The sequence below is a fragment of the Mycobacterium sp. NTMscope_MAC_12 genome, from assembly GCF_976985675.1.
This window is the reverse complement of sequence record NZ_CDRJYY010000001.1, coordinates 4,341,610-4,398,128: the sequence shown is the minus strand read 5'-3', so window position 1 is coordinate 4,398,128 and position 56,519 is coordinate 4,341,610. Positions and strand designations below refer to the sequence as shown.

49 protein-coding genes and 3 pseudogenes (2 of these 52 only partly in view) are annotated in these 56,519 nt (G+C 69.2%); 28 read left to right on the top strand and 24 right to left on the bottom strand.

The genetic code is table 11. From position 1 onward, the window contains the following. Positions 1-2, top strand: a 2-nt sliver of a protein-coding gene (locus AC0KS4_RS20260) for a carboxymuconolactone decarboxylase family protein (protein WP_238956791.1). Its footprint begins 571 nt before the window's first position; just 2 of its 573 coding nucleotides fall inside the window; its start codon lies off the left edge, out of view; only part of the stop codon is in view: it crosses the left edge, with 2 bases visible at positions 1-2. 132 nt (positions 3-134) lie between these two features. Here the strand turns inward: AC0KS4_RS20260 and AC0KS4_RS20255 are convergent, their stop codons facing one another. Genes AC0KS4_RS20255 through AC0KS4_RS20245 form a run of 3 tightly spaced genes read right to left on the bottom strand, consistent with a single transcriptional unit; the run spans position 135 to position 2,035 of the window. After that, positions 135-785 carry a DUF1345 domain-containing protein gene (locus AC0KS4_RS20255; RefSeq protein ID WP_225330441.1) on the bottom strand — a complete coding sequence of 217 codons (651 nt, stop codon included), beginning with the start codon at positions 783-785 and terminating at the stop codon, positions 135-137. Positions 786-839: 54 nt separating this feature from the next. Then, the gene (locus AC0KS4_RS20250) at positions 840-1,253 is read right to left on the bottom strand and encodes a hydrogenase (RefSeq protein WP_225330442.1); all 414 of its coding nucleotides are present in this window, start codon (positions 1,251-1,253) and stop codon (positions 840-842) included. Between the two features lie 53 nt (positions 1,254-1,306). Further along, positions 1,307-2,035 (bottom strand): superoxide dismutase family protein, encoded by a 729-nt coding sequence (locus AC0KS4_RS20245; protein WP_225330443.1) that lies wholly within the window; start codon positions 2,033-2,035, stop codon positions 1,307-1,309. Between the two features lie 479 nt (positions 2,036-2,514). On the opposite strand from AC0KS4_RS20245, the pseudogene AC0KS4_RS20240 reads away from it, so the two are divergent. After that, positions 2,515-3,009 (top strand): annotated as a pseudogene (locus tag AC0KS4_RS20240) (GreA/GreB family elongation factor); the annotation flags it as partial. A gap of 101 nt (positions 3,010-3,110) precedes the next feature. On the opposite strand, the gene AC0KS4_RS20235 reads toward AC0KS4_RS20240, so the two are convergent. After that, positions 3,111-3,413: a WhiB family transcriptional regulator gene (locus tag AC0KS4_RS20235; RefSeq protein ID WP_020823504.1), complete on the bottom strand. Its 303-nt coding sequence runs from the start codon at positions 3,411-3,413 to the stop codon at positions 3,111-3,113. A gap of 363 nt (positions 3,414-3,776) precedes the next feature. Between AC0KS4_RS20235 and AC0KS4_RS20230 the strand changes: the two genes are divergently transcribed. The 3 genes and pseudogenes from AC0KS4_RS20230 to AC0KS4_RS20220 form a co-directional block, all read left to right on the top strand. Next, positions 3,777-4,607 carry a hypothetical protein gene (locus tag AC0KS4_RS20230; RefSeq protein WP_238956790.1) on the top strand — a complete coding sequence of 277 codons (831 nt, stop codon included), beginning with the start codon at positions 3,777-3,779 and terminating at the stop codon, positions 4,605-4,607. Between the two features lie 90 nt (positions 4,608-4,697). Continuing rightward, positions 4,698-5,276, top strand: coding sequence for a sigma-70 family RNA polymerase sigma factor (locus AC0KS4_RS20225; protein WP_225330464.1), 579 nt, complete (start codon positions 4,698-4,700; stop codon positions 5,274-5,276). After that, positions 5,263-5,883, top strand: a pseudogene (locus AC0KS4_RS20220) (anti-sigma-D factor RsdA); the annotation flags it as partial. The gene AC0KS4_RS20225 and the pseudogene AC0KS4_RS20220, both read left to right, overlap by 14 nt. Before the next feature lie 14 nt (positions 5,884-5,897). On the opposite strand, the gene AC0KS4_RS20215 reads toward AC0KS4_RS20220, so the two are convergent. Beyond that, the gene (locus AC0KS4_RS20215) at positions 5,898-6,311 is read right to left on the bottom strand and encodes a DUF5319 domain-containing protein (RefSeq protein ID WP_007773416.1); all 414 of its coding nucleotides are present in this window, start codon (positions 6,309-6,311) and stop codon (positions 5,898-5,900) included. A 218-nt stretch (positions 6,312-6,529) separates the two neighbouring features. Between AC0KS4_RS20215 and guaB the strand changes: the two genes are divergently transcribed. Genes guaB through AC0KS4_RS20200 form a run of 3 tightly spaced genes read left to right on the top strand, consistent with a single transcriptional unit; the run spans position 6,530 to position 11,051 of the window. Then, positions 6,530-8,125, top strand: a complete 1,596-nt coding sequence (guaB, locus tag AC0KS4_RS20210; protein ID WP_238956789.1) for an IMP dehydrogenase — start codon at positions 6,530-6,532, stop codon at positions 8,123-8,125. Positions 8,126-8,132: 7 nt separating this feature from the next. Beyond that, positions 8,133-9,260: a GuaB3 family IMP dehydrogenase-related protein gene (locus AC0KS4_RS20205; protein WP_225330466.1), complete on the top strand. Its 1,128-nt coding sequence runs from the start codon at positions 8,133-8,135 to the stop codon at positions 9,258-9,260. A gap of 54 nt (positions 9,261-9,314) precedes the next feature. Beyond that, the gene (locus AC0KS4_RS20200; protein ID WP_238956788.1) at positions 9,315-11,051 is read left to right on the top strand and encodes a GMC family oxidoreductase N-terminal domain-containing protein; all 1,737 of its coding nucleotides are present in this window, start codon (positions 9,315-9,317) and stop codon (positions 11,049-11,051) included. Here AC0KS4_RS20200 and AC0KS4_RS20195 read toward each other — a convergent pair. Then, positions 11,048-11,950, bottom strand: coding sequence for a TauD/TfdA dioxygenase family protein (locus tag AC0KS4_RS20195; protein ID WP_238956787.1), 903 nt, complete (start codon positions 11,948-11,950; stop codon positions 11,048-11,050). The two genes, AC0KS4_RS20200 and AC0KS4_RS20195, sit on opposite strands and share 4 nt — an antisense overlap. Positions 11,951-12,011: 61 nt before the next feature. On the opposite strand from AC0KS4_RS20195, the gene AC0KS4_RS20190 reads away from it, so the two are divergent. Beyond that, positions 12,012-12,587 (top strand): TetR/AcrR family transcriptional regulator, encoded by a 576-nt coding sequence (locus AC0KS4_RS20190; protein WP_238956786.1) that lies wholly within the window; start codon positions 12,012-12,014, stop codon positions 12,585-12,587. Here AC0KS4_RS20190 and AC0KS4_RS20185 read toward each other — a convergent pair. The 3 genes and pseudogenes from AC0KS4_RS20185 to AC0KS4_RS20175 all read right to left on the bottom strand — a co-directional run bounded on the left by AC0KS4_RS20185 (position 12,581) and on the right by AC0KS4_RS20175 (position 17,368). After that, complete coding sequence (locus AC0KS4_RS20185; protein WP_238956785.1) at positions 12,581-14,947, bottom strand: glycoside hydrolase family 65 protein; 2,367 nt, start codon at positions 14,945-14,947, stop codon at positions 12,581-12,583. The genes AC0KS4_RS20190 and AC0KS4_RS20185 overlap by 7 nt on opposite strands. Continuing rightward, positions 14,944-15,766 (bottom strand): annotated as a pseudogene (locus tag AC0KS4_RS20180) (beta-phosphoglucomutase family hydrolase). The gene AC0KS4_RS20185 and the pseudogene AC0KS4_RS20180 overlap by 4 nt, the downstream one beginning before the upstream one ends. A 12-nt stretch (positions 15,767-15,778) precedes the next feature. Beyond that, the gene (locus tag AC0KS4_RS20175; RefSeq protein ID WP_238956784.1) at positions 15,779-17,368 is read right to left on the bottom strand and encodes a PPE family protein; all 1,590 of its coding nucleotides are present in this window, start codon (positions 17,366-17,368) and stop codon (positions 15,779-15,781) included. 252 nt (positions 17,369-17,620) lie between these two features. Between AC0KS4_RS20175 and guaA the strand changes: the two genes are divergently transcribed. From guaA to AC0KS4_RS20155, 4 genes are all read left to right on the top strand, one after another. After that, the gene (gene guaA, locus AC0KS4_RS20170) at positions 17,621-19,225 is read left to right on the top strand and encodes a glutamine-hydrolyzing GMP synthase (protein ID WP_238956783.1); all 1,605 of its coding nucleotides are present in this window, start codon (positions 17,621-17,623) and stop codon (positions 19,223-19,225) included. 178 nt (positions 19,226-19,403) lie between these two features. Further along, the gene (locus tag AC0KS4_RS20165; protein WP_238957378.1) at positions 19,404-20,609 is read left to right on the top strand and encodes a DUF1214 domain-containing protein; all 1,206 of its coding nucleotides are present in this window, start codon (positions 19,404-19,406) and stop codon (positions 20,607-20,609) included. Further along, entirely contained in the window at positions 20,606-21,751 is a 1,146-nt protein-coding gene (locus tag AC0KS4_RS20160; protein WP_238956782.1) for a sulfotransferase family protein, read from the top strand. Before AC0KS4_RS20165 ends, AC0KS4_RS20160 begins: the two co-directional genes overlap by 4 nt. Beyond that, positions 21,738-22,418 (top strand): TetR/AcrR family transcriptional regulator, encoded by a 681-nt coding sequence (locus AC0KS4_RS20155; protein WP_238956781.1) that lies wholly within the window; start codon positions 21,738-21,740, stop codon positions 22,416-22,418. Before AC0KS4_RS20160 ends, AC0KS4_RS20155 begins: the two co-directional genes overlap by 14 nt. Here the strand turns inward: AC0KS4_RS20155 and AC0KS4_RS20150 are convergent. Continuing rightward, a complete protein-coding gene (locus AC0KS4_RS20150) occupies positions 22,363-22,938 on the bottom strand; it encodes a carboxymuconolactone decarboxylase family protein (RefSeq protein WP_238956780.1) in 576 nt (191 codons plus the stop codon). The genes AC0KS4_RS20155 and AC0KS4_RS20150 overlap by 56 nt on opposite strands. 8 nt (positions 22,939-22,946) lie before the next feature. Then, complete coding sequence (locus AC0KS4_RS20145; protein WP_238956779.1) at positions 22,947-23,759, bottom strand: SDR family NAD(P)-dependent oxidoreductase; 813 nt, start codon at positions 23,757-23,759, stop codon at positions 22,947-22,949. Between the two features lie 85 nt (positions 23,760-23,844). Between AC0KS4_RS20145 and AC0KS4_RS20140 the strand changes: the two genes are divergently transcribed. From AC0KS4_RS20140 to AC0KS4_RS20130, 3 genes are read left to right on the top strand one after another with little or no spacing between them, the layout of a single operon-like run. Next, complete coding sequence (locus AC0KS4_RS20140) at positions 23,845-24,849, top strand: NAD-dependent epimerase/dehydratase family protein (RefSeq protein WP_238956778.1); 1,005 nt, start codon at positions 23,845-23,847, stop codon at positions 24,847-24,849. Beyond that, positions 24,846-25,442 carry a TetR/AcrR family transcriptional regulator gene (locus tag AC0KS4_RS20135; RefSeq protein WP_238956777.1) on the top strand — a complete coding sequence of 199 codons (597 nt, stop codon included), beginning with the start codon at positions 24,846-24,848 and terminating at the stop codon, positions 25,440-25,442. The genes AC0KS4_RS20140 and AC0KS4_RS20135 overlap by 4 nt, the downstream gene beginning before the upstream one ends. Further along, positions 25,439-26,638 carry a cytochrome P450 gene (locus tag AC0KS4_RS20130; protein ID WP_238956776.1) on the top strand — a complete coding sequence of 400 codons (1,200 nt, stop codon included), beginning with the start codon at positions 25,439-25,441 and terminating at the stop codon, positions 26,636-26,638. The genes AC0KS4_RS20135 and AC0KS4_RS20130 overlap by 4 nt, the downstream gene beginning before the upstream one ends. Here the strand turns inward: AC0KS4_RS20130 and AC0KS4_RS20125 are convergent. Further along, complete coding sequence (locus AC0KS4_RS20125; RefSeq protein ID WP_238956775.1) at positions 26,598-27,878, bottom strand: cytochrome P450; 1,281 nt, start codon at positions 27,876-27,878, stop codon at positions 26,598-26,600. The genes AC0KS4_RS20130 and AC0KS4_RS20125 overlap by 41 nt on opposite strands. After that, positions 27,875-28,471, bottom strand: a complete 597-nt coding sequence (locus tag AC0KS4_RS20120) for a TetR/AcrR family transcriptional regulator (protein ID WP_238956774.1) — start codon at positions 28,469-28,471, stop codon at positions 27,875-27,877. Before AC0KS4_RS20120 ends, AC0KS4_RS20125 begins: the two co-directional genes overlap by 4 nt. A 250-nt stretch (positions 28,472-28,721) precedes the next feature. Here AC0KS4_RS20120 and AC0KS4_RS20115 point away from each other — a divergent pair, with 250 nt between their 5' ends. Next, positions 28,722-29,411, top strand: coding sequence for a hypothetical protein (locus AC0KS4_RS20115; protein ID WP_238956773.1), 690 nt, complete (start codon positions 28,722-28,724; stop codon positions 29,409-29,411). Between the two features lie 48 nt (positions 29,412-29,459). Beyond that, entirely contained in the window at positions 29,460-31,028 is a 1,569-nt protein-coding gene (locus tag AC0KS4_RS20110; protein ID WP_225330130.1) for a DNA polymerase Y family protein, read from the top strand. Here the strand turns inward: AC0KS4_RS20110 and AC0KS4_RS20105 are convergent. From AC0KS4_RS20105 to AC0KS4_RS20090, 4 genes are all read right to left on the bottom strand, one after another. Then, positions 31,019-32,176 (bottom strand): alpha-hydroxy-acid oxidizing protein, encoded by a 1,158-nt coding sequence (locus AC0KS4_RS20105; protein WP_225330129.1) that lies wholly within the window; start codon positions 32,174-32,176, stop codon positions 31,019-31,021. The genes AC0KS4_RS20110 and AC0KS4_RS20105 overlap by 10 nt on opposite strands. 125 nt (positions 32,177-32,301) lie before the next feature. Continuing rightward, entirely contained in the window at positions 32,302-33,561 is a 1,260-nt protein-coding gene (kasB, locus tag AC0KS4_RS20100; protein ID WP_238956772.1) for a 3-oxoacyl-ACP synthase KasB, read from the bottom strand. Between the two features lie 103 nt (positions 33,562-33,664). Continuing rightward, positions 33,665-34,132, bottom strand: coding sequence for a hypothetical protein (locus tag AC0KS4_RS20095; protein ID WP_225330127.1), 468 nt, complete (start codon positions 34,130-34,132; stop codon positions 33,665-33,667). Positions 34,133-34,137: 5 nt separating this feature from the next. After that, the gene (locus AC0KS4_RS20090; protein ID WP_238956771.1) at positions 34,138-35,163 is read right to left on the bottom strand and encodes a nucleoside hydrolase; all 1,026 of its coding nucleotides are present in this window, start codon (positions 35,161-35,163) and stop codon (positions 34,138-34,140) included. A gap of 39 nt (positions 35,164-35,202) precedes the next feature. On the opposite strand from AC0KS4_RS20090, the gene cmaA1 reads away from it, so the two are divergent. After that, on the top strand, positions 35,203-36,090 hold the full coding sequence (gene cmaA1, locus AC0KS4_RS20085; protein WP_225330125.1) for a cyclopropane mycolic acid synthase CmaA1: 888 nt from the start codon (positions 35,203-35,205) through the stop codon (positions 36,088-36,090). On the opposite strand, the gene AC0KS4_RS20080 is transcribed toward cmaA1, so the two are convergent. Together AC0KS4_RS20080 and AC0KS4_RS20075 are read right to left on the bottom strand one after the other, a co-directional pair. Beyond that, a complete protein-coding gene (locus AC0KS4_RS20080; RefSeq protein ID WP_225330124.1) occupies positions 36,091-38,109 on the bottom strand; it encodes an SDR family oxidoreductase in 2,019 nt (672 codons plus the stop codon). It lies immediately after the preceding gene. Positions 38,110-38,174: 65 nt separating this feature from the next. Beyond that, complete coding sequence (locus AC0KS4_RS20075) at positions 38,175-38,891, bottom strand: histidine phosphatase family protein (protein ID WP_225330123.1); 717 nt, start codon at positions 38,889-38,891, stop codon at positions 38,175-38,177. 83 nt (positions 38,892-38,974) lie between these two features. Between AC0KS4_RS20075 and AC0KS4_RS20070 the strand changes: the two genes are divergently transcribed. After that, positions 38,975-39,841 (top strand): MaoC family dehydratase, encoded by an 867-nt coding sequence (locus AC0KS4_RS20070; RefSeq protein WP_225330122.1) that lies wholly within the window; start codon positions 38,975-38,977, stop codon positions 39,839-39,841. Here AC0KS4_RS20070 and otsB read toward each other — a convergent pair whose 3' ends face one another. Beyond that, positions 39,842-40,990: a trehalose-phosphatase gene (gene otsB / locus AC0KS4_RS20065; RefSeq protein ID WP_238956770.1), complete on the bottom strand. Its 1,149-nt coding sequence runs from the start codon at positions 40,988-40,990 to the stop codon at positions 39,842-39,844. It lies immediately after the preceding gene. A 55-nt stretch (positions 40,991-41,045) separates the two neighbouring features. On the opposite strand from otsB, the gene AC0KS4_RS20060 reads away from it, so the two are divergent. Beyond that, entirely contained in the window at positions 41,046-44,333 is a 3,288-nt protein-coding gene (locus tag AC0KS4_RS20060; protein ID WP_472408527.1) for an error-prone DNA polymerase, read from the top strand. A gap of 89 nt (positions 44,334-44,422) precedes the next feature. After that, positions 44,423-45,067 (top strand): nitroreductase family protein, encoded by a 645-nt coding sequence (locus tag AC0KS4_RS20055; RefSeq protein ID WP_238956769.1) that lies wholly within the window; start codon positions 44,423-44,425, stop codon positions 45,065-45,067. Between the two features lie 3 nt (positions 45,068-45,070). Here the strand turns inward: AC0KS4_RS20055 and AC0KS4_RS20050 are convergent, their stop codons facing one another. Further along, positions 45,071-45,532, bottom strand: a complete 462-nt coding sequence (locus tag AC0KS4_RS20050; protein ID WP_238956768.1) for a tRNA (cytidine(34)-2'-O)-methyltransferase — start codon at positions 45,530-45,532, stop codon at positions 45,071-45,073. A gap of 17 nt (positions 45,533-45,549) precedes the next feature. Here AC0KS4_RS20050 and AC0KS4_RS20045 point away from each other — a divergent pair, with 17 nt between their 5' ends. From AC0KS4_RS20045 to AC0KS4_RS20020, 6 genes are all read left to right on the top strand, one after another. After that, positions 45,550-46,155 carry a class I SAM-dependent methyltransferase gene (locus AC0KS4_RS20045; protein ID WP_225330118.1) on the top strand — a complete coding sequence of 202 codons (606 nt, stop codon included), beginning with the start codon at positions 45,550-45,552 and terminating at the stop codon, positions 46,153-46,155. Between the two features lie 249 nt (positions 46,156-46,404). Then, positions 46,405-49,194, top strand: coding sequence for a sensor histidine kinase (locus AC0KS4_RS20040; protein ID WP_238957377.1), 2,790 nt, complete (start codon positions 46,405-46,407; stop codon positions 49,192-49,194). Further along, positions 49,191-49,592 carry a serine protease inhibitor gene (locus tag AC0KS4_RS20035; protein ID WP_225330588.1) on the top strand — a complete coding sequence of 134 codons (402 nt, stop codon included), beginning with the start codon at positions 49,191-49,193 and terminating at the stop codon, positions 49,590-49,592. Before AC0KS4_RS20040 ends, AC0KS4_RS20035 begins: the two co-directional genes overlap by 4 nt. A 6-nt stretch (positions 49,593-49,598) precedes the next feature. Further along, positions 49,599-49,982, top strand: a complete 384-nt coding sequence (locus tag AC0KS4_RS20030; protein ID WP_238956767.1) for a DUF742 domain-containing protein — start codon at positions 49,599-49,601, stop codon at positions 49,980-49,982. Next, positions 49,963-50,550 (top strand): GTP-binding protein, encoded by a 588-nt coding sequence (locus AC0KS4_RS20025; RefSeq protein ID WP_374109702.1) that lies wholly within the window; start codon positions 49,963-49,965, stop codon positions 50,548-50,550. Before AC0KS4_RS20030 ends, AC0KS4_RS20025 begins: the two co-directional genes overlap by 20 nt. Continuing rightward, positions 50,547-51,098: a pentapeptide repeat-containing protein gene (locus AC0KS4_RS20020; protein WP_225330586.1), complete on the top strand. Its 552-nt coding sequence runs from the start codon at positions 50,547-50,549 to the stop codon at positions 51,096-51,098. The genes AC0KS4_RS20025 and AC0KS4_RS20020 overlap by 4 nt, the downstream gene beginning before the upstream one ends. Positions 51,099-51,117: 19 nt before the next feature. Here AC0KS4_RS20020 and AC0KS4_RS20015 read toward each other — a convergent pair whose 3' ends face one another. The 3 genes in view from AC0KS4_RS20015 to AC0KS4_RS20005 are tightly spaced (at most 36 nt apart) and all read right to left on the bottom strand, a layout consistent with a single transcriptional unit that may run on beyond the window. Beyond that, on the bottom strand, positions 51,118-53,472 hold the full coding sequence (locus tag AC0KS4_RS20015; protein WP_238956766.1) for an ATP-binding cassette domain-containing protein: 2,355 nt from the start codon (positions 53,470-53,472) through the stop codon (positions 51,118-51,120). Positions 53,473-53,508: 36 nt separating this feature from the next. Next, the gene (locus tag AC0KS4_RS20010; RefSeq protein WP_238956765.1) at positions 53,509-56,175 is read right to left on the bottom strand and encodes an FHA domain-containing protein; all 2,667 of its coding nucleotides are present in this window, start codon (positions 56,173-56,175) and stop codon (positions 53,509-53,511) included. A 30-nt stretch (positions 56,176-56,205) separates the two neighbouring features. Continuing rightward, positions 56,206-56,519 carry the 3' portion of an NADH:flavin oxidoreductase gene (locus AC0KS4_RS20005; protein WP_225329300.1) on the bottom strand. 901 nt of this gene lie beyond the right edge of the window, so 314 of the gene's 1,215 nt are visible here — the last part of the coding sequence; its start codon lies off the right edge, out of view — the gene reads right to left on this strand; the stop codon is at positions 56,206-56,208.

Here is a 56,519-nt window from a genome sequence, read left to right as displayed (position 1 = left end):
GAGGACGCGGCTGCGGTCCGGCACCACCGAGACGGTGGTGGTCGACGAGCCGAGCGTGGGGCTAATGTACGAAATCCCAACGGGTTTCGTGCACAGGCCCCACCGTCGGCGCAATTTCGCCGCCGCGGCGCGCTTTAGAACTTGGAACCCAATCCCGCGATCAGGTTGATGGTGACCGCCAGGACGACCGCGCCGAGCAGGTAGGACAGCAGCGCCTGGCGCAGCACCGTCGCCCTGATCGATGCCAACCCGATCTCGGTGTCTGACACCTGATAGGTCATGCCGACGGTGAAGGCCACATACGCGAAGTCGCGAAAGCAGGGTCGCTCCGGGTCGTGGAAGTTGATTCCGCCCGGCTCGTCCGAGTAATACAGCCGCGCGTAGTGCACGGTGAACAGCGTGTGCACGGCAAACCAGGATGCCGCGACGGTCAGGACGCCGAGGACGGCGGCTTCCACGGCGCCGGGGCCCGAGCGCGACGCCGCGGCCACCACGTAACCGACCCCGCCCAGGCTCGCGACGCTGGCCGACACGATGACCGCGTCGGCGACCCAGCGGGTGGGGTCCTCCTTCGTCACGTATCTGCAGGTTTGGTCGGCATCCATTCCGCCGAGAAGCAGCCGCGTCCACACCACATAGACTCCGGCGGTCACGATCCAGCCGGCCAGCGCGAATCGCCAGCCGACCGTGTTGCCCACCACGAGGGCGACGGCGACTCCGAGCACGGCCGCCACCGCTATCCGAGCCGCGACCGTGTCGCGAAAGAACTCAGCGAGGGATTTCACAATCCCGACCTAAGCACGAGCGCTGGCCATCCGGTACCGCGATGACGTCGGTCGTCATGGCCCGACGATGACCCCGACGATGACGATGACCACGCCGACCAAGACCGCCAGCGACAGCGTTATCAACAGAAAGCTGACAACGCCTTCCTTGGCCGCCGAGGCCTGGTGATCGCCCGCCGCGATGGGCGCGAATCTGCGACCGGCGCCCCACACCGCCGCGAGCAGAGTGGCCAACCAGTTCGCGTAGCCGGCATACACGATCAGCGCGACCGCCGCGATTCCCCACGCGTGGGGCACGTGGACGTGTGGCCAGAGCAGACCGAGCAACACGAGGAACATGCCGTTGAGCAAAGCCTCGAGGTGGCTCGACAGCGCCATGCGCGCGTTCTTCATCGCGGGCGCGGCGAGCCCGGTGAGCAGCCCGAGCAGGAACAGCACCAGGCCCAAGGTGAACAGCGCGGTCTGCATCTCAGAACGGTAATCCGGCCGCCGCGGGGGCGCGGGTGTTTCGGCTCAGCGCGTCAGCGGGTGCCCGGCGGCAGGCTGGGCGGGGTCGTCACGGTCGTGGTCGTCGTGGAGGTGGTGGCCGGGGTGCTGGTGACCGTGACGGTGCTCGTGCTGGTGCTCGTCGACGGCGGTGGCACGACGACGGTGGCGGTGCTGGTGGTGACGCTGGTCGTCGACGAGGTCGTCGTCGCCGACGCCGCGGCGATCACACCGCAGGCGATGCGCTTGCTCGACTCGGCGGTGGGGCCGCTGCCCAAGTTGTCGGCGCTCTGGTGCAGGATCAGCGCGCTGCCCGAGCTGTTTCGCAGGTCCGCGGCGGTGAACGAGTTGCTGGTGGTGACCAGCTTCGCCGAGCCGTCGGAACGCACCTGCAGCGCGGTCAGGTCGCCGCTGGCGGGGTAACCCGTGTGGTTCGCCGCCTGGTAGACGCTTCCCGCGGAGTCGAAGTCGCCCTCGCACTTGCCGACCGAGTGGATTTGCAGCCCATGGAAACCGGGGCTCAGCACCTGATTGGGGCCGGCTTCCACGGTCACCGTCGCGTAGCCGTTCGCGAACTCGAAGGTGGCGTTGGCGACCGGGCTCCCGTCGGCGGTCTTGAGCTGGGTGGTCAGCCTCTCGGTGCCGGGGGCCGGGCTGGTCAGCGGCGACGTATTGGGTTGGCTGCTCTGCTGGTTCGCGCAGGCGGCCAGCGGTGCGATGGTCGCGGCAAGCGCCGCGGCCGCGAGGACTACACCGTTATTCATGGGCGGTGCTTACCCGATTCGCCGATTTCAAAACGAGTATCACGCGGCTCACAGCGAACTCAGCAGGGCGGCGCGACCGCGCACGCGGAGCCTGTTGAGCGTCGACTGACGCAACCGGGCGATGCGCTCGACCATCCGGTTTCCGAGGCGCTCGAGCATCTCCTCACTCAAATCTATTGGGGCCGGGCACAAGTCGCGCTCCTCTTCGCTGGCGTGGGCGTCGAGGACCGTGACGAACGAGTGCCACGGACGGCGGCCGGAAATCGTTCATTCGACGGATCGCGCCGATGACGTTGTCGGGGCCCGACAACGAGGCGGTGCGCCGTTGTCCGGTTCGCGCAAGCCCGCCCGCGGCCGCGCACGCGAGCATGGAATCAGCAGCCGACGAAGACTTCGCCCCAGGGCGACCCGAGTCGTCAGGGGCGGTGCACCGCCCGCCCCTGGCGACAACCCCTCGACACGAAAGGGCGTCACGCGCCATGACCGCCATTCAACCCCTCCGGATGACGCCGCATGATTACACCCGATTGCACGACGAACTCGCCGGCCTGCGTTCGCGGCGCGGCGTCGAAGTTCCCGACGACCTCATGGACGACAACCCGAAACTCCGTGCGCGCCAATCGGTGCGACAAGCGCGCATCTGCCAGATCGAGGGCCTGCTGTCGAACGCGGTGGTCGTCGGCGAGGCGGCCGCCTTCGACCCCGTCGCCAAAGCGGGCATGGTGTTGACCATCGGCTACGACGACACCGGCGAAACCGAAACGTTTCTGCTCGGCAGGCCTTGTCCCGAGGACACCGACCTCAAGGCCTACTCGATGGCGTACCCGCTGGGCCGCGTCATCGCCGGCGCCCGTCCCGGCGAACGACGCTTCTACGCAATCCCCGACGGGGCAGGGCGGTTCGTGACGCTGCTGAAGGCCCTGCCCTACGGGATGCACGTGGCGAAAAGCCGTCGGCCACAGGTGGTCTTGCGGCACGATGTGTCACGCGTCCCGGACAAACAGATCCACCGATGGGAAGGCGAGGGCGGCGCTTCGGTCCGCCAATCCGATTGTGGCCGAACAGGTTCGACCAATCAGGCGCTGCGCCGGATGCCCCTGCCGATGTCGCCCTTGAGGAGGAGGTCGCGCTCGGATTCCGACAGGCCACCCCAAACCCCGTAGGGCTCACCGACTTCGAGGGCGTGCGAACGGCATTCCTGGATCACCGGGCACTGCCGGCACATTTCCTTGGCGCGCTGCTCGCGTTGCATGCGGGCGCGGCCGCGCTCGCCGTCGGGGTGGAAAAACACCGCTGAGTCAACGCCGCGGCACAAGCCCTGCAGTTGCCAATTCCAGATGTCGGCGTTGGGTCCAGGTAGCTGCTCCGGCTGTGGCATTGGTTCGTTCCCTCTCTGCACGGCCCGCCAAGGGAGGTCAGGTTCGCGAAAGCGATTTGTGTGCAACTTAAATTAAGTGGAGCGGAGTCCCCGATGACTACCCGTCATGCGTAGACGTTAGGGGCGACGGTGAATTTCCGTCAATAGCCACTTAGCCCGGCAAAGTATGTATCCCTTGGGGCAAAATTAACTTTGCGTTCATCTCGAATGAAATTGCGACGCCGACGCCTCGCTACCAGGCAGTTGACCGAAAGGAGATTCCCCAGCTCAGCGGCGGCAGGAGCGGCGGGCCGAATTTATCCATGCGCTATAGTGATTAACCGTTCGGTAACAGGAAGACCACAAACTGTTTACTACATCATTGTGATTGAAACTCGTCACACTTCCTCGATTGAGCGGCACTTGGCGAACGCCGCGTTCGGAGACCGGCCCGGTGCCTGGCCGCTGCCGTTGGCGACGACGCCCGCGCAATTGTGGCTGCGCGCCGTCGCGGCCGGGGGCCAGGGCCGCTACGGCGCCGCGCAGCGCGACCTCGCGGTGCTGCGCCGCGGTGTCTCGTCCGGACGGCTGGCCTCGCTGGGCATGAGCACGCAGGGATCGTTCCTGCGCCAGCTCGGCTGGCACACCGTGGCGCGCGGCTGGGACGGGCGCGCCCTGGCGCTGGCCGGCGACGACCCCGAGGCGGGCGCCGACGCCCTGATCGGGCTGGCGGCCGACGCGCTGGGCGTCGGGCGCTTCGCGGCCGCGGCGACGCTGCTGGCGCGCGCCGACCCGCTGCTGTCATCCCCGGGCCCCAAAACGGCCGTGCCCGAGCGGCTCCCGGTGCGCCGCCGGTGGGTGGCCGCCGAGCTCGCGATGGCCCGCGGCGAGGGCGTCGCCGCCGTCCGCCATGCCGGCGAGGCGGTGGAGCTGGCGGCGGCCATGGCCGTCCCCTCGGCGCGGCACCACGTCAAAAGCGAGGTGGTGCTGGCCGCCGCCCTGTGCAGCGCGGGAAAGATCGAGCGCGCCCGCGCGGTCGCGGACGCCGCGCTGCAGACCACCGGCCGGTTGGGTCTGCTCCCGCTTCGTTGGGCGTTGGCGTGCTTGCTGATCGATATCGAAAGTGTCACTTTTTCGGCACGGCAACTGCACGAAATCCGCGATGTCTGCGCAGGCCAGGTGCGGCACGCCGGTGGAACGTGGCGTTCCGCTTGAATCGGCCTCCCGCCCGTTATTGTCAGTTCGTTAGTTAGCCCAGTTGGCCCGCGATGTGTCCGGTTCGTAACGTTAGGGATATCACCGTCGATGACAATTCCAGCAGGGGAACGTCTCGATGCTGTGGTTGCCAAGGCCGTCACCGGAGACCACGGTGCATTGAGGGAGGTGCTGGAGACCATCCGCCCGATCGTCGTGCGATATTGCCGGGCGCGCGTCGGCACCGCGGAGCGGGGTGGCCTGTCAGCGGATGACGTGGCGCAGGAGGTGTGCTTGGCGACCATCACGGCGCTGCCCCGCTATCGCGATCGCGGACGCCCCTTTCTGGCTTTCCTGTATGGCATCGCGGCCCACAAGGTCGCCGACGCCCATCGGGCCGCCGGTCGCGATCTCGCCTATCCCACCGAATCGGTTCCCGAACGCTGGTCGCCCGACGCGGGGCCCGAACAGCTTGCCATCGAAGCCGATTCGGTGAGCCGGATGAGCGAGCTGCTCGAAATCCTGCCCGCCAAGCAGCGCGAGATCTTGATCCTGCGCGTCGTCGTCGGCCTGTCCGCCGAGGAGACCGCGGCCGCGGTCGGCAGTACCACGGGGGCGGTCCGAGTTGCCCAGCACCGCGCCTTGTCGCGGTTGAAGTCCGAGATGATTGCGGCAGGTGACTGTGCCTGACTCACTGGATGAATTCGCCCGCACGGATCTGCTCCTCGATGCGCTGGCCCAGCGCCGGCCGGTGATCGTCGAGGACCGAGACGTCGACGTGCTGACCACCATGCTCGAGGACTGGCGTGACAACCTGAGATGGCCCCCGGCCAGCGCGCTGGTGACGCCCGAGGAGGCCGTCAACGCGTTGCGCACCGGCCTGGCCGAGCGCCGTCGGGGGCGCCGCGGACTGACCGCCGTCGGCTCGGTGGCCGCGGCGCTGATCGCGCTCAGTGGCTTCGGGGCCATGGTGGTCGAGGCCCGTCCCGGCACCCCGCTGCACGGGCTGCACGCGATGTTCTTCGACCAACCGCGGGTCAACGAAAAGCAGGAAATGCTGGCGGCCAAGGCCGACCTGGCGAAGGTGCAGGAATCGATCGACCGCGGCGAGTGGGAGCAGGCCAAAAATCAGCTGACCGACGTGAGCAGTCTGGTGCAGTCGATCGACGACCCCGCCGTCAGGCAGGACCTGATGAACCAGCTGAAGCTGTTGAACGCCAAGGTCGAATCGCGCAACCCGGATGCCACGCTGCCGTCAGCCACGCCGAAGGCGGCCATCCCGTTGCCGGGGCCGTCCTAAAGGGTGGGGACTCAGTGACGGCGGTGGAAACCGTCGGCGTCTGACGTCGCCTCGTTGAGCGAGGCGTCGGCGTAGCCTCGGCAATAATCCCACGTGACGTAGGCGTCCGGCTCGGGGTCATAGGCGGGCTCGTGCGGGCGCACCGTGCCGTCGATCAACAGCTGCAGCAGGTTGGCGCGCAGCATGTCCCAGTCGTGATAGTGATCCTGCTGGCACTCGTCGCAGCAGACCACGAGCCCGCGAATACCTTTGTGCGCCAGCAACGCTTCGTACACCGCCAGATCGGCGAGATCCGCCTCGACGGCCATCCGCTCTTGCTGATCGAGCGGCTGTCCTGGCTCGACGGCTTCCAGCGCCGCCGACGGATCGCAGGGGTCGTCGGCGAAAGGATCGGGCGGCAAACCCGGTGGGAGGTGGTCGCGCACGCCTCTAGCCTACGCAGCCCGGTCGCGATAACGCCAGCAGGGAGCCACCCGCCGTTCTCTGTTCCGGTTGGCGCGCGGCGCGCCACGAGCAAGCCAACTCCAGGCTGTGCCCGATCGGCCGGCTTCCTCCTCGCGCCGTCCCGGCGCGCATCGTCACCCGGCGAACGGGAGCCGATAGGATGGGTTTCTCACGCCGCATCGTATGGAGGACCCCACTGATGACCCGTGGCACGTCCCACCTGGAAGAAAGCTCTGACCTCGTCGGCAGTCCGTATGTGCGGGTCGGTGGCCTGATCGACGACCCGGTGCCCACGGGCGGCGACAACCCGCACAAGATCGCGATGCTGGGGCTGACGTTCGACGACGTCCTGTTGCTGCCCGCGGCCTCCGATGTGGTCCCCGCCACGGCCGACACCTCCAGCCAGCTCACCAAGAAGATCAGGCTCAAGGTGCCGCTGGTGAGCTCGGCGATGGACACCGTCACCGAGTCGCGGATGGCGATCGCGATGGCGCGCGCCGGCGGCATGGGTGTGCTGCACCGCAACCTGCCGGTCGCCGAACAGGCCGGCCAGGTCGAGATGGTGAAGCGCTCCGAGGCCGGCATGGTCACCGATCCGGTCACCTGCCGCCCGGACAACACGCTGGCCCAGGTCGACGCGCTGTGCGCCCGGTTCCGGATCTCCGGCCTGCCGGTGGTCGACGAGGCGGGCTCCCTCGTCGGCATCATCACCAACCGCGACATGCGCTTCGAGGTCGACCAGAGCAAGAAGGTCGCCGAGGTGATGACCAAGGCCCCGCTGATCACCGCGCAGGAGGGCGTGTCCGCCGACGCGGCGCTGGGCCTGTTGCGGCGCCACAAGATCGAGAAGCTGCCCATCGTCGACGGCCACGGCCGGCTGACCGGGTTGATCACCGTCAAGGACTTCGTCAAGACCGAACAGCACCCGCTGGCCACCAAGGACAGCGACGGCCGGCTGCTGGTCGGCGCCGCCGTCGGCGTCGGCGGCGACGCCTGGGTGCGCGCCATGATGCTGGTCGACGCCGGGGTGGACGTGCTGATCGTGGACACCGCGCACGCGCACAACCGCCTGGTGCTCGACATGGTCGGCAAACTCAAGGCCGAGGCGGGCGACCGCGTGGAGGTGATCGGCGGCAACGTCGCCACCCGCTCGGCCGCCGCCGCGCTCGTCGCCGCCGGCGCCGACGCCGTGAAGGTGGGCGTGGGACCGGGGTCGATCTGCACCACCCGGGTGGTGGCCGGCGTCGGCGCGCCGCAGATCACCGCGATCCTGGAAGCCGTCGCCGCCTGCGGGCCGGCCGGGGTGCCGGTGATCGCCGACGGTGGCCTGCAGTACTCCGGCGACATCGCCAAGGCGCTGGCCGCCGGGGCGTCGACCGCCATGCTGGGCTCGCTGCTCGCGGGCACCGCCGAGGCGCCCGGCGAGCTGATCTTCGTCAACGGCAAGCAGTTCAAGAGCTACCGCGGCATGGGATCGCTGGCGGCCATGGCCGGCCGGGGCTCCGGGAGCGGAAAGTCCTACTCCAAGGACCGCTACTTCGCCGACGACGCGCTCTCCGAGGACAAGTTGGTCCCGGAGGGGATCGAGGGCCGGGTGCCGTTCCGCGGCCCGCTGTCCTCGGTGATCCACCAGCTGACCGGCGGTCTGCGCGCGGCGATGGGATACACCGGCTCGTCGACCATCGAGGAACTGCAGCAGGCCCAGTTCGTCCGCATCACGGCGGCCGGGCTGCGGGAAAGCCACCCGCACGACGTCGCGATGACGGTCGAAGCCCCCAACTACTACGCGCGCTGAGGCCCAGATGGTCGAGATCGGGATGGGCCGCATCGCCCGTCGCAGCTATGAACTGAGCGAAGTCAGCATCGTCCCCTCCCGGCGCACCCGCTCGTCGCAGGATGTGTCGACCGCCTGGCAGCTCGACGCCTACCGGTTCGAGATCCCGGTGCTGGCGCATCCGACCGATGCGCTGGTGTCGCCGGAGTTCGCGATCGAGTTGGGGCGCCTCGGCGGCCTGGGCGTGCTCAACGGCGAGGGGCTGATCGGCCGGCACGCCGATGTCGAGGCGAAGATCGCCCAGCTGGTCGAGGCGGCCAGCAAGGAGCCCGAACCCTCGGCGGCGATCCGGCTGCTGCAGGAATTCCATGCCGCGCCGCTGAACCCGGACCTGCTGGGCGCCGCCGTCGCCCGCATCCGGGAGGCCGGCGTCACCACCGCGGTGCGGGTCAGCCCGCAAAACGCCCAGGCGCTCACCCCGGTGTTGCTGCAGGCCGGCATCGACCTGCTGGTCATCCAGGGCACCATCGTTTCCGCTGAAAGAGTGGCCAGCGATGGGGAACCGCTGAACCTCAAGACCTTCATCTCCGAGCTCGACGTGCCGGTGGTCGCCGGCGGCGTGCAGGACCACCGCACCGCGCTGCACCTGATGCGCACCGGCGCCGCCGGCGTGATCGTCGGCTACGGCTCCACCCGGGGCGTGACCACCAGCGACGAGGTGCTGGGCATCAGCGTGCCGATGGCCACCGCGATCGCCGACGCCGCCGCCGCGCGCCGCGAGTACCTCGACGAGACCGGCGGCCGGTATGTGCACGTGCTGGCCGACGGGGACATCCACGCCTCGGGGGAGTTGGCGAAGGCGATCGCCTGCGGCGCCGACGCCGTGATGCTGGGCACCCCGCTCGCCGAGTCCGCCGAGGCGCTCGGCGAGGGATGGTTCTGGCCCGCCGCGGCCGCGCACCCGTCGTTGCCGCGCGGGGCGCTGCTGCAGATCGCCGTCGGTGAGCGCCCCCCGCTGCAACAGGTGCTCAACGGGCCGTCCGACGACCCCTTCGGCACCCTCAACCTGGTCGGCGGCCTGCGCCGGTCGATGGCCAAGGCCGGCTATTGCGACCTCAAGGAGTTCCAGAAGGTCGGCCTGACGGTCGGTAGCTAGCGCATCGACAGAGGCTCGTTGGTTGTTACCGGCGGGTAAGGCCATACTGGTGCGATGGAGCCGGATTACGACGTCCTGATCATCGGTTCGGGTTTCGGGGGCAGCGTCAGCGCGTTGCGGCTGACGGAAAAGGGCTACCGCGTCGGCGTCCTCGAGGCCGGACGCCGGTTCGCCGACGAGGATTTCGCCGAGACGTCCTGGGACCTGCGTAAGTTCTTGTGGGCGCCGAAGCTCGGTTGCTACGGCATCCAGCGCATCCACCCGCTGCGCAACGTGATGATCCTGGCGGGCGCCGGGGTGGGCGGCGGCTCGCTGAACTACGCCAACACGCTGTATGTGCCGCCGGAGCCGTTCTTCAAGGACCAGCAGTGGGCGCACATCACCGACTGGCGCGACGAGCTGATGCCGCACTACGACCAGGCGCGGCGGATGCTGGGCGTGGTCGAGAACCCGACCTTCACCGACGCCGACCGCATCGTCAAACAGGTCGCCGACGAGATGGGCTGCGGTAACACGTTCGTGCCGACCCCGGTCGGCGTGTTCTTCGGTCCCGACGGCACCAAGGCGCCGGGCAAAACCGTGCCGGACCCCTTCTTCGGCGGCGCGGGACCCGAACGCACCGGCTGCCTGGAGTGCGGTTGCTGCATGACCGGGTGCCGCTACGGCGCCAAGAACACCCTGCTGAAGAACTACCTCGCTCTCGCGGAATCGGGTGGGGCGCAAGTCATACCGATGACGACGGTGAAGCGATTCGAGCAGCGCCCCGACGGGCTGTGGGAGGTCCGCACGGTGCGCACCGGCAGTTGGGTGCGCCGCGACCGTCGCGCCTACACCGCCAGGCACCTGATCCTGGCCGCCGGGACGTGGGGCACCCAGCACCTGCTGTTCAAGATGCGCGACGAGGGCCGGCTGCCCCGGCTCTCCAAGCGCCTCGGCGTGCTGACCCGCACCAACTCCGAGTCCATCGTCGGCGCCGGGCGCCTGGAGGTCTCCCCGGACCTGGACCTGACCCACGGGGTGGCGATCACGTCGTCGATCCACCCGACGCCGGACACCCACATCGAGCCGGTCCGCTACGGCAAGGGCTCCAACGCGATGGGGCTACTGCAGACGTTGATGACCGACGGGCCCGGGCCCGAAGGGACCGACGTGCCCCGCTGGAAGCAGTTGCTCGACACCGCCCGGGAGGATCCGCGTGGCATGCTGCGGCTGCTCAATCCCCGCCAGTGGAGCGAGCGCACGATGATCGCGCTGGTGATGCAGCACCTGGACAACTCGATCACCACCTTCACCAAACGTGGCAAGCTCGGCATCCGCTGGTACACCAGCAAGCAGGGCCACGGCGAGCCGAACCCGACGTGGATTCCGGTGGGCAACGAGGTCACCCGCCGCATCGCCGCCAAGATCGACGGCGTGGCCGGCGGCACCTGGGGCGAGCTGTTCAACATCCCGCTGACCGCGCATTTCCTCGGCGGCGCGGTGATCGGCGACAACGCCGACCACGGGGTCATCGACCCCTATCACCGGGTCTACGGCTACCCGACGCTTTTTGTGGTGGACGGGGCCGCCATCTCGGCGAACCTGGGCGTGAACCCGTCGTTGTCCATCACCGCCCAGGCCGAGCGGGCCGCGTCGCTGTGGCCCAACAACGGCGAAAACGACCGGCGCCCGGCGCAGGGCGAGCCGTATCGCCGGCTGGACCCGATAGCGCCGGCGCATCCGCGGGTGCCCCTCTTCGCCCCGGGCGCGCTGCGCTGGTCACCGGTCGATCCGGTCAGCTCGGTGGGTTAGCTCGCCAGCACCTCGAGCGGTGTGCCGCTGACCACCCGGCTGCGCTCGCCGCGCACGTTGACCGGCACATCGCCCATCAACGTGATGCGGTGCATGAGCCGGGGTTGGTCGTCGTAGTCGTCGATCGCCCGGTGCTGGGTCGCGCGGTTGTCCCACATGGCGACGTCGCCCGGCGCCCAGCTCCAGCGAACGGTGTTCTCCGGCATGGTGATTCGTCGTTGCAGCAGCTCCAGCAGCACGTTCGACTCGTGGCTGTCCAGGCCGACGAAGCCGCGCACGAAATCGCCGGCCAGCAGGGCGCGTTCACCGGTCTCCGGGTGCACCCGCACCACGGGATGCTCGGTGCGGAAGTCCGGCTTCTCGAAGGCTTGCCGAAACGCCCGCTGCGCGTCGTTCATCGACATGACCGCTTCGGTGGACACGTAGTCGTGGCGGTTGGTGTGCAGCGCCCAGAGGTTTTCCGCCAGGTGCTTCAGCGGCTCGGGCAGGTGCTGGTAGGCCGCCACGGTCGAGGCCCACAGCGTCGAGCCGCCATAGCTGGGCAGGGTGACCGCCCGCAGGATCGAGGCCGCCGGGTAGTTGGCGGCGAACGTGACGTCGGTGTGCCAGCGGGTCGCCTTGCCGTACTCGGAGTCGATCGGCGTGATCACCGGCATGTGCTTGGCGGCCAGGGCGGACGCGGCCGGGTGGCCGATGGGAGTGCCCAGCAGGCGGGCGAAGTCGAGCTGCTGCGCGTCGTCGAGGTGGTGCTGGTGGCGAAAGAAGATGACCTTGTGCGTCAACAGCGCCCGGCGGATCGTCTCGACCGCGCCGTCGTCCAGCTGGCCGCCGAGGCTCACGCCGTCGACCCGGGCCCCGATGCGGCTTCCCAGCTTGGTGACGGTTATCTGACTTGTCATGGTCGTCTTCCTCGAGTCAAAACGGGTGTAGTCAATCGACTACATTTGGTAGTGTAGTCAGATGACTACAACTTCCGCAACGGGCCGCGGGAAAGTGCCGACGGGGCGTGCGGAAGTGGCCGCGGCGATCTTGGAGGCCGCCACCGATCTGTTCGCCGAGCGCGGCCCGGCCGCGACGTCCATCCGCGACATCGCCGCGCGGGCAGGCGTCAATCACGGGCTGGTGTTCCGGCACTTCGGCACCAAGGAACAACTCGTCGGCGCCGTGCTCGACCACCTGGGCGCCGACCTGAGCGCCCTGCTGGAGACCGACACACCCCCGGACGTGGTGCAGCGGTCCCTGGACCGCCAGATGCGGGTGATGGCCCGCACCGTGCTCGACGGGTATCCGGCGGGGCAACTGCAGAAGCGCTTTCCCAACATCGCGACCCTGCTCGACGGGGTGCGGCCGCTCTACGACGACGAGGTCAAGGCGCGGCTCGCGGTCGCCAATGCCCTTGCGCTGCAGTTCGGTTGGCGGTTGTTCGCGCCGGTGCTGCGCTCGGCGACCGGGATCGAGGAGCTGACGGACGCCGAACTGCGCGCCGCGGTGGGCGCCGAAGTCGAGCGGATTCTCGGGCCCGCCGACGCTCAGTGAGGCCGGGAGAGCACCCGCCGGTGCATGGGTTCGCGCCCCGGTGGCTGGCGCGGCGGCGGCATGTGCGGCTTGCGCATACGCACGGCGACGGTCGTCGGTGATTCGGTGCTCAACTCGAGGTCCTCGCCGGCGTGCCGGATGGTCAGCTCACCGCCGGGCCCGTCGCGCAGCGTGTACGTGACGTCGACGTGGTTGACGTCGATGGTGACCCGGAAGTCGCGCCACCGCAGCCGGAATCGCAACCGCGAAATGCCGTCCGGCAGAGCAGGATCCAGCGACAGCACGCCCTCGTCGTCGCGCAGGCCCCCGAACCCGGCCACCAGCGCGGTCCAGGCGCCGGCGAGCGAGGCCATGTGCAGACCGTCGCGGGTGTTGTGGTGCAGATCCCGCAGGTCGATCAGCGCGGCCTCGTAGGCGTAGTCGTGCGCCAGCTCCATATGCCCGACCTCGGCGCACATCACCGCCTGGGTGCAGGCCGACAGCGACGAGTCCCGCACCATGCGCGGCTCGTAGTAGTCGACGTTGCGGGCCTTCTGTTCGGGGGTGAACGCGTGGCTCTGCCAGTGCATCGCCAGCACCAGGTCGGCCTGCTTGATCACCTGCGCGGGGTAGAGCCGCACGTAGGCCTCGTGCAGCAGCAGCGGGTAGGTGGTGTTCTTCTCGAAGTCCCATTCGGCGTAGGTGGTGAACCCCTCGCACTGCTGATGGACGCCCAGGCCGGCGTCGAAGGGGATGTGGGCGGCGTCGGCGGCATCGCGCCAGGCCGCCGCCTCCTCGGTGGTGACCCCCAGCGCCTTGGCCGCGTCGGGATGGCGGTTGCAGGCGTCGGCGGCGGTGTGCAGGTTGTGCGCGGCCATCAGGTTGGTGAAGGCGTTGTCGCGGACCACCGCGGTGTACTCGTCGGGGCCGGTGACGCCGTCGAGGTGCCAGACGCCGTGCCGGTCGTGATGGCCGAGCGAGAGCCAGAGCCGGGCGGTCTCGACCAGCACCTCCAGGCCGCAGTCGGCCTCCAGGTCGTTGTCCCCGGTGACGATCCGGTAGCGCTCGAAGGCCATCGCGATGTCGGCGTTGATGTGCCAGGCCGCCGTGCCGGCCGGCCAGTACGCCGAGCACTCCTGCCCCCGGATGGTCCGCCAGGGGAAGGCGGCGCCCTCGAGGCCCAGTTCGGCCGCCCGCTCCTTGGCCAGATCCAGGGTGGACGCCCGCCACCGCAGCGCGTCGGCCACCGTGTGCGGCGCGGTGTAGGTCAGGACCGGCAGCACGTAACCCTCCGTGTCCCAAAAGGCGTGCCCGTCATAGCCGGTTCCGGTGAGCCCCTTGGCGGCGATGGCGCGGCGTTCGGCGCGGGCGCTGGCCTGCAGCAGGTGGAAGAGCCCGAAGCGCACCGCCTGCTGGGATTCGGGGTCGCCCTCGACCTCGACGTCCGCGCAATCCCAGAAATCGTCCAGATACTTCCGTTGCGAATCCAGCAGGCCCTGCCACCCGCTGTAGCGGCCGCCATGCAGCGCGGCCGCGACCTGGTCGCGCAGCGCCGGACGCGAGCGCATGCTCGACCAGCCGTAGGCCAGGTACTTGACGATGCGCAGCTTCTGTCCCTCGCGCAGCCCGCAGATCACGGTGGTGCGGGCCAGGTCGGCGCGCGCGTCGGTGCTGACCTCGACGCGGCCGGGCACCTCGACCTCGTGATCCATGCCGGCGGCCATCATCAGCGCGCTGCTGCGGGTGCGGTGCATGAGAACCGCTCCGGTATCGGTGTTTTCGTGGGCGACCTCTTCGAGCGGGTTCTCCAGGATGGCCGACACGCGCGGGTCGCCGGAGGTCTGGGGCTGGTCCTCGTTGGTGACCAGTTCGGACTGCACCGTGACCCGCACGAAATCGCCGACCGCTTCCACGACGTACTCGATGGCGGCCAGGCCGCGGTGCGGCAGGGAGACGAGCCGGGTGGAGACCACGTTGACCTCTTTGCCCGCGGGCGAGCGCCAGTGCGCGGTTCTTTTCAGCGTTCCGGCGCGCAGGTCGAGATCGCGCTCGTGGGAGATCAGTTCGCCGTAGCGCACGTCGAAGGGCTCGTCCTCGACCAGCAACCGGATGATCTTGCCGTTGGTGACGTCGACGAGCGTCTGGCCGGCTTCCGGGTAGCCGTAGCCGGCTTCGGCGTAGGGCAGCGGCCGGATCTCGTAGAAGGAGTTCAGGTAAGTGCCCGGCAGGCCGTAGGGCTCGCCCTCGTCGAGGTTGCCGCGCAGCCCGATGTGCCCGTTGGACAGGGTGAACAGGGATTCCGACTGGGCCAGCAGGTTGAGGTCAAGCTGGGTTTCGCGAACGTGCCATGGGTCAACGGGAAACGCTTCGTCGGTGATCATGACTGCAGCAACTCGGCGAGGTCGCTGACCACCACGTCCGCGCCGTTGCGGCGTAAGTCCTCGGCTTGGCCCACTCGGTCGACACCTATCACGAAACCGAAGTTACCGGCCCGGCCGGCCGCCACTCCCGACAAGGCGTCTTCGAACACGGCCGCCTCCTCGGCGGAAACGTCGAGCAATTCCGCCCCCCGCAGGTAGGAGTCGGGTGCCGGCTTGCCGGCGATGTGCTCCTGGCGCAGGGTGATGCCGTCCACCCGCTGCTGCACGAACCGATCCAGGCCGGTGACCTCGAGGACGTCGCGGGTGTTGGCGCTCGACGACACGACCGCGATGCCCAGGCCCGCGGCCGACGCCGCCTCGAGGTAGCGCCGCGACCCGTCGAACACCTTGACGCCGTCTTGCTTGAGGACCTTCTGGAACATGTCGTTCTTGCGGTTACCCAGGCCGTAGACCGTCTCGGCGTCATCGGGGTCGTCGGGGCTGCCGTCGGGCAGCTCGATGCCACGGCTTTCCAGAAACGACCGGACCCCGTCCTCGCGCTTCTTGCCGTCCACGTATTCGCGGTAGTCCGCGGCCGCGTCGAAGGGCACGAACTCGTCGCCGGTGCGCTTGGCCCGGTCGGACAGGTACGCGTCGAACATGGCCTTCCAGGCCTTGGTGTGCACACTGGCGGTGTCGGTGAGCACGCCGTCGAGGTCGAACAGGCAGGCGCGCACCTTCTCTGGCAGACCCAGCACGGGTACTCACTCTCGGGTATCGGGGTTGGGCGCTATCTACTCCACCATGCCAACGTGCATGTCGCCAGGGATGACCGGGTATTGCGCCGGGACCTCAATCCTTGCTGTGGTGCGCCCCATTGCCGTCGTCCGGGGTCCAGGTGCCCGGGATCATCGGCATCCGGGGTCCGTCGCCGAATTCGTCGCCGCCCATCGTGGCCAGCCCGGCCGCGGCGACGGGTTGCTTGCGCGCCGTGCCGGCGAAGCCCAGGGGTGCGGCGCCGCGTTGCGACGCCGTCGTCGCCGGCTCGTCCCAGTCGGGATCGACGTCGACGTTCATGTCCATGAACTCGTCGCCGTGATCTCGTTGCCGCGCCCGCCGGCGCCGCCGGGCCCGCGCCGCCTCCCGTGCGGCCGCCGCGGCGACGGTCGTGGCCGAATCAGGCTCGGGCGCCTTCCTTTTCGCGCCGGCGGCGGCGCCCGCACTCATGCCGGAACCGAACCCGATGCCGGGAGGCGCGAGGGCGTAGGGAGGCACGAATGGGGCAGCGCCCGGGGCCGGCGGCGCGGGCGGTGCCGGGCTGGCCACCGTGCTGACCGTGGGCGCGGGCGCCGGCGCCGGCGCCGGCGCGACGGCCGGGGCGGGGGCGGCGATGGCCGGCGTGACCAGCGCCGCGGGCAGGCCGGACGGGACGGCGGGAGGGGCCGCCGGCACCGCGGCGGGCGCAGCCGGGGGCGTCAGCGCCGCCAGGCCCGCAAAACCGCCCAGCGCCCCGAAGGGGGCCACCGCGACGAGCATCGGCAGCAGCAGCAACTGGGGCTGCGTCGGGAGCCAACTGGCGAGCTGGGCCAGGTGAGTCGGCCAGTCGAGCAGCACGAGGTTGGTGATGAACTCGAAGGCCGCCGCCGGGTTTTCCTGCAACAGCGCCCCAAATTGCTGAAAATCCGAAAACAGCTCGAGGGCTCGAACCACCCACCAGTGCACGTCGCCGGGGTTGGTGTAGGCCTCGTAGGGCAAGCCGTTGAGGGTCCCCTCGACCGGATCCCAGTCGATGCCGAACAGCCGCAGGATCTGAGCGATGAACTGATTGAGCGGACTGTCGAATCCGTGCTCGTGGTCGTGGTGGTCGTCGTCCTCCTCGTGGTCGTGTTGGGCGGTGGCCTCGGACTTGAGGATGGGCGGCGCCGGGTCCGTCGGCGGTATGGCCGCCACCGTCGCGGTGGAGACGGCTTCGTAGGTCGCCATCGTGCCGGCGGCCTGGACCCACATCCGCGCATAGTCGGCCTCGTTGACCGCGATCGGAATGGTGTTGATCCCAAAGAAATTCGTCGCCACCAGGGCGCCGTGGACGACGTGGTTGGTGGCCAGCTCGGGCAGGGTCGGCATCGCCGCCAACGCGGCGGTGTAGGCGGTGCCCGCCGTCTCGTGCTGGGCGGCCGCCGCGGCGCTGTGCGCGCTGGCCTGCGTCAACCACGCCAGATAGGGGGTATGCGCGGCAACGTAGGATTCGGCGCTGGGCCCCTGCCACGCGCCGGCCTGCGTCGACGTCAGCAGCGCGCTGAGTTCTTCTGCCGCCGAGGCGTATTCGGCGCCCATCGAACTCCACGCCGCCGCCGCGGCGAACAGCGACGCCGGTCCCGGGCCACTGCTCAGCAACGCTGAGTGCACCTCCGGCGGGGACGCCATCCACATCGGTGCGGTCATCGTCGGACACCCCCGCTGCGGTCGGCGATCGGCGGGGGGATCGCGGCGGGCAACGCCATCAGGGCAACTCCTGGGCTGGGCGAGGTTGCAGAATCCTCGACCAGTTAATTGAAAATGATTGTCGTTATCAAGACGGGCCCGCCCCCCTCATATCAAAGGCATAAAATTCGCCGCAGCGGCGCGTTGCGCACCACGTTTCCGCGGGAGGCCTCTCGGGCGGGGCCGGCGCAGGTGGCCACTAGACTCGCCTGCGTGGCCGAATCCACTGGAAACGCGCAAACATCGGGTACGTCCGGACCGCCGGCTCGACCGGTGCTCGTCGTGGACTTCGGCGCGCAGTACGCGCAGCTGATCGCCCGCCGGGTCCGCGAGGCCCGGGTTTTCTCCGAGGTCATCCCGCACACCGCCACGGCCGAGGACATCAAGGCCCGCGACCCGCTGGCGCTGGTGCTCTCCGGCGGGCCGTCCAGTGTCTACGCCGACGGTGCCCCTCAGCTCGACCCGGCGCTGTTCGATCTCGGGGTGCCGGTGTTCGGCATCTGTTACGGGTTTCAGGCCATGGCGCAGGCGCTGGGCGGGACCGTCGCCCACACCGGCACCAGCGAATACGGCCGGACCGAACTGAAAGTCCTTGGCGGCGAACTGCATTCGGGATTGCCCAGCGTCCAGCCGGTGTGGATGAGCCACGGCGACGCGGTCACCGCCGCGCCGGACGGATTCGAGGTGGTGGCCAGCAGCGCGGGCGCGCAGGTGGCCGGCTTCGAGAACCGGGCCCGTCGCCTGGCCGGGGTGCAGTACCACCCGGAGGTGATGCACAGCCCGCACGGGCAGCAGGTGCTCAGCCGCTTCCTGCACGACTTCGCCGGGCTCGGCGCGGACTGGACGGCCGCCAACATCGCCGAGGCGCTGGTCGAGCAGGTGCGCGCCCAGATCGGCGACGGCCACGCGATCTGCGGGCTGTCCGGCGGCGTGGATTCCGCGGTGGCCGCCGCGCTGGTGCAGCGCGCCATCGGCGACCGCCTGACCTGTGTCTTCGTCGACCACGGGCTGCTGCGCGAGGGCGAGCGCGCGCAGGTGCAGCGCGACTTCGTGGCCGCCACCGGCGCCAACCTGGTGACCGTCGACGCGGCCGACACCTTCCTCGACGCGCTCGCGGGCGTGACCAATCCCGAAGGCAAGCGCAAGATCATCGGCCGCCAGTTCATCCGGGCGTTCGAGGGCGCGGTGCGAGACATTGTGGGGGACAACGCTTCCGACGGTTCCGGCGTTGACTTCCTCGTCCAGGGCACGCTGTATCCCGATGTGGTGGAGTCCGGTGGCGGCAGCGGCACCGCGAACATCAAGAGCCACCACAACGTCGGCGGCCTGCCCGGCGACCTGAAGTTCAAACTCGTCGAGCCGCTGCGGCTGCTGTTCAAGGACGAGGTGCGCGCGGTCGGGCGCGAGCTGGGCTTGCCGGAGGAAATCGTTGCGCGCCAACCGTTTCCGGGTCCCGGCCTGGGCATCCGGATCGTCGGCGAGGTCACCGCGCAGCGGTTGGACACCCTGCGGCGGGCGGACTCGATCGCGCGCGAGGAGCTGACCGCCGCCGGCCTGGACAGCCTGATCTGGCAGTGCCCGGTGGTGCTGCTGGGCGACGTCCGCTCGGTCGGCGTGCAGGGCGACAACCGCACCTACGGGCACCCGATCGTGCTGCGGCCGGTGACCAGTGAGGACGCCATGACCGCCGACTGGACCCGGGTTCCCTACGAGGTGCTGGAGCGCATCTCGACCCGCATCACCAACGAGGTGGCCGAGGTCAACCGCGTGGTGCTCGACATCACCAGCAAACCGCCGGGCACCATCGAGTGGGAGTAGCCGCCCGGGCGTGACGCGCTTCGCCGACGACCCGTCCCATTGACAGTCCCTCCATCCGAGTGGTACGCATGGCGCAATTGAAAACACCATTTTCAATTGGTCGTGGCGCCGACGCCGGCTGGAGGACAAGGTGGCCGAGCAAACCCGTGAACAGGCACAACCAGCCTGGAAGAACCCGATGGCCTGGCTGCCGCACTCGATCGCGGAGGCGGCGCTGTCACCAGGGGACGGCCCGGCGGCCGACCTCTCCCAGGCCTGGGCGCACCTCCAGGAGCGGCTGAACGCGGCCGAACAACTCGTCCGGAGCGCACCGGTCAACAAGAACCGCCTCGACTATGCGTCGGGGATGCGTCACCTGATGGTGCTCCTGGCGGTCGGCACCGACATGGCGCTGCGGGCCGATCCCGACCCGGTGCTCGCCGTCAATCGCGCCAGCATGGACGACATCGTCACCTGGGGCCTGGAATGCCCCGACTGCGTGTACCTGAACGCGAGCCTGCGCGCCGGCGAGACCTATCGGCTCTTCGGCAACCGGGGGACGGCCCGCTACGTCGGGTTGCAAACCATGGACGGAATCGCGGCCACCTCCAATTGCCTCGTCGACGACCTCGACGTCGACACGGATGGGCGCTTCGAGGCGATCCTCTCGGCCGACGAGCACGAGGGCAACTGGTTGCGGCTGGCGGGGGAGCACCCGACGCTGACCGTACGAAACTTCTTCTACGACTGGGACACCGAGGTTCCCGCGTCGCTGCACATCGAGCGCGTCGGGGAAGAAGTGGTACCCGAAGTCCGTTCGGTCGAGCTGGATTCCTCGGTCGCCCAACAGCTTTACGCCCTGGGGGACTTCGTCTACGACAACCTGAAGTTCTTTCTCGACTTCGGTGCGATGCCGCCCGCCAACGGATTCATTCCGCCGATGGACATGACCGAGATGGGCGCTGCCGCCGAAAATCGGCCTGTGATCGGGCGATTCGAGCTCGGGCCCGACGAGGCGCTCATCCTCGCGGTACAGCCCCCCGAGGGGGTCTACTGGAGCATCTCGTTGGGCAACCCGTGGTTGGAGACGATCCACTACGGCCGCCATCAATCCAGCCTCAACGGCCACCAGGCGGTCATCGACCCCGACGGGGTCTTTCGCGCCGTCATTTCCGCAACTGATCCCGGGGTGGCGAACTGGCTCGACACCGCGGGCCACAGCAACGGCGCGATGCTTTTGCGTTGCGTCCGAACGCAAACCGCGCCGGTGCCCGACACACGGGTCGTGAAGGTCGACGACGTCGTGGCGGCGTTGCCGGCAGAGACCACGATGATCACTCCCGCCGAACGCGCGCACGTCATCGAGGCCCGTCGCCGCGCCGTACACGAAAGGTTCTACCGGTGAGCTTCTCGGCTGACGACCTCGAAGACGGTGCGCGCGCCGCCACCGGGCTCGACGACTTCGGTTCGTCCTACTACCGTGAGGGCCTCGAGCGCACCGTCGACGCATTGAACACCGAAGCCGAACTCAACGACCTCGGCCGCGTCATCCAGCACGCCACCATCAGCAACGCCCTCATCCAGCGGCTGAAGATCGTGGAAACCTACAAGCAGCATCCCGAGATCGTCGACGAAATGGTCGAGGGTCCCGTCGTCGTCCTCGGCCTGCCCCGCACCGGCACCACCGCGCTGAGTCAATTAGTTTCTGCCGACCCACAATTCAGGTCGCTGCGCACGTGGGAATCTCAGGCACCGACTCCGCCGCCCGAGGCCGCCACCCAGCACAGCGACCCGCGCATCGCGCAGTGCGCCGACGGCATCGCGATGATCGAGCAGATGTTCCCCGATTTCCGGGCCATGACCAATTCCGAACCCGAGGCCGCGACCGAATGCCAGGACCTGATGGGCATGAGCTTTCGCACCTTCCACTTCGACGGCGTGGTGCGCGTGCCCGGCTACGTGGAATGGCTGCTGCGCAACGACATGCGCGAAACCTACGCGTTCCACCGCGACGTGCTCAAATTGCTGCAATGGCATTGCAAACCGAACCTGTGGCACCTGCGCACCCCGGTGCACATGTTCGCCCTCGACGCGTTCGTCGAAGCCTATCCGGACGCGAAATTTCTGTGGAGCCACCGTGATCCGGCCAAGGTTTTGGGATCGGTCTGCAGTCTCATCGCCTACGTCCGAAGCTGGAGCAGTGACCGAAAAGACCCCGAAGAGCTCGGCGCCGAGCAGCTGGCATGGTGGGCCGAGGGCATGCGTCGGGCCATGGAATTCCGCAGGAAGTTCGGTGACGACCGGTTTGTCGACGTTTCGTTTGCCGCCCTGCAATCCGACCCGGTCACCACCGTGGCCGACAGCTACGAAAGGCTCGGTCTGAGGTTCACCGACTCGGCGCGGGCCAAGGTTCGCCAGTGGGCCGAGGAACACAAGCCCGGTCACCGCGGCACCCACACCTACGACCTGGCCGACTACGGGTTGACCCCTGCGCGGGTGCACGAGGCGTTCAGCGACTACATGGCGACCTACGATGCTTCGGCCTGATCGGGCCGGCGGGCGTCAAAAACTCGAACCCGATCCGCAGGTACACGCCGCGATCGTGTCCGCGGCCGCCGAAGTCGTTCGGACCGAAGGAGTCCAGGCACTGTCTGTCGCTGCGCTGCTCAGCAGGACGCAGCTGAGCACCCGGGCGTTCTACCGTCACTTCGACTCCAAGGATCAGCTGGTGGCGGCGGTATTCCTGGAGATGGCTCGCGGTGAGGTCGCGCGGCTGCAGCAACGCATGTCGGGAGTCGATCCGGTTCGTGCGGTGTTGGCCTGGATCGCCGGCCGACTCGACCTCGCCTTCAATCAGCAGATCCGCGCTGACCTACGCCAGATGTCGATCGAGGCGCAACGCCAGATGTTCGCCGCTCCCGAAATCGTTGCCCCCGCGTATCGCGAAATACTGCACCCGCTTGTCCAAGAACTCGCGCGCGGAAGGGATCTGGGCATATTTCCAGAGATCGATCCCGATGTTGAGGCGCTCTCCATCCAGGGCGTGGTGTGGTCCAATGTCGAACGGCACTGGGCGACGGCGAGCCGGGATCCCGACCAGATCCGGGATCGCGTGCAGCGTTTCTGCCTCGGCGGCCTGGGGTTGTCGCTCGAAGCGATCAGCGCTGCCCTTGCGGATGGGCGGCATCGACCTGGTCGGGGGAGTAGCCGATGACCGGGATCGATTCGCCGTACACGTCGAGGGTGTGCAGAAAGCGGTGCAGCCCCATCGTCGAGGCGCAGGTGAAGCCGAGTTCGACGATCTGCGCGGCGGTGAAATGCTCGCCCAATCGCCGATAAAACTCGTCGTCGATCGAATGATGGTCGCCCGACAGGCGGTCCAGGAATTCCACGGCCAGGCGCTCCTGCGGCGTCAAAGAGTCGTGCTGTGGGGCCAGCAGGCACGCCACATCGTCCTCGGTGATCGAATCGTGCTTGCGTGATTGGCTGCACGGCTCGCACTCGCCCAGTTGGGCACTGCGTATGCGCAGCAGTTCCAGTATCCGGCCGCCCAGCAGCGTGTCCGCTCCCAGCTGTGTTCTGGCCATGTCCACCTGGGCCAATTGCGCACTGCGGTAAGCGAATATCTGCAAGGGAACCGGTGTGGCGTAGCGGCCGTCTGCCATGCCCGCATCCACGATGCGGCGCGAAGCCGTGCTCAATCGGTCCATCGGGATCGGCTCGATGCGTGGCATGGTTCGTCCTAGCTGTTAGTGGGGCCCAGGGCGTAGGCGCCGGTCTCGGGGTGGTGGTACCAGCCACCGGCGGCGTGGGTGCCGCCGTCGACATGGATCGTCTGGCCGGTGATGTAGCTCGACATGTCGGAGGCGAGAAACACTGCCGCGCCGGCCATCTCGTCGACCCGTCCCGCGCGACCCATCGGGACCGTGAGCCCGAACCGCTCTTCGGAGCCCGGGGGTGCCACGTGCATGATCCCTTCGGTCAAGGTGATATCGGGTGCCAGCGCGTTGACCCGGATCCCATGCGGCGCGAGTTCGAGGGCCGCGGTTTTGGTGTAATTGATGACCCCGGCCTTGGCCGCCGCATAGGTGGCGTAACCCGGTGCGGCGCGGGCGCCTTCGATCGAGGTGACGCTGATGATGCTGCCCGCCAACCGGCGCTCAACCAAGCCGCGCGCGATCCGTTGGGTGCACAGGTAGACGTGGCGCAGGTTGGATTTGTACAGCGCGTCCCAGCCGTTCTCGCTGGTGTCGAGGATCCCGGACCAGAAGACCCCACCGGCATTGTTGACCAGGATCGTGACCGGGCCGAGTTCGGCGGTGGTCTGCGTCAGCGCGGTGTCGACCGCGGCGCTATCGCGGACGTCGGTGGGAATGCCGAGCGCGCCGATCTCGGCCGCGGCCGCCGCGCACGATTCGGGGTTGCGCTCCCAGATCGCCACCTTCGCGCCAAATCGTGTCAGTCCCGCGGCGATGCCGCGACCGATGCCCGCACCGCCGCCGGTGACGACGGCGACACGGTCGGTCAAAAGAATGCTTGCCGGATCGAGCGTCATGGGCTAATCCTAGAGGAATAGCAAGTCAAGCATTACGATATTTACTTGATTTGTCTCATATGTAGCCAGGGAAGGGGCCGCCGCCATGGCCAGCACCATCTTCGTCACCGGCGCCACCGGCCAGACCGGCGGCAACGTCTGCGAACAGCTGATCGAGCGCGGAGACCACGTCCGCGCGCTGGTCCGCAACCCGGACGAGGCGGCGGTGCTGGCCGCCATCGGCGTCGAATTGGTCAAGGGCGACATCAGCGACGCCGACGACGTGCTTCGCGCGGCCAAGGGCGCCGAGGCGGCGATCCACTGCGCGGCGCTGCTGGGCGGGGCCAGTCAGGACCTCGAGGATTTCAAAGCGGTCAACATGATCGGCACAACCAACGTGCTCGACGCGGCGAAAAGCCACGGCATGCGTCGGGTCGTCGCCCTGAGCACGGCCACGTTCATCGATCTGAGCACCGACCTCGACTTCGAAGAGGCTCCCGTTCTCCAACAGCCGCCCGACGACCCCTATACGGTCACCAAGCTCGCCGCCTTCCTCGAGGCTCACCAACGTGCCGCCGCGGGCGAGGACGTGCTGACCTGCCATCCCGGCGCGATCTTCGGGCCGGCCCCGGTGGTGGAACGGGCCCTGCACCGGACCAGCTTCAACCGGGTGTTGCTGGCCGGCATGCGCGGAAAGATCAAGCGCTACCTTGCGTTTCCCGTGACATGGGTGGCGGGCCGGGACGTCGCGAAGGGCTCGATTGCGGCGCTGGACCGCGGGGTGGCCGGTGAGCGCTATCTGTTGATCGGCCAGCCGCAAGACACCATCAGCACCGCCGCCGGCATCAACCGGGCCTGCGAGATCGCCGGAATCGACCACCGCGTCGAGGATCTCGACTACCGGTCGGATCCGCAAGCGTTGACCGCCGAGTTCGGACCGACCTTAATGGCCATCGCCGAGGCCGCGGCCAAAGACGTGCGCAAGCCCAGAGCCGACGACAACCTGACCACCAGGCGGCTGGGCTACCACCCGATGTCCTTCGACGACGGGCTGCGCCTGCTGATCCCGTGGCTGCGCGAACTCGGCCGGCTCGATCCGGTGGCCGCGTGAAAGCGTCGACGGCCGAGGCTCGCCGATCCGGTTCGGATCACGGCGATCTCGGCGATCGGATACTCGACGCCGCACGCCGCCTCGTGCTGCGGACCGGCGCCCGGAAATTGTCCTTGTCGGATGTGGCGACCCTGGCGGGGGTGTCGCGGCCGACGATCTACCGCTACTTCGACTGCAAAGAAGATCTCATCGACGCGCTGGGCAAGCAGGAGTACCGGCGCTTCAGCACCGCCATGGAGAGGGCGATGATCGGGGTAACCGGAGTCGCACGACTGGAAGCCGCGATCGACGTCGTGGCGACGTTCGTCGAGGAGCAGCCCCCCGGGCGTCAGCTCGACTTGGAGCCGGGCTTCGCCCATCAACAGATGGCCCGGGCGTTACCCATGATCATCGAAGGATTGCTGCCCGTCTTGGAGAAATGCGCTCGCGAGGACGGTTTCGATAACGCGGTCAACAGCCGCAACCTGGCGGGCGCAATCGCGCGAGTCGCCTTGAGCCACTACGTATTCCCGGATAACGACCCGGCGGTGGCCCGCCGCGAGATCCGCGCCGCGGCCGGTCTGCCCGTCGGTGGATCCAGGAGGACGCGTTGACCGCCTCGAAAGTTGTCTTTGATCCGTTTTCGAACGACTTCTTCAACGCCCCCTACGCCACCTACCGGCGGCTGCGCGACGAGGAGCCCGTCTATTACAACGAGCGTTACGACTTCTATGCGCTGACCCGTCACGCCGATGTCGCGGCCGCCATCAAAGACTTCGAAACATTCTCGTCCTCGCGCGGGGTCGATCTCGAGATGGTGCAGTCCGGTAATCCCGTGCCGCCGCTGATCATCATGATGGATCCGCCCCAGCACCGCCGGATGCGCAACCTGGTGAACAAGGTGTTCACGCCGCGCGCCATCGAACGCCAGCGTCGGCTGGTCGTCCAACAGATCGAACGATTTCTCGCCGCGGCCGATCCCGTCGAATTCGATGTGGTGCAGGACTTTTCGGCGTTGTTTCCCGTGGAAGTGATCACCCGGCTGCTCGGCGTGCCCGCCGAGCTCCGCCAGCGGGTCCGCCTTCTCCTGGACAAGACGCTGGAGCGGGAGTACGGCAACGTCGCGACGCCCGAAGAGGGCGTTCAGGCGGGCATCGAGACCGGACTGATCTACTACAACATCATCCAAGAACGGCACGCCAATCCGCAGGACGACATGATCAGCGATCTGATCGCCGCCGAAGTCGAGCGCGACGGCGTGGCAACCAAACTCGACGACGTCGAGATCGCCGGCTTCGCTTCAATGTTGGGCGGGGCGGGTGCGGAGACGGTCACCAAGTTGGTGGGCAACGCGGTGGTCACTTTCGCCGAGCACCCAGATCAATGGCAGATGTTGCTCGAGGACCGCAGCCGGATTCCCGCCGCGGTGGAGGAGTTGCTGCGGTGGGAGGCGCCCGCACAGTACCTGGTGCGGTACACCATGAAAGACGTTGAGTTGCACGGCACCACGATCCCCGCCGGAAACCCCGTCCTGCTCTGTGTGGGCTCGGCCAACAGGGACGAGCGGGCGTTCACCGACGCGGACGTTTTCGACATCAACCGGGACCGCAGCCAGGCGCAGAACCTGGGGTTGGGCTACGGGGTGCACAGTTGCCTGGGCGCCGCGCTGGCCCGGACGGAGAGCGCCGTCGCGCTGGACAAGCTGCTGGATCACATGCCGCGCTACGCGATCGTGCGGGAGGGGCTGCACCGGGTGGCCATGACCAACGTCATCGGCTGGAACAACGTGCCGGTGCGGGTGCTGGGCTGAGTCGCTCTCTACGGTCGATGACGACTGGCAGTGACCGGTGTCCCCGTAGCACCGGGCTGGCGATCCGGATCGGCGTCCCGGCCCGTGCCAGGTGCGGTAACCGGCGCGCGAGTGTCTCGATCGCCGCGCGACCTTCGATCCGGGCCAGAGCGTTGCCGATGCAGAAATGGATGCCGGAGCCGAACGCGATGTGCTCGTAGGAGTTTCGGTCGATGCGGAACTCGTCCGGGTCGTCCCAATGACGCGGATCGCGGTTTGCGGAGCCGATCAGTGGCAGCACCCTGGCGCCGGCGGGGATGGTGGTGTCGCCGATGGTGATGTCGGTCGCGGCGATCCTGAGCAGGCCCTGGCCGGGTCCGTCAAACCGGAGCGTCTCCTCCACCGCGGTGGCGGCCAAGGCCGGATCGGCCGTGATCTGCTGCCACAGGTTCGGCCGATCCAGCAGCGCCAGCATCGCGTTAGAGATGAGATTGGTGGTCGTCTCGTTGCCGGCGACCAAGAGCAGGACGCAGAAGTTGATGAGTTCCACCAGGCTGAGCGCCTCGGTGTCACGGTCGCCGGCTATCAGGAGGCTGACGAGGTCGTCGCCGGGGTTGCGGCGCCGACTGCGTACCGTATTCGCGAAGAACCAAGTGATCTCGGCTATGCCGGCCAGCATCTTGGTCTTGCTGCCACCGGTGAGCAGCCCGTTGACCAGGTTGTCCGACCAGCGCTTGAAGTCGTTGTGGCGATCGGCCGGAATGCCCATCATCTCGGCGATCACGATCGTCGGCAGCGGCGATGCCAGGTTGGCAACCAGATCAATCGGCTCGTTGCCGGCCTTGGCGACGATGTCGTCGACGAGGCTTTCGGCGATCTCCTGAATTCGCGGCTCCCAGGCGGTGATTCGTCTCGGTGTGAAGGCCCGGCTCACTTTGCGGCGCAACTGGGTGTGCTCGGGCGGATCGCTGGTCAATACGGTGCGAATCGGCGCAATGCGACCCAGCATTGCGGCGAGCAGGTGCGGGACCTTCATCGTGGGGTTAAACGGGTTGTCGTCGAAACGCGACGACTTGCCCAGGTCGGAGGAGAACCGCGTGGCATCGCGCACCGCGACCGCCACGTCGTCGTGACGGCTGAGTATCCACAGATCCGGGTCCGCGCAGTGATAGACCGGAGCGTGATCGCGTAGCCGCGCATAGTGCGGGTAGGGGTCCGCGATCACCGCAGGATCGTTGAGATCGAAGTGCGCTTTTGTCATTTCCCTGCTCCGATCGCGGTCATCAGCGTGAGAACCCATTGCCGAACGAATCGCTCCTCGTCGATTCCGAGTGGGCGATCGTCGTGCATAGACGCGGCGATCCAATAGTTTTCGATCGCTCCGAGCCAGATCGCGGTAATCGCCTCGAAATCGCGGTCGGGTGAACCATCTTGTGGCGCTTTGCCTTCGAGCCACTTGGCGAGAAACTGATGCGACCTGACGAAGAGGCGATCTCGGGCATCGGCCATCACATTGGGAAAGCGGTCGCCTTCCTTGACCATCACGCGAATCAGATCGCGCCAGTTGGTCATCAGCACCAATGAGCCCCGGGCAACCAATGTCAGCTCGGCCTCCAGATTGCCGAGCGACAACATCGGCGCGAGAGTGAAGCTCGCGTCGGCGGTCTGGATGGCTCGCTCGACAGCGGCGGCCATGACCTGTTCCTTCGACCCGAAATGGGTGTAGAGGGATCCCGAGTGCGGGGACAGGCCGGCTGCCTTCTCGATCGACGCGATCGACGTGCCGGCATAGCCGTGCTCGGCGAAGAGTCGCAGCGCCTCGTTGAGGATCCGATCGCGGGTGCTGTCGGCCATGGGCACCGTCCAATCAAACGCTTGGGTATTGCAACCATATGCTTGCTGGGTTGACATGGCAAGGGTCGCGGATGGCTCGCCGCATGGGCGGCATAGCCGTCGCCCGGCGGCTAAAAATCCCGCCCAAAAGACACCATCAGTCCCACCGGTATCGATCGCATAAAGCCGCCCCTCCCGTCGCTTGACGGTTGTCAGAGGGCAGGTGTTTACTTCGAACATATTTTCGAATGGTGATCAAGGAGGCTAGGTCATGACCGCGGCTTTTGCCTCCAGTCACCACGAAGAAACCCGTGCTGAGCAGCTCGAATCGCTTCGGCGGCGGATGGCGGGCATCTCCGCGAAAAGGTCCGGGCCGGCCTTCGGCGGGCCCGCCGACGAGCTGCTGGACTCGGAATCCCAGCTGGCGCTGCCGCAGTGGCTGGCGGACCTGTTGCCGGCGCCGCTGCCGCGGGGAACGGTGGCGGTGCTCTCGGGTGCCCGGTCGCTGCTGTTGAGCATGGTCGCCGCGGTCACGGCGGCCGGTGGCAACGCCGCGATCGTCGGCCAGCCGGATATCGGGCTGCTGGCCGCCGCGGAGATGGGGGCGGACCTGAGCCGGCTCGCGGTGATACCGGATCCCGGAACCGATCCGGTGGAGGTGGCCGCGGTGCTCGTCGACGGCATGGATCTGGTGGTCCTCGGGCTGGGCGGGCGCCGGGTGCCGCCGACCCGGGCGCGGGCGGTGGTGGCGCGGGCCCGCAACAAGGGGTGCACCCTGTTGGTCACCGGCGGCGAATGGCAGGAGGCGCCGACGCGGCTCGCGGCCCGGGTCTGTGGATATGAGATCACCCCCCACTGGGGAGCGCCCGCCCCCGGATTCGGGCGGATCAGCGGGGTGCGGCTGCAGGTCAGCGGGATGTGTGCGGGGCGACGGGTGATGCCGCAAGCGCGAGCGGGGTGAATTCCGGTGGTAACCCCTTCTGGTTCAAGGGTTTTGGCGATCTGGTGCATGGATTGGCCCGCGGTGGCGGCGGCCGCGGCCGCGGATCTGTCCGCGACCGTCCCGGTCGCGGTCACGTTGGCCAACCGGGTGATCGCCTGCTCGTCGGCCGCCCGAGCGGTGGGGGTGCGGCGGGGGCTGCGGCGCCGGGAGGCGGCGGCCCGGTGCCCGCAACTGCATGTCACCACCGCCGACGCGGACCGTGACGCCCGCTTCTTCGAAGCGGTGATCGCGGCGGTGGACGATCTGGTGCCACGCGCCGAGGTGCTGCGGCCCGGGCTCCTGGTGTTGCCGGTGCGCGGGGCGGCCCGCTATTTCGGGTCCGAGGCCACCGCCGCCGAACGGCTGATCGACGCGGTGGCCGCAGCCGGCGCCGAGTGTCAGGTCGGGATCGCCGACCAGTTGTCCACCGCGGTCTTCGCGGCGCGGGCGGGCCGCGTCGTCGAGCCGGGAGACGACGCGAGGTTTTTGTCGGTGCTGTCCATCCGTCAACTCGCCACCGAACCGAGCCTGTCCGGTCCGGGCCGGGAGGAGCTGACGGACCTGTTGTGGCGGATGGGGATTCGCACCATCGGGCAGTTCGCGGCGCTGTCGCGCAGCGACGTGGCCTCCCGGTTCGGCGCCGACGGGGTGAGCGCGCACCGGTTGGCCCGCGGCGAGCCCGAACGGCCGCCCTCCGGGCGGGAACCGCCGGCCGAGCTCGAGGCCGTGCTGGACTGCGATCCGCCGATCGACCGGGTCGATGCTGCGGCATTCGCCGGGCGCTCGCTGGCCGGCGCGCTGCACCAGAAGCTGATGGCCGCCGGCGTGGGATGCACCCGGCTGGCCATCCACGCCGTCACCGCCAACGGCGAAGAACGCCATCGGGTGTGGCGATGCGCCGAGCCGTTGACCGAGGACGCCACCGCCGACCGGGTGCGCTGGCAACTCGACGGCTGGTTGAGCAACCGCACCGCGCGCGATCCCCGGCCCACCGCCGCGGTGACACTGTTGCGGCTGGCCGCGGTGGAGGTGGTATCCGCCGAGGCGCTGCAATTGCCGCTCTGGGGCGGGCTGGGGGAGGAGGACAGGCTGCGGGCCCGACGGGCGCTGGTGCGGGTGCAGGGCCTGCTCGGGCCGGAGGCGGTGCGAGTGCCGGTGCTGTCCGGTGGTCGCGGGCCGGCCGAGCGCATCACGCTGATCCCGCTGGGCGACGAGCCGGTGCCGCGGGCCGATCCCGATCTGCCGTGGCCCGGCCGGCTGCCCGAGCCGTCACCGGCGGTGTTGCTGGACGATCCGGTGGAACTGCTTGACGCCCAAGGGAATCCGATACGGGTGACCAACCGCGGGCTGTTCTCCGCCGACCCCGCCCGGATGATCACCCAGGGCCGAGACGAGCGGCTGTGCTGGTGGGCCGGGCCCTGGCCGGTCGACGAGCGGTGGTGGGACGATCGGCCCGCGGCCGGCAATGGGGGCGGACCAAGGGTCGGACCGAGAGGGGGCCGCACCGCCCGCGCCCAGATCTTGCTGGAGAGCGAGCGCGCGTTGCTGTTGTGCTATCGCCAGCGGCGCTGGTATCTCGAGGGGAGTTACGAGTAGGTGGGCCGCAGCGCCTCGGGGGTCAGGTCCTTGAGCGAGGGATATCCGTCGACGGCCATGATCAGATCCGCCTCGGCCAGCAGCGAGCGCAGCACGTGCACGATGCCGTCGACGCCCCCGAGCGCCAGCCCGTAGGCGTAGGGCCGGCCGATCCCGACGGCGGTCGCCCCCAGCGCGAGCGCCTTGATGATGTCGGCCCCGCTGCGCACACCGGAGTCGAACAGCACCGGCAGCCCGTCGGCCGCCTCGAGCACGTCGGGCAGGCAATCCAGGCAGGGCAGCCCGCCGTTGGCCTGTCGCCCGCCGTGGTTGGAGCAGTAAATGCCGTCCACGCCAATGTCTTTGGCGCGGCGAACGTCGTCGGGATGGCAGATGCCCTTGACCATCAGCGGCAGGTCGGTCTCCGACCGCAGCCACTCCAGGTCCTCCCACCGGAACGGGCCGCCGAAAATCGGCAGCTTGCGCACCGCCGCCTCGGTGGCGTCTTCGCCGCGGCTCAGCTTGGCGCGAAAAACCGGATCGCTGGTGTAGTTGGCCAGACACCCGCTGGGCACCTGGGGGTAGTTCCCGCCGCTGAGGTCGCGGGGCCGCCAGCCGGTGACCCAGGTGTCCAGGGTGACGGCGATGCTTTTGAAACCGGCCGCCTCGGCGCGGTGCACCAGGCTGGCGGCCATCTTGCGATCCGGCGGCGTGTACAGCTGGAAAAACGCCGGCGTATCGCCCAGTTCGGCCGCGACGACCTCCATGGGGTCGGACGTGAGCGTGCCCACGAAGAACGGGACGCCGGTACGGACGGAGGCCCGGGCGCAGAGTATGTCCCCGTGGCCGTCCGGATCGCACACCCCGATGACGCCGATGGGTGCCATGAAGATCGGAGACGGGAACCTCATGCCGAACAGCTCGACGGACATGTCGCGCTCCTCGGGCGCGACCCCCATCCGCGGATACAGTCCCCACCGCTTGAAGGCCGCGCAGTTGGCGCGCTGGGTGTGCTCGTCACCGGCGCCGCCCGCGACGTACTGCAGCACCTTCGGTGTCATCGCCGCCGCGGCCTTTTTCTCCAGGTCCTCGAACCTGATCGGGTACTGCGGCTGATTTCCGTGCAGCGACTGGTCGTACAACTCGTTTTGGTAGTCGGCGAAGGCCATAGTCGGTCCAGTACCCCGCACCCGGTGCACCAAACGGTGTTCGAGGATGCGACCCCACGGGTTGGTCAGTGCGGCGAAAACACATTCCGCGATAAGCGGTTTCGATGCGCTCCGATACGTATCGGTCAGTACCGCCCGAAGACGGTCGCCACGTTGTGTCCGCCGAACCCGAACGAGTTGTTGATCGCGTACTCGTAGTTCCCCGGGCGGGGTTTGCCCGCCACCACGTCCAGGTCGATCTCGGGGTCGAGGTTTTCCAGGTTCAGCGTCGGCGGGACGACCTGGTCGCGCAGCGCGAGCACGGTCAGGATCGATTCCACGGCACCCACCGCGCCCACCGAGTGGCCCAGGGCCGCCTTCGGCGCGTAGACGGCGGCGTTGCCGCCGTGGGGGCCCAGCGCGTTGTTGATGGCCTTGCCCTCGGCGACGTCACCGACCGAGGTGCCGGTGGCGTGCGCGTTGACGTGGTGAATGTCGCTGGGGGACAGGCCGGCGAGCTGGATGGCGCGGCTCATCGCGTGCCCGGCGCGTTCGCCGTTGGGGTCCGGGGCGACCATGTGGTAGCCGTCGGAGGTGATGCTGGCGCCCATGATGCGGGCCAGGATGTTGGCGCCGCGGGCCTTGGCGTGCTCTTCGGTTTCGATGACCATCAGGGCGCCGGCCTCGCCGAACACAAAGCCGGTCCGGTCGCGGTCGAACGGGCGACAGGCGCCGACCGGGTCGTCGTTCTTGGTCGACATCACGATCCGCATCTGCGCGAACGCCGCGATCGCGACCGCTTCGATCCTGACCTCGACGCCACCGCAGATCGCGATGTCGGCCTCCCCGAACACGATGTTGCGCCACGCCTGGGCGATGCCCTCCGATCCCGACGCGCACGCCGACACCGGGGTGATCACCCCGGCCCTGGCGCGGCGCTCCAGGCCGACCGCCGCGGCGGCCCCGTTGGGCATGTACTTCTGCACCGCCAGCGGGGAGACCCCCTTTGCGCCTCGCGCGCGCAGGTCGTCGTAGCTGAACACGATCTGCTCCGCCGAGCCCAGGCCGGTGCCGATGGACACCATCAGCCGGTCGCTGTCGACCTCGGGCGAGCCGGCGTTCTCCCACACCCGACGACCCAGGACGGTCGACATCGTTTGCAGGTAGCCCATGCGGTGCAGCTCGGCGCGGGTGAGCCCGCCGTCGAAATCCTCCAGCAGATGACCGCCGATGCGCACCGGCAGGTCAAACTCCTCGACGAACGAATCCTCGAGCTTGCGGATACCACTTTGCCTGTCCAGCAGCAGCTTCCACGTGGCCTCGGCGTCAGTCGCCAGCGCCGTCGTCATCGCGATGCCCGTTACGACCACGTTCGGCAGCGTCTTCCCGGTAACCAGCTCCGCCATGACTCCCGAAACCTTTCACTTGATGAGAGCTGCTAACGATTGACGTCGAGCCCCACTCACCCCACCAAATCATGCCAAACACAAGCCACCATTATCCCAAACGTCACGAGGCGTGCCGCCGATTGGCGCCTACCGCCTGCGCTTGGGCCATCAGCGCGCGGCCGCCGGGCAACGCCCGCAGGGCGGTGCGGGCCAGCCGGTCGCGGCCGCGGACGCCGTCGGTCCTGGCCTGGCCGGTGCGCAGGTGGCGCCAGCCCAGGCCCGCCCACGACCCCGCGACGACGGCGTCGATCACCCCGCCGCGGGCCCGGCGCCGGTCGATCAGGGCCAGGCCGAGCGCGGTCGCCGAGTGCACCGTGTCGACCCAGACCCCGGCCGCCAGCACCTCCGGGCCGGGGTTGACCCCCGACAACGCCGCCTGGACCAGATGGCGAGCGCCCAGGATGCGGGTGACGACGATCGCCCGGCGATCGACCCGCACGCCGTGGATGCGGCTCAACACCTCGGCGGGGGCGGCCAGCAGCACACCGCCCCATCCCGCGCGGATCAGCTCGATGGCACGAATCTTCATGCGGTCTAGGCTAACCGGCGCGCGAAGGGACCCACCCGCTCGATGAACAGATCGAAGAAAGCGGCCGCATCCACGTCAATCCCGATGAGCGCGTTGGGTTCTCGATGGCCCGACCAGTCGGTCACCGTCATGGCCCGGGTCAGGGTCCCCGTCAACTCGATGTCCACGGTCGCCGGACGGGTCGTGACGAGCCCCGGATCCAGCGCGACGGCGGCGGCCAACGGATCGTGCATGTGCGCCTGATATCCGTGGCCGAGATCGTGATAGGCCTCCAGGTAGAACCGCGTGGCGTCCTCGATCACCCGGATCAGCGGATTGGACGCCGTCGACCGGGTTCCGCGTTCGTCGTGCTCGCTCAGCGGCGTCGTCGTCGACCCGGCGGCGGCAGCCAGCCGGGCCAGGTGCTCCGGTGTCATCGCGACCTTGCGGGTCAAGTCCAGGCCGCACAGGATCGGAAGGCGCTGCTGCTCAACGCCTTCATGGCCCCAGGCCGCCAGCACCTCGGCCGCGGCCTCGGGGTCCACGCTGATGTTCCATTCCGCCACCGCGGTGGTGTTGCCCCGGTGGTCGTAGGAGCCGCCCATGATCACCAGCCGGTGCAGCAGCGTCGGCAGCGCGGGCTCGGCGCGCACCGCCAGCGCCAGATTGGTCAGCGGGCCCGTCGCCACGCCGATGAGCTCGCCGGGGTGGGCGCGCGCCGCGCGCACCCAGGCGTCCGCCGAGTCGTAGTCGGTGAGCGAGCCCCCGCCGGGCGGCAGCTCGGCATAGCCTAATCCCCTGGGGCCGTGGACTTTTGACGGCAGTCGCATCGGTCCGGTCAGGGTCTGATCGGAGCCCCGGGAAACCGGTATGCCGGTGACGTCGCACAGCCGCAACAGGCCCAGATTGTTTTCGCAAACCTGCTCCACGCCGACGTTTCCGCCGGTCGACGCGATGCCGATCACCTCGGCGTCCGGGCTGGCGAGCAGGTACATCAGCGCCAGCGCGTCATCCACGCCGGTGTCGACGTCGACGAAAACGGGAGCGTTCATTGTTTACAACATAGCCATCTCGGCTATTAGGCTGAGCTGATGCCCACAACGTCGGAGCCCCCGGAGGGCACTGAGTTAACGCCGCACTTCGACGACGTGCAGGCCCACTACGACTTGTCGGACGACTTCTTCCGGCTATTCCTCGACCCGACCCAGACGTACAGCTGTGCCTACTTCGAGCGCGAGGATATGACGCTGGAAGAAGCGCAGATCGCCAAGATCGACCTCGCCCTGGGCAAACTCGGGCTGCAGCCGGGCATGACGTTGCTCGACGTCGGCTGCGGCTGGGGCGCCACCATGATGCGCGCCGTGGAGAAATACGACGTCAACGTCGTCGGCCTCACCCTGAGCCGCAACCAGGCCGAGCACGTCGAGCGGCTGATCGCGCAGTCCGGCAGCCCCCGTTCCGCCCGGATCCTGCTGCAGGGCTGGGAGGAGTTCGACGAGCCCGTCGACCGGATCGTCAGCATCGGCGCCTTCGAGCACTTCGGGCACGAGCGCTACGACGCGTTCTTCACCATGGCGCATCGCCTGCTGCCCGACGACGGGGTCATGCTGCTGCACACCATCACCGGTCTGCACCCGACGGAGATGGTGGAGCGCGGCATGCCCATCTCGTTCACGTTCGCCCGATTCATCAAATTCATTGTCACCGAGATCTTCCCGGGCGGGCGGTTACCGTCGATACCGATGGTGCAGGAGCGCGCCACCGCGAACGGCTTCACGGTGAGCCGCATCCAGTCGCTGCAGCCGCACTACGCGAAGACCCTCGACATCTGGGCCGCCGCGCTGCAAGCCCACAAGGAGCAGGCCATCGCGGTGCAGTCCGAGGAAGTCTACGAGCGGTACATGAAATACCTGACCGGCTGCGCCGACGCCTTCCGGGTCGGATACGTCGACGTCAACCAGTTCACGTTGGAGAAATGATCACCAGTGCACGCCGGGCACCAGGCGCACCAGCCGCTTGACCGTCCGGGGTGTGCGGATGCCGCCGGTGACGGCGCGGACGGGCCGGCTGGGTCTGCGGCGCGCGGTCGTCGGCCGCGCCTCTGCAACGGGTGCCACCCCCCGTGCCGCGGCCGAGTCGGGATAGCCGAGATAGAGCTGATGCAGGATTCGCCGAGAAGTCCTGGGGGCGAAGTAATTTCCGGCCTCGGCGAGCGTACCCAGCGGGGTGTCGATGCGCGCCGGCTTGTCCACCAGCCCGCGCACCACCATCGCCGCCGCGCGTTCGGGGCTGATCGCCGGGACCGGGTTGAGCCGGTGCGACGGCACGATCATCGGGGTGCGCACCAGCGGCATGTGGATGTTGGTGAACGTGATGTGGTCGGACAGCACCTCCGATCCGACCACGTCGGAGAACGCGTCCAGCGCCGCCTTGGTCGGTAGGTAAGAGCTGTACTTGGGGTTGCGCGCCTGCACGCCGGCGCTCGACACGTTGACGACGTGACCGAATCGCCGCTCGCGCCAATGGGGCAGCAGCGCCAGCACCATCCGCACCGCGCCGAAGTAGTTGACCGCCATCACCCGTTCGTAATCGTGCATCCGGTCGTAGGCGTTGACCACCGAGCGGCGGATCGAGCGGCCGGCATTGTTCACCAGGTAATCGACGTGGTCGAAGCGCCCCAGGATGTCTTTGACGGTGTGTTCCACCGACGCGGAATCGGTGACATCGCAGGTAAAGGCATGGGCGGCACCGCCATTGGCGCGGATCTCGGCGACCAGCGCATCCAGCGCCGCGCCGTTGCGGGCCAGCGCGAACACGGTGGCGCCCCGCTCGGCGATCGCGATCGCCGACGCCCGGCCGATCCCGCTGGAGGCGCCCGTGACGATGACGTGCCGGCCCCGCAACGGTTCTCGTGGATCGTCGCGGCGGGCGCGGTCCGGATCGAGATGCTCCGCCCAGTACCGCCACAGTTTGGGCGCATAGGAGGAAAACTCGGGCACCCGGATCCCGAGTTCCTGCAAGGCGTTTCGGGTCCGCTCGCTGACGAAGGTGGGGGGCAGGTCGACCAGGTCGAACACCTCGGCGGGGATGCCCAGTTGGGTGGCCGCCATGTTGCGCACCACCCGGGCGCGGCCGCGCACATTGAGGACGGGGGCGGCCACCGAGCGGGGCAGCGACCCGCGCAGCGGCGGCAGCCCGGCGGCCTTGGCCACACCGCGGTAGATGCCCCGCAGACCGATGGTCTTCTCGGCGGTCAGGTGGAAGGTCTGCCCGTCCCGGCCGTCGGCGTGCAGCAACGCGACCAGCGCGTCGACGACGTAGTCGACGGGGACGATGTTGGTGCGGCCCGTGTCGGGCAGCAGGATCGGGGTCAGCGACGGCAGCACCGCCAACTTGGCCAGCACGCCGAAGAAGTAGTACGGCCCGTCCACCTTGTCCATCTCGCCGGTGCGTGAATCGCCCACCACCACCGCCGGGCGGTAGATGCGATAGCGCAGCCCGGGCGTCGAGCGCACCAGCAGTTCGGCTTCGAACTTGGTCTGGTGATAGGGCGTCGGCAGTTGCTGCCCGACGTCGAAGTCGTCCTCGGTGTATTCGCCGCGGAAGTCGCCCGCCACGGCGATCGACGAGACGTGGTGCAACGTCGCGTCCAGGCGCTGCGCTAGGCCGATCACCGCGCGGGTGCCCTCGACGTTGGCGGCGCGCTGCTCGGGCTCGCCGGCGGTGATGTCGTAGATCGCCGCGCAGTGCACCACGTGGTCGATCTCGCCCAGCTCGGCGAGGACGTCGTCGCTCAGGTCCAGCTCCGGCAGCTCGGCGACCAGCGGTTTGACCCGCTCACCCCACTGCTCAGCCCACTGGGCCGCGAGCCGTTCGAAGCGGCCCAGCGACTGCCGTCGCACCAGCACCCACACCCGCGCGTCGAGGCGGGATTCCAAAAGACGAGACACGACGCGGCGGCCAATAAACCCGGTACCGCCGGTAACGACATACCGCATGAAGACATCGTGGCTTCGGCAGCCGCGGACGTCAACTGCCGATCTTCACACGAGGGTTGGTGCGCCTAGCTGTGGAAGTCGCGGATCCCGTCCCAGTCGACCAGCGTCCAGCCGGTCATCGGGTTACCGTTGATCACCACGCGGCCGGTGTTGGGCAACGGGTGGGTGGTCATCAGGCTTTCCTTGCCGTTGCGGGTGTTCATCAGCGTCCACACCATGATCGAGTTCGCGTGCGAGAACACCACCGGGTTGTGGTGGCCGCTGTTGTAGACCTTGTTGACGGCCGCGGTGAACTGGTCGTTGAACTCTTTTCCGCTGATCGAGCCCGGGATGCTGTACGACACGTCGCCCTTGATCCAGTTCACCGGCGCCACCAGGTAGGTCGACTTCGCCATCGACTCGGGTTTGCCGTTGTACCAGCCGGCGTCGATCTCCTGGATGCCGGGCAGAACCTCGACCTGCTTGCCGAGCTCGGCGGCCAGCGGCGCGGCGGTTTGCTGCGTCCGGGTCATGGTGGAGGCGTAGACGCTGTCGTAGTCCTTGCGGCCGAGTAGGTGCGCGAGCTGTTCTGCCTGCCCCTTGCCCTCCGCGGTGAGGCCGGGGCCCGGCACGTCGGTGTCGATGGTGCCGGCGGCGTTGGCCTCCGACTGGGCGTGCCGGACGAACGTCACCGTGATGGAGCGCGCCTGCGGCGAGCCGCCGCCGCAGCCGGCGACGATTACCGTTGCGGTGAGCGCGGCGACTGCTACTGAGGCCTTGCGGAACCAGCTGCGCTTGGGCATGGAAGACAGCCTGCCCTGCCGACGGCTTCGGTGGGAAGGGTTTGCGATGGTTACGTGCAGAAAATCCTCGAAAGGAGACCCCCATGGCGATTGACCCGAGTGCCGTCGGCGCGGTGACCGAACCCATGCTCTTCGAATGGACCGACCGGGACACGCTGCTCTACGCGCTCGGCGTCGGCGCCGGGATCGACGACCTGGCCTTCACCACCGAGAACAGCCACGACATCGACCAGCAGGTGCTGCCCACCTACGCGGTGATCTGCTGCCCGGCCTTCGGCGCGGCCGGCCTGGTCGGAAAGTTCAACTGGGCCATGCTGTTACACGGATCGCAGAGCATCCGGCTGCACGCGCCGCTGCCGCCCGCGGGCAAGCTCTCGGTGGTGTCCGAGGTCGCCGACATCCAGGACAAGGGTGAGGGCAAGAACGCGATCCTCGTGCTGCGCGGCCGGGGCACCGACCCGGACTCGAAGCAGCTGATCGCCGAGACGCTCACCACGCTGGTCATCCGCGGCGAGGGCGGGTTCGGGGGAATGCCGGGCCAGCGGCCTGTCGCCCCGGAATTCCCGGACCGCGAGCCCGACGCGCGGATCGCGCTGCCCACCCGCGAGGACCAGGCGCTGATCTACCGGCTCTCCGGTGACCGCAACCCGCTGCACAGCGACCCGTGGTTCGCTCGCGAGCTGGCGGGGTTCCCCAAGCCGATCCTGCACGGGCTGTGCACCTACGGGGTGTCGGGTCGCGCGCTGGTGTCCGAGCTCGGCGGCGGCGTCGCGGCCAACATCACCTCGATCGCCTCGCGATTCACCTCACCGGTGTTCCCCGGCGAGACTTTGACCACGCTGATCTGGCGCACCGGGGAGGGCAAGGCCGTGTTCCGCACCGAGGCGTCGGGTGCCGAGGGTTCCGGCGTCCGCGTGGTGCTCGACGACGGCGCGGTGGAATACGCCTGACTAGGCTTCGAGCTGATCGGCCAGCCGGTCGGTGAATTCGGCGGCCCGCGCGGGGCTGTCCAGCGCGAACAGCGCGGCGGTGGCGCGGTCGCCATCGTCGTTGTGCCGCACCAGGATCGGCACACCATCATCGTGGACCGCGTCGAACGCGTCCTCGTCGGTGATGTCGTCGCCGAGGTAGACCGGCGTCAGCGCGCCCGCCCCGGCCTGGTGCAGGTGGTCGATCACCCAGCGCAGCGTTTTTCCCTTGTCCCAGTCCAGGTCCGGGCGCAGCTCGATGACCTCGCGGCCGGTGGTCACCCGGAGCGCGTCGCGGCGACCCGCCGCGCGCACCGCCGCGAGCACCTCACCGACGCGGTCGCGTTCGGCGTTGCGGTAGTGCGCGGCGACGCCGAATCGCTTGTGCTCCACCACCACTCCGGGGATCGCGCCGAGCTGGTCGCGCAGCTGGGTCGCCGCCCGCTCCAGCACCGGGATGGCCGCGGCCGCCGCGTCGTTTTGGTGGTGTGTCCCGTCGGGTGCGGTCAGCTCGAAACCGTGGCTGCCGGCATACCAAATACCCGGTACGCCAACGCGATTCGTCACGTCGGCGAGATCGCGACCGGACAGCACCGCGACCGGGCAGCGGGCGGCCAGCTTCCCCAGCGCCTCGGTGGCCCCGGCGACGGGCCGGGCGGCGTCCGGGTCGTCGACGATGTCGGACAGCGTGCCGTCGAAGTCGAAGAACACGGCCGGGCGCCGGTCGGCCAGGCCGCCGGCGGTGTCGGTCAGGGCCTGCATCGCGTCGGGCAGCTGCGACATCCGGCGGTCCCCGGTGCGCACGACGACCTCGCCCGGGTCGCCGACCACGGCGTCGGCCCCGGCGTCACGCAGCGCGCCGGCGCGCCCGGCCGGGCCGACACCGATCACCAACGCGAATCCCGCGGCGCGGGCGGCCTCGACGCCGGCCGCGTCCCCGGCGACCACGACGGCGCGACCCGGGCGCACCTTCAGGCCCGCGGCCGTCCGCACCGGGCCGTCGGCGGAAACGACGACGGCGCCCACCCCGCTCTCGCGCAGCTGCGCGGCCAATGGCAAGCCGAGCGCGCTGTCGTCGGTTTCCAGGTCGAACAGCACGGCGTCGTGGCGGCGCGGGTCGATGACCGGCATGAGCCAACCCTCTCACGATAGCTCCTATCGAACATACTTTCGATAGACTGCGAGGGTGGGCTGGTTCAACGGGCCGCCGAGTTGGGCGGAAATGGAGCGGGTGCTCGACAGCAAGCCGCGCCGTGCCGGGGAGCCGGCGGGGCTTCCCGAGGACGCCCCGCTGTCGCGCAAGCGCGCGACGTATCGGCCGCCGGGTGACGGCCGGGCGCCCCACGCGTCCGTCGCTCATTCCGTGTCGTATGCCGAACTGCACGCGCATTCGGCGTTCAGCTTCTTAGACGGGGCGAGCACGCCCGAGGAGCTGGTCGAGGAGGCGGCGCGGCTGGGCCTGCGCGCCCTGGCGCTCACCGACCACGACGGCCTGTACGGGGCGGTGCGGTTCGCCGAGGCGGCCGCCGAGCTCGACATGCGTACCGTGTTCGGCGCCGAACTGTCGCTGGGCTGCGAGGCCCGCACCGAGCGGCCCGATCCCGCCGGCCCGCACCTGCTGGTGCTGGCCCGCGGGCCCGAGGGTTACCGGCGGCTGTCGCGGCAACTGGCCGCGGCGCATCTGGCCGGCGGCGAGAAGGGCAAGCCCCGTTACGATTTCGACGCGCTGACCGAGGCCGCCGGCGGGCACTGGCACATCCTGACCGGATGCCGCAAAGGCCATGTGCGCCAAGCGCTTTCCGACGGCGGGCCCGCCGCGGCGGAGCAGGCGCTGGCCGACCTGGTGGACCGGTTCGGTGCCGGGCGGGTCAGCGTCGAGCTGACCCATCACGGTCAACCGCTCGACGACGAACGCAACGCGGCGCTGGCCGCCCTCGCGCCGCGCTTCGGCGTCGGCGTCGTCGCCACCACCGGCGCGCATTTCGCGGGGCCGTCGCGGCGCCGGCTGGCCATGGCGATGGGCGCCATCCGGGCCCGCGAGTCCCTGGATTCGGCCGCCGGGTGGCTGGCCCCGCTGGGCGGTTCGCACCTGCGTTCCGGTGCGGAGATGGCCCGGCTGTTCGCCGGGGGCCCCGAGGTGGTGACCGCGGCCGCCGAGCTGGGCGAGCAGTGCGCGTTCGGGCTGGCGCTCATCGCGCCGCAGCTGCCGCCGTTCGACGTGCCCGACGGGCACACCGAGGACAGCTGGCTGCGGCAGCTGACCATGGCCGGGGCGCGCGACCGCTACGGGCCGAGCGCACCGCGCGCCTACGCCCAGATCGAGCATGAGCTGAAAGTCATTGCTCAGCTGCGGTTTCCGGGCTACTTCCTGGTGGTGCACGACATCGCCCGGTTCTGCCGGGACAACAACATCCTGTGCCAGGGCAGGGGATCGGCGGCCAACTCCGCGGTCTGCTACGCCCTCGGCGTCACCGCCGTCGACCCGGTGGCCAACGAGCTGCTGTTCGAGCGCTTTCTGTCGCCGGCCCGCGACGGGCCACCCGACATCGACATGGACATCGAGTCCGACCAGCGCGAAAAGGTCATCCAGTACGTCTACGACAAATACGGCCGGGACTACGCCGCCCAGGTCGCCAACGTCATCACCTACCGGGGGAAGATCGCGGTGCGCGACATGGCCCGCGCGCTGGGCTTCTCGCAGGGCCAGCAGGACGCGTGGAGCAAGCAGATCGGCCACTGGAGCGGGCTGGCGGACTCGCCGGACGTCGAGGGCATCCCCGAGCCGGTGGTCGACCTGGCGAACCAGATCCGGAACCTGCCGCGGCACATGGGAATTCACTCCGGCGGCATGGTGATCTGTGACCGCCCCATCGCCGACGTGTGCCCGGTGGAGTGGGCGCGGATGGAGAACCGCAGCGTCCTGCAATGGGACAAAGACGACTGTGCGGCAATCGGTTTGGTGAAGTTCGACCTGCTCGGGCTGGGCATGCTCTCGGCGCTGCACTACGCGATCGACCTGGTGGCCGAGCACAAGGGGATCGAGGTGGACCTGGCCCGCCTCGACCTCTCCGAGCCGGCGGTGTACGAGATGCTGGCCCGCGCCGATTCCGTCGGCGTGTTCCAGGTGGAGTCGCGCGCGCAGATGGCCACCCTGCCGCGGCTGAAGCCGCGGGTGTTCTACGACCTGGTGGTCGAGGTCGCGCTGATCCGCCCCGGCCCCATCCAGGGCGGGTCGGTGCACCCCTACATCCGGCGGCGCAACGGCCTGGACCCGGTGGTCTACGACCACCCCTCCATGGAGCCGGCGCTGCGAAAGACGTTGGGGGTACCACTCTTTCAGGAGCAGCTGATGCAGCTCGCGGTCGACTGCGCCGGGTTTTCCGCCGCCGAGGCCGACCAGCTGCGCCGCGCCATGGGATCCAAGCGCTCCACCGAACGCATGCGACGGCTGCGCGGCCGGTTCTACGACGGCATGCGTGCGCTGCACGGCGCGCCCGACGAGGTGATCGACCGCACCTACGAAAAGCTGGAGGCCTTCGCCAATTTCGGTTTCCCGGAAAGCCACGCGCTGAGCTTCGCGTCGCTGGTGTTCTACTCGTCGTGGTTCAAGCTGCACCACCCGGCGGCGTTTTGCGCCGCGCTGCTGCGCGCCGAGCCGATGGGCTTCTACTCGCCGCAGTCGCTGGTGGCCGATGCCCGCCGGCACGGCGTGACGGTGCACGGCCCGGACGTCAACGCCAGCCTGGCGCACGCCACGTGCGAGAACGCCGGAACCGAGGTCCGGCTGGGTCTGGGTGCGGTCCGCCATATCGGAGACGACCTGGCCGAGCGGCTGGTCGAGGAACGAAAAGCCAACGGCCCGTTCACCTCTCTGCTGGATGTGACGTCGCGGCTGCAATTGAGCGTGCCGCAGACCGAGGCGCTGGCCACCGCCGGGGCTTTTGCCTGCTTCGGCATGTCCCGGCGCGAGGGGCTGTGGGCGGCCGGGGCGGCGGCCACCCAGCGGCCGGGCCGCTTGCCCGGGGTGGGCTCGTCCTCGCACGTCCCGGCGTTGCCGGGGATGAGCGAGCTGGAACTGGCCGCCGCCGACGTGTGGGCCACCGGCATCTCCCCGGACAGTTACCCGACGCAGTTCCTGCGGGAAGACCTGGACGCGATGGGGGTGGTGCCCGCCGAGAAGCTGGGATCGGTGCCCGACGGCGACCGCGTGCTGATCGCCGGTGCGGTGACCCACCGGCAGCGCCCCGGGACGGCCCAGGGGGTGACGTTCCTCAACCTGGAGGACGAAACCGGGATGGTCAACGTGCTCTGCGCGCCGGGGGTGTGGGCGCGGCACCGCAAGCTGGCGAACTCGGCGCCGGCGCTGCTGGTGCGCGGGCAGGTCCAAAACGCCAGCGGGGCGATCACCGTCGTCGCCGAGCGGTTGGGCCGCATCACCCTGGCGGTCGGCTCGAAATCGCGCGACTTCCGGTGAGAACCCTCCGCGAAACTGCAACTAGCGACGGGTTCACTCGAGAAACGCGTCGTGGAATACAGTTTCGCGGCCGAAGGTAATCTCCACCCATGACCCTGAACTTGTCTGTCGACGAACTGCTCACCACCACCCGCTCGGTCCGCAAGCGCCTCGACTTCGACAAGCCGGTGGGCCGCGACGTGCTGATGGAATGCCTCGAACTGGCGCTGCAGGCGCCCACCGGCTCCAATTCGCAGGGCTGGCAGTGGGTGTTCGTCGAGGACGCCGAGAAGAAGAAGGCGCTCGCCGACGTCTACCTGGCCAACGCCCGCGACTACCTCAGCGCTCCGGGGGCCGAGTACCCCGAGGGGGACACCCGTGGTGAGCGGATGCCCAAGGTCAAGGACTCCGCCACCTACCTCGCCGAGCACATGCACTCCGCGCCGGTGCTGTTGATCCCCTGCCTCGAGGGCCGCCCGGACAAGTCGCCGTTGGGTGGGGTGTCGTTCTGGGCGTCGCTGTTCCCGGCGGTCTGGAGCTTCTGCCTGGCGCTGCGCTCGCGGGGACTGGGGTCGTGCTGGACGACGCTGCACCTGCTGCGCGACGGCGAGCAACAGGTCGCCGAGGTCCTCGGCATTCCGCACGACCGCTACAGCCAGGGCGGCCTGTTCCCGATCGCCTACACCAAGGGCACCGACTTCCGCCCGGCCAAGCGGCTGCCCGCCGAGCAGCTCACGCACTGGGACAGCTGGTGACCCCTAGCTGCCGGCGTACTCGTGCTGCCGCCACGCCTCGTAGACGGCGATCGCCGCGGCGTTGGAAAGGTTCAGCGAGCGCCGGCCCGCCAGCATCGGGATGCGGACCTGCGCGGTGATGTGCTCGTCGGCCAGCGTCGCCGCGTCCAGGCCGGTGGGCTCGGGGCCGAACATCAGCACGTCGCCGGCGCGGTAGCGCACGTCGGCGAACGAGGTGGGCGCGTGCGAGGTGAACGCGAACACCCGCTCGGGTGACAACGCGTCCCAGGCCGCCGCCAGCGAGGCATGCACGGTGACCGAGGCCAGGTCGTGGTAGTCCAGCCCGGCCCGTCGCAGCTTGGGTTCGGACAGGTCGAAACCCATCGGCTCGACCAGATGCAATTCGCAGCCCGTCGCCGCCGCCGTCCGGATGGCGTTGCCCGTGTTGGGGGCGATGCGCGGGGAGTAGAACATCAGCTTGAACACAACGCGATAATGGTCGCATGGTCGAGCAGAGCATTTGGATGCAGAAGGTCGCTGCCGATCCCGGGCATTCCCATTGGTATATCGAGCGATTCCGCGCCATGGCCCGCGCGGGCGACGACCTGGCCGGTGAGGCCCGCTTCGTGGACGCCATGGCGCCCCGCGGCGCCCGCATCCTCGACGCCGGCTGCGGGCCCGGCCGGTTGGGCGGCTACCTCGCCGACGCCGGCCACCGGGTGGTCGGCGTGGACGTCGACCCCGCGCTCATCGCCGCGGCCGAGCAGGACCACCCCGGCCCCCGCTGGCTCGTCGGCGACCTCGCCGAGCTTGACCTGCCCGCACGCGGCATCGCCGAACCGTTCGACGTCATCGTCTCCGCCGGTAACGTCATGACGTTTTTGGCCCCCAGCACCCGGGTCCAGGTGCTGAGCCGGCTGCGCGCCCACGTCGCCGACGACGGCCGCGCGGCGATCGGCTTCGGCGCCGGCCGCGACTATGACTTCGAGGTGTTTCTGGGCGACGCGGTCGACGCGGGATTCGCGATCGACGTGCTGCTGTCCACCTGGGACCTGCGGCCGTTCACCGACGACTCCGACTTCCTGGTGGCAATCCTTCGGCCCGCCTAGAGTTTTCGCGGATCCGTGTTTGCCAGGGGTGACCGCGGGCGCGCGGCGCCACCTTGGAGGGACCTGTCTGCTCAGTAACGATTCTGGTGGGCTGGGCCGCGGGCTGTCATACTCGTCGGATTGCCACACTTACACGCGCGCGCCTATCTGGCACGGGGCGGGTGGAAATAAAGCAGGAAGTTTTATGAGCCTCTCGTTTTGTTCAGCGCTCAGGGTCAGCGCAGCGGCCGGTCGCGCGGCCGCGATGACGTGACCATGTTCAGCCGCCCGGCCGCTGCGGCCGAGGCGGACGCCTCCCCGCCCGCACCGGTTCGCGCCGCCGACGCGGCGGTCAAACGCCCGCCCGCCTGGTCGCTGGGCAACTGGCCGGTCGGCTGGAAGGTGCTGGCGATCGTGCTGGTGCCGCTGATCTTGGCGACGGTGTTCGGTGTGCTTCGCATCCACGCCGCGATGGACAGCGCGGCGGGCCTGAAACTGGCCGCCACCCGCGCCGACGTGGTTCCGACGATCACCAAATACATGTCGGCGCTGGACGTCGCGCTGCAGGCCGGTTCCACCGGGCGCGACGTCGAGGGCGCCAAGAAGAACTACGAGGCCCGCAAAGGCGAACTGCAGGGCAGGCTGGCCGACACCGACGTCACCGACGACGTCCGATCGGGCCTCAACACCCTGCTCGACGGCGGCCAGATGCTGGTGAACAAGGCGTCTGACAACGGCCTCGGCCTGCGGGAACGGGTGACCCTCTACGCGCCGATCCTGTTGACGGCCGAAGACGTCATCAATGCATCGGTGCGCGTCGACGACGAGCACATCCGCGCCCAGGCGCAGGGATTGAGCCGGGCGGTCGGCGCGCGCGGGCAGATGACGATGCAAAAGATCCTCATCACCCGCGGGGCGGACCTGCCCGAGCCGCAGCTGCGCACCTCGATGACCACCCTGGCGGGCACCGAACCGTCGACGCTGTTCGGCATGAGCGAAGTGCTCGGGGCCGGGTCGCCCGAGGCCAAGACGCTGCAACAGCAGATGGTGACCCGGATGGCGATGATGTCCGATCCCGCCAGCGTGCTCGTCGACAACCCCGATCTGTTGCGGTCCATCCAAGCCACCGACGACATCGCCGAACAGGTCATCAAGAACGTCACCGCCTCGGTGACCAAGGCGGTGCACGCCCAGGCCGCCGACCGGCGCCACGCGGCCATCGTCGACACCGTGTTGGTGCTGGCCGCGATCGTCGTCGCGCTGCTCGTGGTGCTGCTGGTGGCGCGCGCGCTGGTGCGGCCGCTGCGCATCCTGCGCGACGGCGCGCTCAAGGTCGCCCACACCGATCTCGAGGAGGAGATCGCCCACGTGAAAGCCGGTGGGGCCGAACCGATTCCGACGCCACTGCCGGTGTACACCACCGAGGAGATCGGCCAGGTCGCCCACGCCGTCGACGAACTGCACGCCCAGGCCCTGCTGCTGGCCGGCGACGAGGCGCGGCTGCGGCTGCTGGTCAACGACATGTTCGAGACCATGTCGCGGCGCAGCCGCTCGCTGGTCGACCAGCAGCTGGCGCTCATCGACCGGCTCGAGCGCAACGAGGAGAATCCCGAGCGCCTCGACAGCCTGTTCCGGCTGGACCACCTGGCGGCGCGGCTGCGCCGCAACAGCGCCAACCTGCTGGTGCTGGCCGGCGCGCAGCTCGCGCGCGACCAGCGCGACCCGGTGCCGCTGGCGACGGTGGTCAGCGCCGCGGTGTCCGAGGTCGAGGACTATCGCCGCGTCGAGATCGCCGGGCTGCCCGAGTGCGCGCTGGCCGGCGCGGCCGCGGGCGGCGCCATCCATCTGTTCGCCGAGCTGATCGACAACGCGCTGCGCTACTCGCCGCCGACGACGTCCGTGCGGGTCTCGGCGTCCCGCGGTGGCGACGGGGGAGTCGTGGTGCGGATCGCGGACTCCGGCCTGGGGATGAACGACGCCGATCGGCGCATCGCCAACATGCGGCTGCAGGCCGGCGGCGACGTCAGCCCAGACAACGCGCGCCACATGGGGCTTTTCGTGGTCGGCCGGATCGCGGACCGGCACGGCATCCGGGTGGGGCTGCGCGGCCCCGCGGCCAACGAGGCGGGCTCGGGCACCACCGCCGAGGTCTACCTGCCGCGCACGGTGCTCACCGGCCTGGCCCCCGCGGAAACGGCTGCGCCCCGGCACATTCGGGCGGCGTCGTCTCCGAGCGCCAAACTCGCCAGCGCGATCGCCGCGCCCCCGGCCGCCGAGGACGCCGGGCGGCGCGACGGTACCCGCGAGCCGGCGGCCCGCAACGCCGGGCCCGCGCCCGGGCCCTCGGTCACCCTGCTGCCGCGGCGCAACCCGGGTTCCAGCGGCATCACCGAGGTCCCGGCCCCACCCGCCGAACAACCGCCCCCGCAGCGGCGGCGCGAACTCGCGACCCCCTGGTGGGAAAACGCGCCCAAGTCTGCGCCGGCCGCCCGGCCCGCGGAGCCCGAGGCCACGCCGCAGCCCGCGCCCACCCCCACACCGGAGCCCGCGCCGGCGCCGGCCCCACCGGTGCGGGCGGCATCGGACACCTCGGCCTTCTTCGCCGCCCGGCCCCGCGAACCCCGCGAGGACAAGCCCGCCAGCCCGCCGACCGACGATGACGTCATCTACCGGCGGATGCTCTCGGAGATGCTGGGCGACCCCCATGACCTGGTGAACAGCCCCGACCTGGATTGGCAGTCGGTCTGGGACCGCGGCTGGACGCTGGCGGCGGCCGCCGAGGACAAGCCCGTCGAGTCGCACACCACCGACCACGGACTGCCGGTCCGCACCCCCGGCGCCCGGCTGGTGCCCGGCGGCGCCAACGGAACCGGGCTGACCGAACGGGACGAGCCCGAGCACGGACTCAACGGCAGATCGCCGTCGCACCGGGAGCCGCAGCACGCGGCCGTCACCCGGGACCCCGAGGCGGTGCGCGCCTCGTTCAGTAACCATTTCGGCGGCGTGCGCACCGGACGCTCGCACGCCCGCGACACGGAACAAGGACCCGACCAACAATGACCTCACCCGACACCTCACTGGACTGGCTGGTGACCAGGTTCGCCCGCGAGGTCCCCGGCGTCGCGCACGCGCTGCTGGTGTCCGTCGACGGGCTGCCCATCGCCGCCAGCGAGCACCTGCCCAGGGAACGCGCCGACCAGCTGGCCGCCGTCGCCTCCGGGCTGGCCAGCCTGGCGACGGGCGCCGCGCAGCTCTTCGAGGGCGGGCAGGTGCTGCAATCGGTGGTCGAGATGCAGAACGGCTACCTGTTGTTGATGCGCGTCGGGGACGGCTCGCACCTGGCGACGCTCGCGGCGACGTCGTGCGACATCGGTCAGATCGGCTACGAGATGGCCGTGCTCGTCGAACGGGTCGGGGGCGTGGTGCAGTCGACCCGCCGGTCCGCCGCCCACTCGTGAGCTGCGATGGACACCCCCGAGACCTGGCCCGCACACCGTAAGGGGAACCTGGTCCGCCCGTACACCCTGACGTCCGGGCGGACCGACACGAACGTCGAGCTGCCCCTGGAAGCGCCGCTTCAGACGCTGCAGGCAGGCCCGACCCACCGGTGGCCGCCCAACGATGCGCGGGGCAGAATCATCCAGCTGTGCGGCCAGGGCCCGCCGAGCCCGTCGGTCGCCGAAATCTCGGCCCGGCTGGACCTACCGCTCGGCGTCGCGCGCGTCCTGGTCGGGGATCTGGTGCTGTCCGGCTACCTTCGGGTGCATAGGACGTTGTCCGAGCGTTCGACCCGCGATGAGCGCCACGAACTCATAGGAAGGACTCTGCGTGGCTTACGCGCACTCTGAGGTGCAGCCCGATTCCGGCGCCCACGCGTCGACGAAGATCGTGATCGCCGGCGGATTCGGGGCCGGCAAGACGACGTTCGTCGGGGCGGTTTCCGAGATCATGCCGCTGCGCACCGAGGCGATGCTCACCGACGCCTCGACCGGCGTCGACGCGCTCGAGGCCACCCCGGACAAGCGGACCACCACGGTCGCGATGGACTTCGGCCGGATCACCCTGGCCGAAGACCTGGTGCTCTACCTTTTCGGCACGCCGGGGCAGCGCCGCTTCTGGTTCATGTGGGACGACCTGGTCCGCGGCGCGATCGGCGCGGTGGTGCTGGTCGACTGCCGACGCCTGCAGGACAGCTTCGCCGCCGTCGACTTCTTCGAGCACCGCAACCTGCCGTTTTTGGTCGCGGTCAACGAGTTCGACGGGGCGCCGCGCTACCCGGTCGACGAGGTGCGCGAAGCGCTGACCCTGCCCCCGCACATTCCGGTGATCACGGTCGACGCCCGCGATCGCCGGTCGGCGACCGACGCCCTGATCGCGGTCAGCGAATACGCCCTGGCCAGCCTGACGCCCAATTGACCACCGAGTGGGTCGACCGCGAGTTTGACGGCCACGACTTCACCGACGAAGACCTGAGCCGCCTGCGGACCGAGCGGGCCGTGTTCACCGAATGCAATTTCAGCGGGGCCAACCTGGCCGAGTCCCAACACCGCGGTTCGGCCTTCCGCAACTGCACGTTCCACCGGACGGCGTTGTGGCACAGCACTTTTGCCCAATGCTCGATGCTGGGGTCGGTGTTCGTGCAGTGCCGGCTGCGGCCGATTACGTTCGACGAGGTGGACTTCACGCTCGCCGTGCTCGCCGGCATCGACCTTCGCAGCGTCGACTTCAGCGGCTGCCGGCTGCGGGAGACCAGCCTGGTGGAGGCCGACCTGCGCAAGGCCGTGCTGCGCGGCGCGGACCTGCGCGGCGCGCGGACCGCCGGCGCCCGGCTGGACGGCGCCGACCTGCGTGGCGCAGGCATCGACCCGGGGTTGTGGACGACGGCGTCGCTGGCCGGCGCGCGCGTCGACGTCGATCAGGCGATGGCCTTCGCGCTCGCACACGGGCTGCGACTGGACGGCTGATCTCTCAGCGGGTGATCGTTCAGCGGGTGAGCCGGATGCGCCACCGCACCAGCGCGGCGTAACCGACCGTGAGGACCGCGAGCATGCCCATATCGAACAGCCAGGCCGCCGGCGTGTGCTCGAAGTGGCTGTCCCGCGGACTCTGCGGACCGGGCGAGACCGTCCACAGGTCGACCGTCGACGCCTGCGCCGCGTACCCCCACCGCGAGGGCACCAGCCAGGACACCTGGTCGAGAAAGATCCGGTGGGTGACGGGCACCATCCCGCCGGAGAGCACCATCTGCATCATCAGGGACACCACCAGCAGCGGCATGATCTGCTCGTTGGACCGCGCCAGCGCCGAGAGCAGCAGACCGAGCATCGCCGCGGCCACACACGTCGCCGCGACCGCGACGAACAGCTCGACGGTGGCGTCCCCGAGCAGCACCGCCGGCCGCGTCGGCGGGCCCTTGCCCAGCACCACGATGGCGGTGGCGATGGCCGCCTGGACGACGGCGAACGCGCTGAACACCGCGACCTTGGCCAGCAGGTAGGCCGTGCTCGACAGGCCGACCGCCTGTTCCCGCCGGAAGATCGGCCGTTCCCCGATGAGGTCGCGGATGGTCAGCGCGGTTCCCATGAACGCGGCGGCCATGGTGAGCAAGGTGAGGATCATCCCGGCCTCGCCCGCCGACTCGCCGGCCGGATCGGCATAGCCGAAGCCGGCGCTGCCGGGAACGGTCAGCGACAGCGCACCCATGACGAACGGCAGCACCGCCAGGAACACGAAATAGGCGCGGTCGGACACGACCAGCCGTACCTGACGGCGGGCGATCGTGGAGAACTGGTGGCGCTTGCTGGTATGCGGCGGCGCGCCCAGCTCGGCCGGCGCCTCGGTCAGCCTCGGCGGCGGGGGCTTGTTCTGGGCCAGAAAGCGGCGATTGGCCTCGTCCGGGTCGGCGCCCACCTTGGCGAAGATGTGCGCCCAGTTGGTGGTGCCCATGGCCGCGCCGATCTGGCCGGGCGGGCCCAGAAACGCCGTCTTGCCGCCCGGCGCCATCAGCAGCACCTGGTCGCAGACGTCGAGGTAGGTCAGCGAGTGCGTCACGACCAGCACGACGCGGCCGGCGTCGGCGAGTTGCCGCAACATCGTCATGACCTGCAGGTCCAGCGCGGGGTCCAGGCCCGACGTCGGTTCGTCGAGGATCAGCAGCGACGGCCCGGTGAGCAACTCCAGCGCCACCGACGCGCGTTTGCGCTGCCCGCCGGACAGCTGGTCGACCCGGGTGTTCGCGTGCCCGGTCAGGCCGAGCTCGTCGAGAACCTGGGCGACCACCTGGGCGCGGTCGGCCTTGCTGGTGTCCGGCGGCAGGCGCAGCTCGGCGGCGTACCCGAGCGCCTGGCTGACCGTGAGCTGGCGGTGCACGACGTCGTCCTGTGGGACCATCCCGATCCGGGTGCGCAACGAGGCGTACTCGGTGTGGATGTCGTGGCCCTCGAAGGTGACCGAGCCCGACGTCGGGGTGGCGTACCCGGCGATCAGCCGCGACAGGGTGGTCTTGCCCGCGCCGGACCCGCCGATGAGGGCGGTCAAGGTACCGGGGCGGGCGGTCAGCGAGATCCGTTCCAGCAGCTTCTTCCCGCCGATGCCGAAGTTGACCTCGCGCACCTCGAGGCCGCCGGCGCGGGTCGCCGCCTCCTGGCGGCGGACCAGCATGCCGCCGCGCAACACCAGGTCGACGTTGCCGATCGTGACGACGTCGCCGTCGGACAGCACCGCCGAGCCGACCCTGACACCGTTGACGAAGGTCCCGTTGCTGCTGTTCGCGTCGCGGATCTCGGGGCCGGCCGCCGTCGGGGTCAAGAAGGCGTGATGGCGCGAGGCCAGCACGTCGTGGACGACGACGTCGTTGCTGAGCGCGCGCCCGATCGAGGCGGTCCGTCCGGTCACCGGTCGGCCGGCGGATTGGGTCCCCGGGGCCGTAAACCGCGTGGTGGGAGACTCCCCGACGTCGCCGCCGCCCGTGCCGGGCTGCGGCCGCGGCACGGCGCGCTGGGGGTCTCGCAGGCGGAACGAGCGTGCCGGCGGCCGGCCCACCTCGAACGTGATCCGCGGGCCGTCGGGCTTGCCGATGTTGATGGTCTGGCCGTCGTGGATGTCGACGACCGGCACCCGGTGGCCGTCGAGATAAAACCCGTTGAGCGTGTTGTTGTCGACCGCCAACCACCGGCCGTGATCGAAGCGCAACAGCACGTGCGCGCGGGCGACCAGCGGGTGCGCCACCCGCAAATCGGCACGCAGATCGCTCCCGACGACCACGTCGCGGCCGGCGGCGAAGCTGCCTTCGGAGCGCTCGGATCGAGCCGTCAGCACGGGCTGGGCAGATCGGGTCATCGCATCCAGATTAGAGGTCCCCGCCTGAGAGCGGCCTCAGCGTTTCAGCCGGATGTGCCAGCGCACGATGCCGGTGTAACCGATCGAGAGCAGGGTGAGCATGGCCATGTCGAAGACGAAGATGTGTTTCGAGTGCTGCCAGATCGGGTCGTTGGTCGGGATCTGCTTGACCTTCACCAGCGACGGGAAGTCGATCGAGGACGCGCCCGCGGCGTACCCCCAGCGCGCGGGCGTCAGCCACGCCATCTGTTCGAGACCGATGCGCTGGTAGACCGGGATCATCCCGCTGGAGAACACCAGCTGCGACATGATCGACACCACCAGCAGCGGCATGATCTGTTCGTTGGACTGCGCCAGCGCCGACAACAGCAGGCCGAGCATCGCCGACGCCACACAGGTGCCCGCCACGGTGACGAACAGCGAGAAGGTGGAGTTGCCGAAGAACTGGGGGTGTGCCGTCGGCGCGCCCTTGCCCAGCCGCACGATGATGGTCGCGATCGCGGCCTGGCCGGTCGCGAAGACGCAGAACACGGCGATCTTGGCCAGCAGATAGGCGGTGGTGGACAGGCCGACGGCCTGCTCCCGCCGGAAGATCGCGCGCTCGCCGATGAGATCTCGGATGGTCAGCGCGGTGCCCATGAAGACCGCACCGATGTTCAGCAGCACCATGATGTACTGCGGCTGCGTGGGCGCGGGGCCCATCGGATCGGCCGGCCCGAGGCCGGGGTGCGGGCCCTTCACCGTCAGCGACAGCGCGCCGATGAGGAACGGCAGGATCGCCAGGAAGATCGTGTAGCCGCGGTCGGACACGACGAGGCGGACCTGGCGGCGGGCGATCGTGGACAGTTGCCGCCACAGGTTGGTCTGGGGCGGTTCGCCCAGATCCGCCGGGCTCTCCGGACTCGGTGGCTGCTCCGAGCGCTGATTGCGTTCCTTGAAGCGGCGGTTGGCCTCGTCCGGGTCGGCGCCCACCTTGGCGAAGATGTCGGCCCAGTTACGGGTGCCCATGGCGGCCTCGACCTGGTCGGGCGGCCCGCAGAACGCGGTCTTACCGCCGGGCGCGACCAGCAGGATCTGATCGCACACGTCCAGGTAGGACACCGAGTGGGTCACCACCAGCACCACGCGGCCCGCGTCGGCGAGCTGGCGCAGCATCAGCATGACCTGACGGTCCAGCGCCGGGTCCAGGCCGGACGTCGGCTCGTCGAGAAGCAGCAGCGACGGCTGGGTGAGCAGCTCGAGCGCGACCGAGGCGCGCTTGCGCTGGCCACCCGAGAGCTTGTCGACCCGCGTCTCGGCGTGCTGGGTCATGTCGAGTTCCTCGAGCACCTGCGCGACGACGCGGGCCCGTTCCTCTTTGCTGGTGTCGGGGGGCAGGCGCAGCTCGGCGGCGTAGTTGAGGGCCTGGTTGACCGTGAGCTGGCGGTGCACCACGTCGTCCTGCGGGACCATCCCGATCCTGCTGCGCATGGACGCGTACTCGGTGTGGATGTTGTGGCCCTCGAAGGTCACCGTGCCCGACGTGGGGCTGGTGTAGCCGACGATCAGCCGCGAGAGCGTGGTCTTCCCGGCGCCCGAACCACCGATGATGGCCGTAAGCGTCCCGGGGCGGGCCGTCACCGAGATGTGGTCGAGCAGCTGCTTGCCGTGGTCGACGGTGTAGCAGACGGAGTTGACCTCCAGGCCGCCGGTCCGCGTCGCCGCCTCGGTGCGCCGGACCAGGCTGTCGCCGGTGAACACCAGGTCGACGTTGCCGATGGTGACCACGTCGCCCTCGGTCAGCACCGCCGAGCCGACGCGGACGCCGTTGACGAAGGTGCCGTTCACGCTGTGCGCGTCGCGGATCTCGGTGCCCAGCGGCGTCTGGAGCAAGAACGCGTGATGGCGCGAGGCGAGCACGTCCTGGATGACGATGTCGTTGTCGGTGGCCCGGCCGATGGTTTGCGACCCGGCCGGCTGCTGGATCGCCCCGGACCGCGACGGCATCAGCGCCTGGAACATCTTGGTCGCCAGGTTCGCCACCTCGGGCGGCTTGGCGCTGGTGGGCGCCGCCCGGGTGTGCGGGGCCGCCGCGGGTATGTGCTGCACCGGCGGGGGGCTGTGCACCGCCGCATTGTGCGGCGGGGGTGGCGCGGCGGGCGGGTAGGCGGGCGGTCGCCCACCACCGCCGCCGTACATGGTGTGCCCCGCCGGGCCGGGCCGGTGCACGGGCGCGGGCTGCGGTCGCCGCGGCGGCGCCGCCCAGTTGGGCGTGCGCCCGGCCGGGGGTGGCGGCGGGCCGGGTGGAGCGGCGACGGGCGGACCCGGTTGCGCCGACCAGGCCGCCGCCTGTGGCGGGGCCGCCACCGGGATGTTCATCGATTCGGTCTTGGGGGGCCGCCCGGCCATGCCCTGGTGCCGGCCGACGTCGAACGTCAGCAGCGGCCCGTCCGGGTTTCCGATGTTGAGCGTTTGCCCGTCGTGGATCTCGACGACCGGCACCCGTCGGCCGTTGACGAAAGTTCCGTTGAGCGAACCGTTGTCGATGGCCAGCCACTTGCCCTGGTCGAAACGCAGCAACAGGTGGGCGCGCGAGATCAGGGGGTGCGTGATGCGCATGTCGGCCCGCAGATCGCGCCCGACGACCACGTCGTGGCCCGCTGCGAAGGTACGTTCAGATCCTTCGTGATGGACGGTTAGCGCTGGCGGGGCTGGTGCGGACATCGCCACAACTGTAGCTTGCGGCCCTGTGGATCAGCCTGGAGCGCCTACGGCGTCCGGCGCGCCGGTGACGACGCAGTGGGTCCGGCTGTAGATCGTCGGCATGCACTGATTGCAGTGCGTGCACGCGGAGTGCACCCGGTGCTGGGCGTCCTCGGCGGCGATCCGGTTGATCAGATCCGGTTCGGCCAGCAGCGCGCGGGCCATCGCGACGAATTCGAATCCCTCCGCCATCGCCAGGTCCATCGTCTCCCGGTTGGTGATGCCGCCGAGCAGGATCAACGGCATCTTCAACTCGGCACGGAACAGCTTGGCGTCGCGCAATAGATAGGCCTCGCGGTAGGGGT

Excerpts from the sequence above, each read along its gene's own strand:
- AC0KS4_RS20250 (WP_225330442.1), bottom strand. The coding sequence starts at position 1,253 with ATGCAGACCGCGCTGTTCACCTTGGGCCTGGTGCTGTTCCTGCTCGGG.
- AC0KS4_RS20245 (WP_225330443.1), bottom strand. The coding sequence starts at position 2,035 with ATGAATAACGGTGTAGTCCTCGCGGCCGCGGCGCTTGCCGCGACCATC.
- AC0KS4_RS20235 (WP_020823504.1), bottom strand. The coding sequence starts at position 3,413 with ATGCCACAGCCGGAGCAGCTACCTGGACCCAACGCCGACATCTGGAAT.
- AC0KS4_RS20225 (WP_225330464.1), top strand. The coding sequence starts at position 4,698 with ATGACAATTCCAGCAGGGGAACGTCTCGATGCTGTGGTTGCCAAGGCC.
- guaB (WP_238956789.1), top strand. The coding sequence starts at position 6,530 with ATGACCCGTGGCACGTCCCACCTGGAAGAAAGCTCTGACCTCGTCGGC.
- AC0KS4_RS20205 (WP_225330466.1), top strand. The coding sequence starts at position 8,133 with ATGGTCGAGATCGGGATGGGCCGCATCGCCCGTCGCAGCTATGAACTG.
- AC0KS4_RS20200 (WP_238956788.1), top strand. The coding sequence starts at position 9,315 with ATGGAGCCGGATTACGACGTCCTGATCATCGGTTCGGGTTTCGGGGGC.
- AC0KS4_RS20195 (WP_238956787.1), bottom strand. The coding sequence starts at position 11,950 with ATGACAAGTCAGATAACCGTCACCAAGCTGGGAAGCCGCATCGGGGCC.
- AC0KS4_RS20190 (WP_238956786.1), top strand. The coding sequence starts at position 12,012 with ATGACTACAACTTCCGCAACGGGCCGCGGGAAAGTGCCGACGGGGCGT.
- AC0KS4_RS20185 (WP_238956785.1), bottom strand. The coding sequence starts at position 14,947 with ATGATCACCGACGAAGCGTTTCCCGTTGACCCATGGCACGTTCGCGAA.
- AC0KS4_RS20175 (WP_238956784.1), bottom strand. The coding sequence starts at position 17,368 with ATGACCGCACCGATGTGGATGGCGTCCCCGCCGGAGGTGCACTCAGCG.
- AC0KS4_RS20165 (WP_238957378.1), top strand. The coding sequence starts at position 19,404 with ATGGCCTGGCTGCCGCACTCGATCGCGGAGGCGGCGCTGTCACCAGGG.
- AC0KS4_RS20155 (WP_238956781.1), top strand. The coding sequence starts at position 21,738 with ATGCTTCGGCCTGATCGGGCCGGCGGGCGTCAAAAACTCGAACCCGAT.
- AC0KS4_RS20150 (WP_238956780.1), bottom strand. The coding sequence starts at position 22,938 with ATGCCACGCATCGAGCCGATCCCGATGGACCGATTGAGCACGGCTTCG.
- AC0KS4_RS20145 (WP_238956779.1), bottom strand. The coding sequence starts at position 23,759 with ATGACGCTCGATCCGGCAAGCATTCTTTTGACCGACCGTGTCGCCGTC.
- AC0KS4_RS20140 (WP_238956778.1), top strand. The coding sequence starts at position 23,845 with ATGGCCAGCACCATCTTCGTCACCGGCGCCACCGGCCAGACCGGCGGC.
- AC0KS4_RS20125 (WP_238956775.1), bottom strand. The coding sequence starts at position 27,878 with ATGACAAAAGCGCACTTCGATCTCAACGATCCTGCGGTGATCGCGGAC.
- AC0KS4_RS20120 (WP_238956774.1), bottom strand. The coding sequence starts at position 28,471 with ATGGCCGACAGCACCCGCGATCGGATCCTCAACGAGGCGCTGCGACTC.
- AC0KS4_RS20115 (WP_238956773.1), top strand. The coding sequence starts at position 28,722 with ATGACCGCGGCTTTTGCCTCCAGTCACCACGAAGAAACCCGTGCTGAG.
- AC0KS4_RS20110 (WP_225330130.1), top strand. The coding sequence starts at position 29,460 with ATGGATTGGCCCGCGGTGGCGGCGGCCGCGGCCGCGGATCTGTCCGCG.
- AC0KS4_RS20105 (WP_225330129.1), bottom strand. The coding sequence starts at position 32,176 with ATGGCCTTCGCCGACTACCAAAACGAGTTGTACGACCAGTCGCTGCAC.
- kasB (WP_238956772.1), bottom strand. The coding sequence starts at position 33,561 with ATGGCGGAGCTGGTTACCGGGAAGACGCTGCCGAACGTGGTCGTAACG.
- AC0KS4_RS20095 (WP_225330127.1), bottom strand. The coding sequence starts at position 34,132 with ATGAAGATTCGTGCCATCGAGCTGATCCGCGCGGGATGGGGCGGTGTG.
- AC0KS4_RS20090 (WP_238956771.1), bottom strand. The coding sequence starts at position 35,163 with ATGAACGCTCCCGTTTTCGTCGACGTCGACACCGGCGTGGATGACGCG.
- cmaA1 (WP_225330125.1), top strand. The coding sequence starts at position 35,203 with ATGCCCACAACGTCGGAGCCCCCGGAGGGCACTGAGTTAACGCCGCAC.
- AC0KS4_RS20080 (WP_225330124.1), bottom strand. The coding sequence starts at position 38,109 with ATGCGGTATGTCGTTACCGGCGGTACCGGGTTTATTGGCCGCCGCGTC.
- AC0KS4_RS20075 (WP_225330123.1), bottom strand. The coding sequence starts at position 38,891 with ATGCCCAAGCGCAGCTGGTTCCGCAAGGCCTCAGTAGCAGTCGCCGCG.
- AC0KS4_RS20070 (WP_225330122.1), top strand. The coding sequence starts at position 38,975 with ATGGCGATTGACCCGAGTGCCGTCGGCGCGGTGACCGAACCCATGCTC.
- otsB (WP_238956770.1), bottom strand. The coding sequence starts at position 40,990 with ATGCCGGTCATCGACCCGCGCCGCCACGACGCCGTGCTGTTCGACCTG.
- AC0KS4_RS20055 (WP_238956769.1), top strand. The coding sequence starts at position 44,423 with ATGACCCTGAACTTGTCTGTCGACGAACTGCTCACCACCACCCGCTCG.
- AC0KS4_RS20045 (WP_225330118.1), top strand. The coding sequence starts at position 45,550 with ATGGTCGAGCAGAGCATTTGGATGCAGAAGGTCGCTGCCGATCCCGGG.
- AC0KS4_RS20035 (WP_225330588.1), top strand. The coding sequence starts at position 49,191 with ATGACCTCACCCGACACCTCACTGGACTGGCTGGTGACCAGGTTCGCC.
- AC0KS4_RS20030 (WP_238956767.1), top strand. The coding sequence starts at position 49,599 with ATGGACACCCCCGAGACCTGGCCCGCACACCGTAAGGGGAACCTGGTC.
- AC0KS4_RS20015 (WP_238956766.1), bottom strand. The coding sequence starts at position 53,472 with ATGACCCGATCTGCCCAGCCCGTGCTGACGGCTCGATCCGAGCGCTCC.
- AC0KS4_RS20010 (WP_238956765.1), bottom strand. The coding sequence starts at position 56,175 with ATGTCCGCACCAGCCCCGCCAGCGCTAACCGTCCATCACGAAGGATCT.